This is a genomic window from Nonomuraea cavernae, from assembly GCF_040655715.1.
Taxonomy (GTDB): domain Bacteria; phylum Actinomycetota; class Actinomycetes; order Streptosporangiales; family Streptosporangiaceae; genus Nonomuraea; species Nonomuraea cavernae_A.
The window spans coordinates 337885-395555 of record NZ_JBFAKL010000001.1; the positions used below are offsets into that span (position 1 = coordinate 337885).

Annotated in this window: 51 protein-coding genes (2 of these 51 only partly in view); 41 read left to right on the top strand and 10 right to left on the bottom strand. The window is 70.3% G+C overall.

What is annotated here, in order from left to right:
- Positions 1-388: the 3' end of a bZIP transcription factor gene (locus AB0I38_RS01570; RefSeq protein WP_358460118.1), read on the top strand. Its footprint begins 626 nt before the window's first position; the window shows 388 of its 1014 coding nt (coding positions 627-1014); its start codon lies beyond the left edge, outside the window; it ends in the stop codon at positions 386-388.
- A gap of 214 nt (positions 389-602) precedes the next feature.
- Here AB0I38_RS01570 and crcB (AB0I38_RS01575) read toward each other — a convergent pair whose 3' ends face one another.
- From crcB (AB0I38_RS01575) to AB0I38_RS01590, 4 genes are all read right to left on the bottom strand, one after another.
- Positions 603-971, bottom strand: coding sequence for a fluoride efflux transporter CrcB (gene crcB, locus AB0I38_RS01575; RefSeq protein WP_358460121.1), 369 nt, complete (start codon positions 969-971; stop codon positions 603-605).
- Positions 968-1318, bottom strand: a complete 351-nt coding sequence (locus tag AB0I38_RS01580; protein WP_358460123.1) for a DUF190 domain-containing protein — start codon at positions 1316-1318, stop codon at positions 968-970. Before AB0I38_RS01580 ends, crcB (AB0I38_RS01575) begins: the two co-directional genes overlap by 4 nt.
- Positions 1315-1824, bottom strand: coding sequence for a fluoride efflux transporter CrcB (gene crcB, locus AB0I38_RS01585; RefSeq protein WP_358460126.1), 510 nt, complete (start codon positions 1822-1824; stop codon positions 1315-1317). The genes AB0I38_RS01580 and crcB (AB0I38_RS01585) overlap by 4 nt, the downstream gene beginning before the upstream one ends.
- Positions 1825-1985: 161 nt before the next feature.
- Positions 1986-2351, bottom strand: a complete 366-nt coding sequence (locus tag AB0I38_RS01590; RefSeq protein WP_358460129.1) for an STAS domain-containing protein — start codon at positions 2349-2351, stop codon at positions 1986-1988.
- Between the two features lie 233 nt (positions 2352-2584).
- Here AB0I38_RS01590 and AB0I38_RS01595 point away from each other — a divergent pair, with 233 nt between their 5' ends.
- The 5 genes from AB0I38_RS01595 to AB0I38_RS01615 all read left to right on the top strand — a co-directional run bounded on the left by AB0I38_RS01595 (position 2585) and on the right by AB0I38_RS01615 (position 6202).
- Entirely contained in the window at positions 2585-2911 is a 327-nt protein-coding gene (locus AB0I38_RS01595) for a helix-turn-helix transcriptional regulator (protein ID WP_358460132.1), read from the top strand.
- 70 nt (positions 2912-2981) lie between these two features.
- Positions 2982-3518, top strand: a complete 537-nt coding sequence (locus AB0I38_RS01600) for an NUDIX hydrolase family protein (protein ID WP_358460135.1) — start codon at positions 2982-2984, stop codon at positions 3516-3518.
- A gap of 55 nt (positions 3519-3573) precedes the next feature.
- Positions 3574-4758 carry an FUSC family protein gene (locus AB0I38_RS01605; protein ID WP_358460138.1) on the top strand — a complete coding sequence of 395 codons (1185 nt, stop codon included), beginning with the start codon at positions 3574-3576 and terminating at the stop codon, positions 4756-4758.
- Between the two features lie 61 nt (positions 4759-4819).
- Entirely contained in the window at positions 4820-5998 is a 1179-nt protein-coding gene (locus tag AB0I38_RS01610) for an AI-2E family transporter (RefSeq protein ID WP_358460141.1), read from the top strand.
- A 54-nt stretch (positions 5999-6052) separates the two neighbouring features.
- Positions 6053-6202, top strand: coding sequence for a GPGG-motif small membrane protein (locus AB0I38_RS01615; protein ID WP_189122083.1), 150 nt, complete (start codon positions 6053-6055; stop codon positions 6200-6202).
- A 247-nt stretch (positions 6203-6449) separates the two neighbouring features.
- On the opposite strand, the gene AB0I38_RS01620 is transcribed toward AB0I38_RS01615, so the two are convergent.
- Positions 6450-7601 (bottom strand): acyl-CoA dehydrogenase family protein, encoded by a 1152-nt coding sequence (locus AB0I38_RS01620; protein ID WP_358460144.1) that lies wholly within the window; start codon positions 7599-7601, stop codon positions 6450-6452.
- Between the two features lie 455 nt (positions 7602-8056).
- Here AB0I38_RS01620 and AB0I38_RS01625 point away from each other — a divergent pair, with 455 nt between their 5' ends.
- Positions 8057-8419, top strand: coding sequence for a MerR family transcriptional regulator (locus AB0I38_RS01625; RefSeq protein WP_358460147.1), 363 nt, complete (start codon positions 8057-8059; stop codon positions 8417-8419).
- A 65-nt stretch (positions 8420-8484) separates the two neighbouring features.
- Here AB0I38_RS01625 and AB0I38_RS01630 read toward each other — a convergent pair whose 3' ends face one another.
- Entirely contained in the window at positions 8485-8688 is a 204-nt protein-coding gene (locus AB0I38_RS01630) for a cold-shock protein (protein WP_014179498.1), read from the bottom strand.
- Positions 8689-9023: 335 nt separating this feature from the next.
- Positions 9024-9779, bottom strand: coding sequence for a hypothetical protein (locus AB0I38_RS01635; protein WP_358460150.1), 756 nt, complete (start codon positions 9777-9779; stop codon positions 9024-9026).
- Between the two features lie 483 nt (positions 9780-10262).
- On the opposite strand from AB0I38_RS01635, the gene AB0I38_RS01640 reads away from it, so the two are divergent.
- Together AB0I38_RS01640 and AB0I38_RS01645 are read left to right on the top strand one after the other, a co-directional pair.
- Complete coding sequence (locus AB0I38_RS01640; RefSeq protein ID WP_358460153.1) at positions 10263-11111, top strand: CAP domain-containing protein; 849 nt, start codon at positions 10263-10265, stop codon at positions 11109-11111.
- Between the two features lie 227 nt (positions 11112-11338).
- Positions 11339-14683 carry a type I polyketide synthase gene (locus AB0I38_RS01645; RefSeq protein WP_358460156.1) on the top strand — a complete coding sequence of 1115 codons (3345 nt, stop codon included), beginning with the start codon at positions 11339-11341 and terminating at the stop codon, positions 14681-14683.
- Between the two features lie 800 nt (positions 14684-15483).
- On the opposite strand, the gene AB0I38_RS01650 is transcribed toward AB0I38_RS01645, so the two are convergent.
- Positions 15484-16578 carry a helix-turn-helix domain-containing protein gene (locus tag AB0I38_RS01650; protein WP_358460159.1) on the bottom strand — a complete coding sequence of 365 codons (1095 nt, stop codon included), beginning with the start codon at positions 16576-16578 and terminating at the stop codon, positions 15484-15486.
- Between the two features lie 267 nt (positions 16579-16845).
- Here AB0I38_RS01650 and AB0I38_RS01655 point away from each other — a divergent pair, with 267 nt between their 5' ends.
- The 23 genes from AB0I38_RS01655 (at position 16846) to AB0I38_RS01765 (ending at position 44131) form a co-directional block, all read left to right on the top strand.
- Positions 16846-17493, top strand: coding sequence for a TetR/AcrR family transcriptional regulator (locus AB0I38_RS01655; protein ID WP_358460162.1), 648 nt, complete (start codon positions 16846-16848; stop codon positions 17491-17493).
- Between the two features lie 62 nt (positions 17494-17555).
- Positions 17556-18218 (top strand): sensor histidine kinase, encoded by a 663-nt coding sequence (locus tag AB0I38_RS01660; RefSeq protein ID WP_358460165.1) that lies wholly within the window; start codon positions 17556-17558, stop codon positions 18216-18218.
- Positions 18219-18286: 68 nt separating this feature from the next.
- Entirely contained in the window at positions 18287-18946 is a 660-nt protein-coding gene (locus AB0I38_RS01665; protein ID WP_358460168.1) for a response regulator transcription factor, read from the top strand.
- A 105-nt stretch (positions 18947-19051) separates the two neighbouring features.
- Positions 19052-19702, top strand: a complete 651-nt coding sequence (locus AB0I38_RS01670; RefSeq protein WP_358460171.1) for a transaldolase family protein — start codon at positions 19052-19054, stop codon at positions 19700-19702.
- Between the two features lies 1 nt (position 19703).
- A complete protein-coding gene (locus tag AB0I38_RS01675) occupies positions 19704-20414 on the top strand; it encodes an HAD family hydrolase (protein ID WP_358460174.1) in 711 nt (236 codons plus the stop codon).
- A gap of 31 nt (positions 20415-20445) precedes the next feature.
- Positions 20446-22578 (top strand): class II aldolase/adducin family protein, encoded by a 2133-nt coding sequence (locus AB0I38_RS01680; RefSeq protein WP_358460177.1) that lies wholly within the window; start codon positions 20446-20448, stop codon positions 22576-22578.
- Positions 22575-26120 (top strand): DUF4915 domain-containing protein, encoded by a 3546-nt coding sequence (locus AB0I38_RS01685; protein WP_358460179.1) that lies wholly within the window; start codon positions 22575-22577, stop codon positions 26118-26120. The genes AB0I38_RS01680 and AB0I38_RS01685 overlap by 4 nt, the downstream gene beginning before the upstream one ends.
- On the top strand, positions 26113-27525 hold the full coding sequence (locus AB0I38_RS01690) for a glycosyltransferase (RefSeq protein WP_358460181.1): 1413 nt from the start codon (positions 26113-26115) through the stop codon (positions 27523-27525). Before AB0I38_RS01685 ends, AB0I38_RS01690 begins: the two co-directional genes overlap by 8 nt.
- Positions 27525-28499, top strand: a complete 975-nt coding sequence (locus AB0I38_RS01695) for an aldo/keto reductase (RefSeq protein WP_358460183.1) — start codon at positions 27525-27527, stop codon at positions 28497-28499. The genes AB0I38_RS01690 and AB0I38_RS01695 overlap by 1 nt, the downstream gene beginning before the upstream one ends.
- A 119-nt stretch (positions 28500-28618) precedes the next feature.
- Positions 28619-30211, top strand: a complete 1593-nt coding sequence (locus AB0I38_RS01700; protein WP_358460186.1) for an alpha-amylase family glycosyl hydrolase — start codon at positions 28619-28621, stop codon at positions 30209-30211.
- A complete protein-coding gene (locus tag AB0I38_RS01705; protein ID WP_358460189.1) occupies positions 30208-31521 on the top strand; it encodes an FAD-binding protein in 1314 nt (437 codons plus the stop codon). The genes AB0I38_RS01700 and AB0I38_RS01705 overlap by 4 nt, the downstream gene beginning before the upstream one ends.
- Positions 31522-31530: 9 nt before the next feature.
- Complete coding sequence (locus tag AB0I38_RS01710; protein WP_358460192.1) at positions 31531-32865, top strand: MFS transporter; 1335 nt, start codon at positions 31531-31533, stop codon at positions 32863-32865.
- A 55-nt stretch (positions 32866-32920) separates the two neighbouring features.
- Entirely contained in the window at positions 32921-33829 is a 909-nt protein-coding gene (cysD, locus tag AB0I38_RS01715) for a sulfate adenylyltransferase subunit CysD (protein ID WP_358460195.1), read from the top strand.
- 2 nt (positions 33830-33831) lie between these two features.
- Positions 33832-35163: a sulfate adenylyltransferase subunit 1 gene (locus AB0I38_RS01720; protein WP_358460200.1), complete on the top strand. Its 1332-nt coding sequence runs from the start codon at positions 33832-33834 to the stop codon at positions 35161-35163.
- A gap of 157 nt (positions 35164-35320) precedes the next feature.
- The gene (locus AB0I38_RS01725; protein ID WP_358460203.1) at positions 35321-36067 is read left to right on the top strand and encodes a response regulator transcription factor; all 747 of its coding nucleotides are present in this window, start codon (positions 35321-35323) and stop codon (positions 36065-36067) included.
- Positions 36055-37521 carry a sensor histidine kinase gene (locus AB0I38_RS01730; RefSeq protein ID WP_358460206.1) on the top strand — a complete coding sequence of 489 codons (1467 nt, stop codon included), beginning with the start codon at positions 36055-36057 and terminating at the stop codon, positions 37519-37521. The genes AB0I38_RS01725 and AB0I38_RS01730 overlap by 13 nt, the downstream gene beginning before the upstream one ends.
- Before the next feature lie 96 nt (positions 37522-37617).
- The gene (locus tag AB0I38_RS01735) at positions 37618-38508 is read left to right on the top strand and encodes a polyphosphate polymerase domain-containing protein (RefSeq protein ID WP_358460209.1); all 891 of its coding nucleotides are present in this window, start codon (positions 37618-37620) and stop codon (positions 38506-38508) included.
- A gap of 5 nt (positions 38509-38513) precedes the next feature.
- The gene (locus AB0I38_RS01740; RefSeq protein ID WP_358460212.1) at positions 38514-39191 is read left to right on the top strand and encodes a DUF4956 domain-containing protein; all 678 of its coding nucleotides are present in this window, start codon (positions 38514-38516) and stop codon (positions 39189-39191) included.
- A 7-nt stretch (positions 39192-39198) separates the two neighbouring features.
- On the top strand, positions 39199-40821 hold the full coding sequence (locus tag AB0I38_RS01745) for a CotH kinase family protein (protein WP_358460215.1): 1623 nt from the start codon (positions 39199-39201) through the stop codon (positions 40819-40821).
- Between the two features lie 142 nt (positions 40822-40963).
- Positions 40964-41779 (top strand): hypothetical protein, encoded by an 816-nt coding sequence (locus AB0I38_RS01750; protein ID WP_358460218.1) that lies wholly within the window; start codon positions 40964-40966, stop codon positions 41777-41779.
- Between the two features lie 36 nt (positions 41780-41815).
- Positions 41816-42337: a pyridoxamine 5'-phosphate oxidase family protein gene (locus AB0I38_RS01755; RefSeq protein WP_358460221.1), complete on the top strand. Its 522-nt coding sequence runs from the start codon at positions 41816-41818 to the stop codon at positions 42335-42337.
- 143 nt (positions 42338-42480) lie between these two features.
- Positions 42481-43572 carry a lytic polysaccharide monooxygenase auxiliary activity family 9 protein gene (locus AB0I38_RS01760; RefSeq protein ID WP_358460224.1) on the top strand — a complete coding sequence of 364 codons (1092 nt, stop codon included), beginning with the start codon at positions 42481-42483 and terminating at the stop codon, positions 43570-43572.
- A gap of 10 nt (positions 43573-43582) precedes the next feature.
- Positions 43583-44131: a hypothetical protein gene (locus tag AB0I38_RS01765; protein WP_358460227.1), complete on the top strand. Its 549-nt coding sequence runs from the start codon at positions 43583-43585 to the stop codon at positions 44129-44131.
- A gap of 307 nt (positions 44132-44438) precedes the next feature.
- Here the strand turns inward: AB0I38_RS01765 and AB0I38_RS01770 are convergent, their stop codons facing one another.
- Complete coding sequence (locus AB0I38_RS01770) at positions 44439-45620, bottom strand: TerC family protein (RefSeq protein ID WP_358460230.1); 1182 nt, start codon at positions 45618-45620, stop codon at positions 44439-44441.
- 181 nt (positions 45621-45801) lie between these two features.
- Between AB0I38_RS01770 and AB0I38_RS01775 the strand changes: the two genes are divergently transcribed.
- Both AB0I38_RS01775 and AB0I38_RS01780 read left to right on the top strand, forming a co-directional pair.
- Positions 45802-47460: a catalase gene (locus tag AB0I38_RS01775; RefSeq protein WP_358460233.1), complete on the top strand. Its 1659-nt coding sequence runs from the start codon at positions 45802-45804 to the stop codon at positions 47458-47460.
- Between the two features lie 76 nt (positions 47461-47536).
- Positions 47537-48121 carry a hemerythrin domain-containing protein gene (locus AB0I38_RS01780; RefSeq protein ID WP_358460236.1) on the top strand — a complete coding sequence of 195 codons (585 nt, stop codon included), beginning with the start codon at positions 47537-47539 and terminating at the stop codon, positions 48119-48121.
- A 3-nt stretch (positions 48122-48124) separates the two neighbouring features.
- On the opposite strand, the gene AB0I38_RS01785 is transcribed toward AB0I38_RS01780, so the two are convergent.
- The gene (locus tag AB0I38_RS01785; protein ID WP_358460239.1) at positions 48125-48895 is read right to left on the bottom strand and encodes a SigB/SigF/SigG family RNA polymerase sigma factor; all 771 of its coding nucleotides are present in this window, start codon (positions 48893-48895) and stop codon (positions 48125-48127) included.
- Positions 48896-49347: 452 nt separating this feature from the next.
- Between AB0I38_RS01785 and AB0I38_RS01790 the strand changes: the two genes are divergently transcribed.
- The 7 genes from AB0I38_RS01790 to AB0I38_RS01820 all read left to right on the top strand — a co-directional run.
- Positions 49348-50406, top strand: a complete 1059-nt coding sequence (locus AB0I38_RS01790; RefSeq protein ID WP_358460776.1) for an endonuclease domain-containing protein — start codon at positions 49348-49350, stop codon at positions 50404-50406.
- Positions 50407-50409: 3 nt separating this feature from the next.
- On the top strand, positions 50410-51120 hold the full coding sequence (locus tag AB0I38_RS01795) for a hypothetical protein (protein ID WP_358460242.1): 711 nt from the start codon (positions 50410-50412) through the stop codon (positions 51118-51120).
- Entirely contained in the window at positions 51117-54428 is a 3312-nt protein-coding gene (locus AB0I38_RS01800) for a helicase HerA domain-containing protein (RefSeq protein WP_358460245.1), read from the top strand. Before AB0I38_RS01795 ends, AB0I38_RS01800 begins: the two co-directional genes overlap by 4 nt.
- On the top strand, positions 54425-55381 hold the full coding sequence (locus AB0I38_RS01805) for a LysR family transcriptional regulator (protein ID WP_358460248.1): 957 nt from the start codon (positions 54425-54427) through the stop codon (positions 55379-55381). The genes AB0I38_RS01800 and AB0I38_RS01805 overlap by 4 nt, the downstream gene beginning before the upstream one ends.
- 94 nt (positions 55382-55475) lie before the next feature.
- The gene (locus AB0I38_RS01810; RefSeq protein ID WP_358460251.1) at positions 55476-55607 is read left to right on the top strand and encodes a hypothetical protein; all 132 of its coding nucleotides are present in this window, start codon (positions 55476-55478) and stop codon (positions 55605-55607) included.
- Positions 55608-55615: 8 nt separating this feature from the next.
- Positions 55616-57364 carry a DUF262 domain-containing protein gene (locus AB0I38_RS01815; RefSeq protein ID WP_358460254.1) on the top strand — a complete coding sequence of 583 codons (1749 nt, stop codon included), beginning with the start codon at positions 55616-55618 and terminating at the stop codon, positions 57362-57364.
- Positions 57365-57408: 44 nt separating this feature from the next.
- On the top strand, positions 57409-57671 hold the beginning of the coding sequence (locus AB0I38_RS01820; protein ID WP_358460779.1) for a type II toxin-antitoxin system HipA family toxin. Its footprint extends 913 nt past the window's final position; 263 of the gene's 1176 nt are visible here — the first part of the coding sequence; the start codon lies at positions 57409-57411; its stop codon lies beyond the right edge, outside the window.

Genomic DNA, 57671 nt, shown 5'->3' on the forward strand with positions numbered 1-57671 from the left:
TTCCTCCAGTTGGGCCTCCCCTGGAAAGCGCAAAGCGGCGGACGAAGCAATGCAGCGGCGACGTGCGGCGCAGGAGTCGATCAAGAGGCTAGGGAAAGAGATTGAGGATCTAGAACAACAGAATCACCAGTTCCGACAAGCCATAAGAAGCCTCAAGCGTGAGATTCAAGGCATGAGAGAGGAGAACGCAGAGCTGATACTTAGAATAAGGGATCCCCATATGTCCGTTTGGAGTGCCAAGAGCTACGGAGAGCTCCTAGATAGGCAGACGAAACTATCGCAGAGCCATCAGAGGGAAATCTCGTCACTGGAAAAAGCGATCAATGCCAATCTTGTTAGCATCGGATCGAAGAGAATCGCCCAGACGACGGAGCGGCGGAATCTGTAGAAGAAAGTTGCCCGATTCGGCCAGTCAGCCACACCTCGGGCTGTCGCCCCTCGTCATCGTGCTCCTCGCCCTGCTCGCCGTGCCCCGCGTGGTGGGGTGTTGAGACTAGTCGGCCGGAATTGCACGAAAAGACTCCGCCACAGGTGAAGCAGGGTTGTGAAGGGGCGTGGGTGGATGGGGGCGACGGATGCCGGTGACGCCCCGGCCTCCAGCCTCAGAGCAGCCCGCCGAGCAGGTAGCCGCCGAACGCCGCCAGCACTCCCAGCACCAGGCTGCCGACGGCGTTGAGGACGGCCTCGGTGACCGCCCCCTCCTCCAGCAGTCGCAGGGTCTCGAAGCCGAAGGTGCTGAACGTGGTCAGGGCGCCGCAGATCCCGGTGCCGACCAGCAGGAGGACCTGCTCGGGCAGCCCGGCCCCGGCGCCCATGCCGAGCAGGAACCCGAGCACGAGGGAGCCGAGGACGTTGACCGTGAGGGTGCCCCAGGGGAAGACGCCCTGGCGGCGGCTCTGCACGTAGCGGTCGATGAGGTAACGGGCCGGCGCGCCGATGGCACCGCCGAGGAACACGAGCAGAACCGTCACCTGGGCGCCCTCGGCGGCCCGCCGACGTAGCGGTAGACCTCCACCCGGTCCATGATCACGAGCCCTTCGGTGACCAGCTCGTCGAGCTGCGCCACGAACTCATCGATCCGGTCCTCGTTGTCGACGATGACGATCGCGATCGGCAGATCGTCGCTGAGCGACAGGATGCGGTCGGTGTGGATGAGCGAGGAGGCGCCGAAGCCCTCCATCCCGCGGAACACGCTCGCGCCGGCCATTCCCTGGTCGTGGGCGCGACGCACGATCTCGGTGTAGAGCGGGCGCTGTCTGTACTGGGCGTCCTCGCCGATCAGGATGGTCAGCCGCATCGCGCTGCCGTGCAGTCTCATCGTCCGCTCCCTTCGCCTCGCCGCCGCGGCAGACCGGCCACGGCCCGGCCCAGGACCGTCCCGCACCAGACGGCCGCCACCCCGGCCAGCAGGCTGTCCAGTGCGTAGAGGTCGGTCGGCGTCCAGACCCCGTCGTCGGCCAGGAGGACGATCTCGGCGGTGAAGGCCGAGAAGGTGGTGTAGCCGCCCAGGAAGCCGACGCCGAGGAAGGGGCGTACGTAGTGGGTGGGCGGCCAGACGTGCAGGACGAAGACCATGAGCAGGCCGAGCAGGAAGCAGCCCGTCACGTTGACCAGGAACGTGCCCCACGGGAAGCCGCCGGCGGCGACCGGCACCGCCTCGCTGACCAGGTAGCGGGCGACGCTGCCCAGACCGCCGCCCAGCGCGATGACCGCGATCACCCGGGTGGCCCGCCTGTCACGCGTACGCGCGGGCAGCTGGAACACGTCCTTGGCCGACCGGCCCCGGAAACCGCCGAGCCGGTCGTGGGCCGGTCGCGAGGTCACCTTCATCCCCCTTGGACACGCGTCGCTGACCTGAGTCAGGAACCATCAGCCACGTGGGCGGTGCGGGCGGCGGGCCGCCCCGGCGGGATCCATCACCGGCGGTCCACCAAGTCTACGTACCGTCCGCCGCGCGCGACTGCGGGGGTGTGCGGTCGACGAGCTCAGAGACCCAGGCGCAGCATGTGCAGCAGGCGGCGCATCTGGGACGGCACGTTGTGCACGCGCACCCGGGTCTCCTGGACGAAGGAGGCCAGCTCGCGGACACCCGACACGTCGATGAAGACGACCCGGCCCGCGTCGACGACGAGATGGCGATCCAACCGCAGGGCCTGGGTCAGCGCACGGCGCAGCGCGCCGCTGTTGGTGGCGTCGACCTCGCCGACCAGCCGGACCACCGTGGGGCCGGCCATCATGGCGCAGGTGACGCGCAGGATCTGGTCGACGTAGAGCAGCTCTCCGGCCGGCACGTCGCCGGAGGGGACCTCACTCCGTGAGTGCACGACGTCGTCACTGTCCGTCGTCATCATGCCGCGCACCTAAACAACCAGCTCGTCGGTGCTCGCGGACGTGCCGATCGGGCGCGGCAAGCGCCTGCCATGCGAAATCTCGATGTTCAAGGTCGGCCCCTTCGAACGGGGACGGGGGTCCTCGTCAACGGTAACGTCGGAATAAGATTACCGGAAGAATTTTTCAGTATAAAGTCTTCAGGTATGGGCCTCAGGTCCTGCGACGAAGACCCGAAATTCCACCCGAGGGCAAGATGCCGGAAACGCCATCCTCCTGGACGTTCTTGACCAACCACGCTCGTGTCCTGCTCGTGATCGCGGGTGACCCGCAAGCTCGCGTGCGGGACATCGCCGCCGCCATCGGCATCACCGAACGAGCGGCCCAGGGCATCGTCACCGACCTGGAGGACGCGGGCTACCTGCAACGCATCCGGATCGGACGGCGCAACAACTACAGCATCGACCCTCGCCAGCATTTCCGCCATCCCACGGAGGCCGATGTCCCGGTGCAGGTGCTGATCGACATGTTCACCCATCGGGATCTCCAGGACGACGAGCAGCCGCCGGGCGACCAGCGGTGACCGCGCCGGCCCGCCGCCTCCCGGCTCCCCACCTCATCGCTCCGGCCGGACCTGCACGTACGATCGACGAATGATCGAAGATACCGAGACCCGGCCCGGATGGCTCGCTCCCGAGGAGCTCGAGTCGGTGCGGGGACGGATGCCGATCCTCTATGTGGACGCCGTGCCGGTGCGGGTCGACACCACCGGGGTCGTGACCCATGTCGGCCTGCTGCTGCGGATCTCCTCCGACGGGGCGGTCAGCCGGGCCCTCGTCTCGGGGCGGGTGCTGCACCAGGAGCGCGTGCGCGACGCGCTGCTGCGCCATCTGGAGAAGGATCTCGGCCCCGTGGCGCTGCCGCACGTGCCGGCGTCGCCGCAGCCGTTCACCATCGCCGAATACTTTCCGTCACGCGACGTGACGCCCTACCACGATCCGCGCCAGCATGCCGTGTCGCTGGCGTACATCGTCCCGGTGGCCGGTGACTGCCGGCCCCGCCAGGACGCGCTCGACCTGGTCTGGTTCACACCGGAGGAGGCGTGCTCCCCGATGGTGCAGGAGGAGATGGCCGGCGGTCAGGGCGTCCTGCTGAAGCAGGCGCTGGCCCACGTCGGCCGGCTCACCTGAGAGTCACGCACGGCGGCGGCTTGCATCTAGCCGATCTATCATGAAATGTCGCGATATGAGCGCTCGCTGGCTCGGTCACCTGCGGCAAACCGTACGCCACGAACTCGGCTACATCCGCACCCAGCTGAGGGGACTCGGCCGCCCGGGCTCGCAGCAACGGCTCCAGGTGCGCCAGGTCGCCAAGGCGACCCTGGCCGCGGTACTCGCCTGGTTCCTCGCCGACCGGCTGCTGCCACGCGAGAGCATCTGGTTCGCCCCGGCGACCGCGGTGATCATGGTGCACGCCACCGTCTACCAGACGCTGACCAACGGGCTGCGCCGGGTCAGCGCGGTCGCCGCGGGCGTCATCCTGGCCGGCAGCATCGGGCACCTGCTCGGCCTGAGCGCGCTCAGCCTCATCCTGGTGATCCCGCCCGCGCTGGTCGCCGCGCGCTGGCACCGGATGGGACGGCACGGCACCGACGTGGCCACCACCGCCGTGCTCATGCTCTCCTTCGGCGCCGCCTCCCAGGAGCGCTATCTGCTCGCCTACATCATCGCCACCGCCGTGGGCGCCCTGTGCGGTGCGGTGGTCAACACCGTGCTGTGGCCGCCGCTCTACCGCGAGCGCCCCGACCTGGCCTTCCGCCGCCTGGCCAAACACCAGGCGGACCTGCTGCGCGACATGGCCGAGAGCCTGCGCGAGGGCTGGGACCTGTCCGGCGCCCCCGAGTGGGAACGCCAGGCCGCCCGGCTGGACTCCCGGCTGGCCGAGGCGAGGACCGCCGTCGCCGACAGCGCCGAGAGCCGCCGCTACAACCTGCGCCACTACCAGTTACGCCGCCTGCGCCGCCAGGCCGACCGTGACCACGCCGCGCTGCTGCGCACCATGACCGGCATCGGCGTGCACCTCCACGCCATCGTCCACGCCCTGACCCATCTCGAACGAGCCGGGACCTCGCAGCCGGCCCCGTCCGACCTCAGCGACGCCTACGCCCGCGACTACGCCGACCTGCTCGACCTGATCGCCGACCTGCTGACCAGCCACATCCATCACGGCGACGACCCCGAACGGGTCCGCGAGCTGCTGTCGCAGGCCGACACGCAGGCCACCCGCATCCACGAGCGGATGACCAGCGAGATCCAGGCCGGCGAGGTCGACCACCCCGCCGGCTGGGCGATCAGTGGCAGCCTGCTCACCGACGCCCACCGCATCATGGCCCTGCTCGCCGGCGAACCCGAGGCGGCTCCGGGCCTGTGATGGCACGGCTAGAACCGGCTCTGCGGGGCAGTGGATGGCCGGTCAGCCCAAGGAGCCCCCCGTGTCGGAAACCCCCGCGCCGAACCCCCCTGCGCCGAAGACCTCGCCGCACGTCGCGTCGTCCGGCGGCGACGCGCCCGCCTCCGGAGCCTCCGGAGGCTCGGGAGCCTCCCGAGCCGAAACGCAGCCGCCCTTCGGCCGGCCTGGCCGGCCCTTCGCCGGCGGCAATCCGTTCCTGTTCGGCTTCAACGCCGCCCTCGGTGTGCTGACCGCCTGGCTGCTGGTCCAGGCGCTGGCCTCCACCGTCTCCGTGCTGATCCTGATCGTGGTGTCGTTGTTCCTCGCCGTCGGGCTGAACCCGTTCGTGGAATGGCTGGAGGAACGCGGCCTGTCCCGCGTGCTCGCGATCACCATCGTGTTCGTCACGGTGATCGCCTTCTTCGTCCTCTTCGCCCTGACCGCCGTGCCCGCGCTGTCGCAACAGGCCGGTCAGTTCGTCGAGCAGCTGCCCACGTACGTCACGCAGTTGCAGAACAACCCGCAGGTGCGCGAGCTCGACCAGCGCTACGGGCTGCTGGAGCGGGCGCAGGAGTACCTGCTCAGCGGCAACCTGGGACAGCAGCTCTTCGGCGGGCTGCTCGGCGCGGCCACCCTGCTGGTCAGCGCGGTCTTCTCCGCCATCACGGCGCTGATCCTGACGCTGTACTTCCTCGCCGCGCTGCCCTCCATCACCAGGTACGGCTACCGGCTGATCCCCCGCAGCCGGCGGCCCCGCGTGCAGATGCTGGGCGACGAGATCTTCCAGCGCGTCGGCGGCTACGTGGCCGGCAACCTGTTGATCTCGCTGATCGCCGGCGTGACGTCGTTCGTGTTCCTGTCGATCGCCGGAGTGCCCTACGCCCTGGCACTGGCCATCATCGTGGCGATCACCGACCTGATCCCGCTGATCGGAGCCGGGATCGGGGCGGCCGTGGCCACGCTGGTCGCCCTCTTCGTGTCGTTCCCGGTCGCCATCGCCACGCTGGTGTTCTTCATCGTCTATCAGCAGATCGAGAACTACCTGATCGCGCCGCGGGTGATGAAGTCGTCCGTGGACGTGCCGGCCGCCACCACCATCGTCGCCGCCCTGATCGGCGGCACCCTGCTCGGCGTCGTCGGCGCGCTGCTCGCCATCCCGGCAGCCGCCGCGCTCCAGCTGATCACGGCGGAGGTCGTGCTGCCCCGGCAGGAACGCCACTGACCTGGGCATTGCCCTCCTGAGGTTTACCCCTCAAGCTCAGGGCAGCAGAACGTCATGGCTACATTGCTGTGGATCCTGGCCGTCGTACTGGTCATCGCCGGCGTCTACGTGCTCATCGCACGCCGCGACATTCTGTGGGGCATCGTCCTCATCGTTCTCGGGCTGCTGGTCGGCCCCGGAGGAGTGAGCATCTTCAACGTCTGACCCTCGTGCCCCGGCCGCACTCAGACCGGGGCACGAGTCGCCGGCGCCGCGCCTGGATGAGCCGTTCCAGGCGCGGTCCGGCATGTCCGGCCAGCACGTCCTCGAACGCTCAGGCCCGAACGCTCAAGCTCGAACGCTCAGGCCCGAACGTCCGGGCTCGAACGAGTCGGGCTCGAACGAGTCGGGCTCGAACGAGTCGGGCTCGAACGAGTCGGGCTCGAACGAGTCGGGCTCGAACGAGTCGGGGTCAGACGAAGGCGCCGAGGCCGGTGATCGCGCGGCCCACGATCAGGGTGTTGATCTCGCGCGTGCCCTCGTAGGAGTAGATCGCCTCCGAGTCGGCCACGAACCTGCCCATGCCATAGTCGAGGACGATGCCGTTGCCGCCCATGATCTCCCGGCCCCAGCCCACGGCCTCACGCATCCTGGCCGTGCAGAACGCCTTGGCCATCGCCGAGTGCTCGTCCTTGTAGACGCCCGCGTCCTGGAGCTGCGCCAGCCGTACGACCATGCCGAGCGAGCAGGTGACGTTGCCGAGCATCCGTACGAGCAGGTCCTGCACCAGCTGGAAGCCCGCCACGGGACGGCCGAACTGCTCGCGCTCCTTGGCGTAGGACAGGGCCCGCTCGTAGGCGCCCATCATGCAGCCGACGGCCTGCCAGGCCACCCCTCCCCGCGTCTGGCGCAGGATCGCCGCGGTGTCCCGGAACGTGGAGGCGCCTGGCAGCCGGTTGGCGTCGGGCACGCGGCAGCCGGTCAGGGTGATGTCGGCGTTCTGCACGGTCCGCAGGGCGATCTTGTTCTCGATCCGCGTCGCGGTGAATCCCGGCGTGCCCTTCTCCACCACGAACCCCTTGACCTGCCCGTCCGCCTCGTCCTTGGCCCAGACCACGATGAGGTCGGCGAAGGTGGCGTTACCGATCCAGCGCTTGGCGCCGTTGAGCACCCAGCTGTCGCCATCGCGTCGCGCCGTGGTGCGCAGGCCGGCCGCCACGTCGGATCCGCCCTTGGGCTCGGTCAGGGCGAACGCCCCGATCTTCGTCATCTCGCTCATCGGCGGCAGCCATCTCTCCTGCTGCTCGTCCGAGCCCAGCCGGGCGATGCTGCCCATGGCCAGGCCGTTGTGCACGCCGAAGAACGTGCCCATCGACGGGTCCACGCGGTTCATCTCCAGCACCACGAATCCGGTCAGCAGGCTGCGTGCCCCCCGGTACGGCAGGCCGGCGATGTCGAGTTCGGCGAACCTGGGGATCAGGTGGTGGGGGAACTTCGCGTTGGTCCACGCCTCGTCGGCGATGGGCGCGACCTCCCGCTCCATGAATTCGCGGACGCGCAGGACGGTCTTCTTCTCGTCGTCCTCAAGCAGCTCGAAGTAGTCGTAGAAGTCACCTGTGTGCACGGCGGTCTCTCCTGACGGTAGACAGGCTGATCACGTGCCCTCAGATGCCCCGGCCAATCGACCCCGGCTCTTTCCTGCGAGACGAAGAAAATCTGTAGCACCCGATGTAGACATGCGCAGCCGTCATCGGTAGAGTTCCTAACGAAGCAACGAGAGAAAGTCCTCGGTGAGCGGCCACACGGGCCGCCTAAGTCTTGCCAGTGAAGTGGAAAGAAAGAGAAGGGAGCGGTTGAGCGCCATCAGGATCGCCCGTCGGCGGCCATAGCGCCGCGCCGGGTCACCGCAGGTCCCACAGATTGGAAGGTGGTCTACGGTCTCGCTTACGCGATCCCCGCGTGCCGTCCCTTCGGGGATGACGCGGACACAAGGAGCCGGCCCAGTGGCCGGCGGATGGTGTTGAACCTCTCGGGGCCCGGTGCATGCACCGGGCCCCCGTCCGCGTTACGGAAGGTTAGATGGATCAAGCCCAAGCGGAGTCGCCAGGCAACTTCCCCGACGACAAGTTCGAAGATGAGGACTACCCGGCCTACAGCATGGGCCGGGCAGCGGAGATCCTGGGTGTCACCCAGGCTTTCTTGCGCACCCTGGACAGCGCTGAGCTGATCTCGCCACAGCGGTCCGGGGGCGGCCACCGCCGCTACTCACGCAGACAGCTCCGGCTCGCCGCCCGCGTCCGCGAGCTCATCGACCAGGGCACCGCCCTGGAGGCGGCCTGCCGCATCATCATCCTGGAAGACCAGCTCGCCGACGCCCAGCGCGCCAACAGCGAGCTTCGCGACTTCCACGATCTCCCCGAGCCGCCGGCGACGGGGTCCTGAAAACCGAACGAGCCGGCGCCCAGACCTTTTCAGGTCCGGACCCCGGCTCGAGGTGGTGCGTCGCGTCAGGCGGGAACGATGTTCTCGGCCTGCGGGCCCTTCTGGCCCTGCGTGACGTCGAAGCTCACCTTCTGGCCCTCGTGGAGCTCGCGAAAGCCCTGAGCGGCGATGTTGGAGTAGTGAGCGAAGACGTCGGCGCCGCCGCCGTCCTGCTCGATGAAGCCGAAGCCCTTTTCAGCGTTGAACCACTTAACGGTGCCAGTCGCCATGTCATTCTCCTTCGATAGGCGCAGAGCTGGTATCCGCACTTCACGGATCCCACGTCGCCGCCATGACCCATCCGGAAATGACCGGCAAAACAAAATGCGCCTGGGTTACATTCGCCAGGCGCACACAAAGTTCATGGGTACCAAAACTGCAACTGATCCTGAGTCTAGCACGCGCCCCGCCGTGCACGGAGCAAAGCCTTGATGCCCCCGCTCGCCTCCTCACAGTGGCCCGCCGTACGGGTTGGGGCGGCGTACGGATCGGGACAGCGGGCTGGTCAGGATGGCGGGCGGGGCCGGCCACGGGGAAGGCCGGCCCCGCAGGGGATGGCGCGCGGTCAGAGGACGGCGCAGCCGATGCGGACGGGGACACGGGCGGAGTAGCGGCCCGACATCGTGTCGTAGGCGTAGGCGTACGCGTTGGCCGGCTTGTTCTTGGCGGAGCAGTCGAACTTGCCGGTCTTGTAGCCGAAGCTGCCGCCCGGGTAGCCGCCGTTGGACTTGGCGGTCACGCTGCCGTTCCAGTAGACGGCGTCGTTGTGCTTCCACCGGATGACGAGCTGGACCTTGCCGAAGTTGTAGTGGCTGCCGTTCAGCTTGAGCCGGGCGATGTCGTCCACGGACGTGCTGGTGGCGGTGCCGTCGCCGTTGTCCCTGGGCGGAACCGTGTACTTGGTGATCCACAGCTTGGCCAGGACCTTGCGGCCCGAGCTCGCCCGGTTGTCGGCGGCGGCCAGGTCGCGCTGCTGGCCGGTGACGCACACGTCGTCGCCGTTGTAGGCCCCGCGCCAGACGTAGGGGACGACGCAGGTGTGCGGGCCGTAGGCGCCGTTGGTCCAGCGACCGGCCTTGGCGGCGTTGTCGGCGGCGACCTGCTCGCGGGTCTTCGGCAGGACGCAGGCGAGGTCGGAGGACCGGGCGACCCGCCAGACGTAACCCTGGCGGCAGGTCTCAGGGCCGGGGTCGGCGACGGTGGTCGTGGCGTTGGCCGCGGTGGCGTTCGTGGCGGTGGTGGCGGAGGCGGAGGTGGCGGGGACCGCGGTGGCGAGGCCGGCGATCGCGAAGACGGCCAGGCCGAGCAAGGTGCGCTTCATGGGGGGTCTCCTGTTCGTGCTGTCTTCCCGGTCCGGCGGTGCCCCCGGGTCTCGCTCCAGTTATGCGCCCCGCCGCCTGCGAGTGCCTTGACCGGCACTGACGAAAGCCGCCGATAGCGGGCTGAAAGGCGGCCAACGGGTTGCAACCCGCTGGAACGCGCAGCGACACCCCGAGACCCGGCCCACTTCCGGCCGCTACCCCGGCCGCAGGCCGGTCGAAGACCCGACCCCACCCTGGTCGGAGACCCGACCCCACCCCCGGTCGAAGACCCGGTCGAGGGGCCGGTCGAGGGGCCGGTCGAGGGGCCGAACCTGACGCCTCTGGAGCCCCATTGGTTTACCTAAATCTCAAAAAATGTCCGAGATTTCGTGACAAGACGCGACCTACCCCGACAGAATGCGGAGCCTATCCAGCGTCCGACCCGACTGGAGGAACCCCCATATGCGTAGACCCTTGGGGTACTCGCGAGCGTCGTAAGCCTGATGGCCCTCGGAATGCCCGTCGCCAGCGCCAACGCCGCGACGGAAGCGCAGGCCGCCGCCTGCCGGGTGAAGGTGGCCAAGCCGGCCCTCACCGCCGACGGCAAGATCCGGGCGTCCGCGTCCCGTCGCGGCTGTGACGACACCGCACTGGTCCGCATCCGCGTCAAGCGCGCCCAGGCCGGCGCCGACCCGGTCGTCAAGAGCGGGGCCAAGAGAAGCACAGGCGGAAACGTCACCATCACTCTGCCGTGCACCCCCGGCGTCTACTACGCCGTAGCCACCGACTACCGCGGCAACACCGGCAAGTCCCGGGCCACCCGGCTGACCTGCACCCCGAGCACCCCGGGCACGCCGACCCCGACGGCCTCCCCCACCTCGCCGGCCACCCCCAAGCCCTCCACCACCGCCACGTCCTCCCCCAAGCCGTCCGCCACCGCGACGCCGCCCGCCGGCACCGTCGGCACGGCCGAGGAGAACGAGGTCGTACGGCTGACCAACGTGGAGCGCGCGAAGGGCGGCTGCCAGCCGCTCAAGCACGACGCCCAGCTCCGCCAGGCCGCCTTCGGCCACTCGTCGGACATGGCGACCCAGAACTACTTCAGCCACACGTCCAAGGACGGCCGCACCTTCATGGACCGCATCCGGGGCGCCGGCTTCACCGGTGGCTCCGGCTGGGCGGAGAACATCGCGATGGGTCAGTCCACCCCGGCGGCCGTGGTGACCGGCTGGATGAACAGCTCCGGTCACAAGGCCAACATCATGAACTGCAAGTACACCCTCATCGGTGTCGGGGCGGCCAAGAACTCCAAGGGCCAGATCTACTGGACCCAGAACTTCGCCGCCAAGTAGCAGCCGCGTACGAGAGTCACCAGCCGACGGCGGGTGACTGAGACGCCCCGCGACGGTCGCCCGTCGCGGGGCGTCGCCGTTCCGGGGCCGCGCAGCCCTTCCGGGGCCGCGTCGCCATTGCGGGGCCCCGCAGGTCGCAAGGGAATCTCGCCACGACTTCCGTCCATGACGCATACCGCGCACCGCGCTGGGCACTGCTCTCGGGGCACTGGGGCGAGCTGCACGACATGGACACCGAAACGACGTGGACGGGGTCAGTTATGGACCGGCTCAACCACGAGCCCGGGAAGCCCGCGGAGATCGCGATCATCGGAATCGCGTGCAGATACCCGGGAGCGCACGGGCCCGACCAGTTCTGGCGGCTGCTGATGGACAGGGTGGACGTCGTCGGCGACGCGCCACGCGCACCCGGCGCCGGGGCAGGGCAGGGCGGCCGGCTCGACGCGATCGACCGCTTCGACGCGGGCTTCTTCGACATGGCGCCGAGGGAGGCGCAGCAGGCGGACCCTCAGCTCCGCCTCTTCCTGGAGACCGCCTGGGAGGCGATCGAGGACGCCGGGCTGTGCCCGGACCGGCTCGCGGGCAGCAGAACCGGCGTGTTCGTGGGGCAGGTGACCTCCAACTACTGGGAACTGCTCTGCCGGCAGGCCGATCCCGACATCTACAGCCTGGTCGGCAGCGAGTTCCGGGCGTCGCTGCCCGGACGCGTCTCGTTCCACCTCGACCTGCGCGGGCCGAGTGTGTCCGTCGACACCGCCTGCTCCGCGTCACTCGCCGCCGTCCACCTGGCCTGTCAGAGCATGCGGCTGGGCGAGTCGACGACGGCCCTGGTCGGCGGCGTCAACCTGGTCCTGCTCCCTCAGGAGGGGGCGGCCTTCGCGGACGCCGGCATGCTGGCGCCGGACGGCCGGTGCAAGTTCGGCGACGCCGCCGCCGACGGGTTCGTCCGGTCGGACGGGGTCGGCGTCGTCGTCCTCAAGCCGTTGTCCGACGCCGTCGCCGACGGGGACCGGGTGTACGCGGTCATCCACGGGAGCGCGGTCAACAACGACGGGCGGAGCAACGGGCAACTCATGACGCCGAGCGTGGCCGGGCAGGAGCACCTGCTGCGGGCGGCGCTGGAGGCCGCCGGAGTGGACGCCGCCGACGTCGACTACGTCGAGGCGCACGGGACCGGGACCAGGGTGGGCGACCTGGTGGAGCTGACCGCCCTCGGCAACATCCTCGGCGAGGGGCGACCGGCCGGGAAGCCCTGCCTGGTGGGCTCGGTGAAGTCCAACATCGGGCACGCCGAGGCCGCCGCTGGGATCGCGGGGCTGATCAAGGCGGCGCTCTGCGTCGACCACCGGGCCGTCCCGCCCACGCTGCACGTCCTCGAACCGAACCCCGCGATCGCGGGTGACGACTCAGCTCTGGAACTTCCGACCGAGCCATGGCGGCTGACCGATCCGGGGCCGGTGATCGCCGGGGTGAGCTCGTTCGGCATCTCGGGGACGAACGCGCACGTCGTACTCGGAGAGCACGTCCAGAACAGAGCGGAGCCCAGTGCCCAGGGCCGATCGGAGGCCGGTACGCGGAGCCACGCGGAGGCCGGTACGCGGAGCCAAGCGGAGGCCGGTGCGCGGGTCCGAGCGGAAGTCGGTGCGCGGGGCCGTCCGCCGGTGGGCGGAGCGCACCTGCTCACTCTGTCGGCCCGCTCGCCGGAGGCGTTGAGGGAGGCGGCCGGCAAAGCCGCCGGCTACCTGGCGCCCGGTGGCGCGGGACGCCGGCCGAGCCTGCGCGACATCTGTTACACGGCGGCACGGCGGCGCGGCCACCACGAGAGCCGGCTGGTCGCCGTAGGTGCGACGCACGACGCCCTGGCCTCGGCGTTACGCGAGTACGGACACGCGGGCGCGGCCGACGACGTGATCGCAGGCGACGACGTGCCGGGCGATGCGCCCCGGATCGCGTTCGTCTTCCCAGGGCAGGGTTCGCAGTGGACGGGGATGGCCCGCGACCTGCTGTCGTCCTCCGAGGTGTTCCGTGAGGCGCTACGGCGATGCTCGGAGGCGGTCGAGGCGGAGGCGGGCTGGTCGGTCCTCGCCAGGCTGGAGGCCGGGGCGCCTCTGTCGGACCGCGCCGAGGAGATCCAGCCCACCCTGTGGGCCGTGTCGGTGGCGCTGGCCGCGCTGTGGCGCTCCCTCGGCGTCGAACCCGACCTGGTCATCGGGCACAGCATGGGCGAGGTGGCGGCGGCCTGTGTCGCCGGCGGCCTCGGGCTGCCCGACGCCGCCGCGATCATCTGCCGGCGCAGCGGACTGGCCCAGCGGATCAGCGGGCGCGGCGCGATGGTGTCGGCGGGGATCTCCGGCGAGGCGGCTCGGGCGGCGCTCACCGGCCACGAGGACCGTGTCGCGGTGGCCGCCTTCAACGGCCCCGCGTCCACGATCCTGTCCGGCGATCCGGAGGCGCTCGGCGAGATCACGCGTGACCTCGACCAGCGCGGGGTCTTCCACCGTACGGTCCAGGTGGCCTTCGCCTCGCACAGTCCGCAGGTGGACGGCCTCAGGCAGGACCTGCTGCGGGAACTGCGCGACCTCCGGCCGGCCGCGCCGGACGTCCCGATCTGGTCGACCGTGCTCGACCGCTTCGCCGACGGCGCGGAACTCGACGCCGGCTACTGGGTCGGCAACCTGCGCGGGCCCGTACGGTTCGCCTCCGCCGTGAGCCGGGTGGCCGCGGCGGCGCCGACGGTGTTCGTGGAGGTCAGCCCGCATCCCATCCTGGCCGGATCGATCGGGGACTGCCTGCGCCACCACGGGCTCCCCGGCTCGGCCGTGGCCTCGCTGCGCCGGGACCGGCCCGCGTGGACCGCCCTGCGGGAGTCGCTGGCCGCGATCCACGTCGCGGGCGGGCCGGTGGACTGGAGCCGCCTCTACCCGGAGGGCCGGCCCGTGCGCCTGCCGTCCTATCCGTGGCAACGCGAAAGCCACTGGTTCACCCCCACCTCGCCCCCGCCGTTCTCGTCCTCTCGCGATGGCGCGCCGATCCCAGCCGCCCCTTCGGCCCACCCACATCCGGCTCCGGCTCCGGCTCCCGCCATGGAGCAGGGGCAGGGGCCAGGATCGGAACCGGGTTCGGAACCTGAGCCGAGCCCGGCTCCGGTTCCAGGCCCCCAGCCAGGTCCGGCTTGGGGCCCTGAGCCAGGTCCGGTTCGGGACCCCGAGCCGGGTCCGGTTCGGGACCCCGAGCCGGGTCCGGTTCGGGACCCCCAGCCGGGTCCGGTTTTGGGCCCCGAGCCGGGTCCGGTTCCGGGTGCCCGTTCGGATGGACATCCCCGTACGGGTGACGGGGTTGTGCGGCGGGTGGTGGAGCGGATCGCTCAGGAGCTGTCGATGCCGGCCGCCCGGCTGAACCTGCGCAGGCCGCTGCGCTCGCTGGGCCTCGACTCGCTGATGGCCTCGCGGCTGTCCCGGAGCCTGCGGGCCGATCCGGGGGTCGAGGTGTCGCCGCGAACGCTGCTGGGCGAACAGCCGGTCGGCGAGTTGCTCGAAGAGGTCAGGAGCTCCAGTGGACAGGGCTCATGGTGACGCTTGTTTCGAGTAGCCCCTGACTGCGTCGCTGGTGCCGAACCGAACATCCCACTCACCCTCCGGCAGTGGCACCGGAACTCGATCTCCGCGCTTGGGGCTCACGGCGAAACCCGCACCGGCCCGAAGTCACCACTCGTGGGCTCGTGGCCTCGGCACAGCGCGCGGAGCCGGCCTTGATCCTGGCAGTGGCCCGCCAGCCCTCGATGTCAGAACACGTTCCGAGAAAGGCGACCGAGGAGATTCATGGCGATCGACTGAGAACCGGAAGCCAGTCAGCTACTGCGGCGAACGAAGGAGCCAAAAGTCGAGCCGGAACACGGCAAACGCATTCCGGTCGCCAGAAGGGCATCCACAATATTGCCGGCGGAAACCTCAGTGAGCTTCCCGTCAGAGCACGCTCGGGCCAGGACCCACAAGGTTCCGTGTACTTCCAAGCCGTACGCCCTGCCAACACCTACAGCCTCGCGGTCATCAGTGATAGCGATGCCCTGTGTTAGTTCAGCCGCAGAGAATACGCTGGCCTCTCCAAGATCACGCTCCGCGGATCCGATTCGCTGGATCCACCTTGCAAAGCACTTGATCTCATCCAGAGAGTCGAGCCTTGCCACATCCATCCAATCTGCATCTAGGAAGTGGGTGCTCCTGAACTCCCGCACGTATCTCTTCACGGACGACGTGAGTAGTCAGGCAGGTAGCGCCGGCCAGGAGATCACGCAACACATCCAGACGTTCGGCACGCGCGAAGTGATTGAGACACATCGCGTCGAAAACCAATATGGGGGGCGGGTCGGTGCTGGTCAAAGCTCTAGGTCCGTGTCGTCACGCAGTGGCAGGTCAGTTGCCACGATCTGACCTCGCATGAGCTCAACAGCGCGTGACACCGTCACGAGCGACCTTTTATAGGATTCCATCACCGCGTGCGCATAGCTCGGTGGCACTCGAACCGCTTCCAGATCTGGTTGCGGAGCCCATCCGACCGCTTCCATCAGCTCTGCGCGCGTTGGATTCCTCCGGCGCATCTCCTTTGCAGCGGTCTTGTCGATGACTTCGGCTGCGACGGCTTGCCGTACCGTCAACGACCAAGAGGTCCTGAAGCGCGCTGCGAGGACTACCAACGCCTCTCGCCTTATCTGGCCGTCCGGGCATGCGCTGCACAACGCCTCAGCCGGGAGAAGCAGCTCAGCGGCGAAGGCATCGATGATTGCTTCTCTGCCATCACGAGAAACGTGAATGCCTATATCAGTGGAATACTCGTCGCCGACGATCAGATGGCCCAGTTCATGCGCCGCGGTAGAACGGCGGCGACCGGGATCATGATGTTTGCTGACGACTGCAACCGCAAGATCATCGTCGATCAAAGATGCGCCTTCACCTGGCGCCTCCACCACCGCGACAAGCTGCCCGAGGCGTTCGCACACTCTCATCAGGGAATCGATGGGCTCGAACCCGAGGCCAAGCCGGCTCCTGACCCAAAGGGCTGCACGGCGAGCACCGGCCCCGTCCTGAATTGATTCTGGATACCTATCGATTCCAGGTGGAGCGAACTCTCCCATCTCGATGAGTTGTCTGACATCGGACAGCCAGGTGGACAGGGCGACTTCCAAACGATACGACTGCCGCGCCGCATCGCTGACCGTGTCGTCGGTCAGCTCCGCACGCCGAGACACCACCTGCGGCGACGGATTCAGGAAGTAACTCAAAGGCACGTCCAGAACCGCAGAAAGCTTCGCCAGCTCAAGCGCATCGACGCGGCGCACGCCCCGTTCGATCTTGGCGATCATCGTTCGGTCGAGCTCCAGGGCGGCCCCAAGTTGATCCTGCGACAGATCGGCGGCCAGACGGCACTCGCGCACCCGCTCGCCTATATCAGCCCATTCCTGCGGCTCTTTCATAGTGCGATAATCGCACACCTAATGGGACTGTGGGAGGTTTCCGGAACCGAGACCGAGCAATCGTTACCCAAAGAGATTTTGTACTGTACGCGCTGTATGCCCAGGTCACCTGGTTGCCATACTGCCCATTGAGCTTGCCGAGCGAGGATCACGGCGCCTTAGTAGTCACGACCGTCAATCACGACCTCACGTCCTGAAGACGCGCAGCCGTGGGCACTTCGTGATGGCCTGTCGATGCTAGACTCCAGTCTACTATTTGATTCCGGTATGGCTGGTGAGCTCGCCCTGATGGATGCCAAGCACCCCGCCGGACGGCGGGAGCGAAACCGCGACGCCATGCGGGCCCGGGTCTACGAGGCCGCGGTGTCTCTGTTCGCCGAGAAGGGGTTCACGGCGACCTCCTTCGACGACATCGCCGCGCGGGCCGACGTCGCCCGCGCGACCGTGTTCAACCACTTCCGGCGCAAGGACGAGTTCCTGCTGGCGTGGGGCGACGAGCGCCGTCGCCGCCTGGGCGCGCTGCTCATCCAGGAGAGCACCCGCGAGGTCGGCGTGGTCAACCAGCTGACACGCTGCATGCGCGCGCTCAGCGACGTAACGACGCAGGAGCGGGCCCTCACGCGCGAGTTGCTGCTGGCCTGGGTGCGCACCGGCGCGCCCGTCCTGGAGGAGCCCTACAGCGCCTACGTCTTCGCCCAGATCGTCACCGACGGCAAGGCGCGCGGCGAGGTGCGCCCGGACGTCGATCCGGTGATGGCGGGCCAGCTGATCAGGGACATGTATCTGGGCACCCTCTACCGCTGGGTCGGCGCCGCCGCCGAGCCGCCGTTCTCGCTGACGGACGCGATGACGGGCACGCTACGACTGATCTTCGATGGGATCCTGACCCAGCCGGAGGCGGCTTCCGCGCCTTGACGCGTACTTTAATCTGCTTTTAGACTCAAGTCTACGAATTGTCTGAGACCGGGACCACAGCCATGAGCCTCAGCAAGACGATCAACCAGACGGCGGGCGAGCCTGCCGCCGATATCCGGCAGGACGAGCGCCGCCGGCTGTCCTGCGACCTGCACGACACGGTCGGCCCGGCGCTCGCAGGCATTCGGTTGCGTCTCGACACCGCGGCGACCATGGTCGCCCACGCGCCGGAGGCCCACCGCCTGATCACCCAGGCGGCCGAGGAGACGGCCCGCACGGCACAGGAGCTGCGGCGGATCATCGACGGGCTGAGCCCCACCGATCTGCACTGGGGGCTGCCGGGCGCGCTGCGCCGGCTGGCCGCCCGCCTCGACGAGGGCGCCCGCATGACGATCGTGCTCGACGTGCCCGAGGTCTCGCCGCGGCTGTCCGCCGAGGTGGAGGTCGCCACCTACCGCATCGCCTCCGAGAGCCTGTCCAACGTCGTACGGCACGCGGACGCGGGTCAGGTGACGCTGCGGCTCGCCCTCGACGACGCGCACATCGTGCTGGAGGTGACCGACGACGGCGTCGGCCCGCAGGCCGTTCGCCATGCCCGGGGCATCGGCCTGTCGTCGATGACCAGACGCGCCCAGGAGGTCGGAGGCCGCTGCGACGTGCTGCCCCGGGGCGACGGGCGGTCCGGCACCGTGGTGCGAGCCGTACTCCCGGGGCAGGCCGCCTGACCCCGGCTCCCGCCGAGCCTTTGCGGCGGACACCGTAGCGACCCCCACACGAGAAGGGTGGTGCCCTGGTGACCATCGGGGTCTTTCTAGTGGACGATCACCCGACGTTCCGCGACGGACTGCGCGTGGCGGTGGACTCGGCTGAGACGGCGCGGGTCGTCGGAGAGGCCGACACCGGCGAGGCGGCGGTCCGCATCCTGCCGACACTCCGGCCCGGACCGGACGTCGTGCTCATGGACGTCAGGCTCTCCGGCTGCTCGGGGATCGAGGCCACCCGGCTCATCACCGGCGGTGCGAACGCTCCGCACGTGCTCGTGATATCCGCGGCCGACGACGACGAGGTGGTGCTCGGGGCGCTGCGCGCGGGCGCGAAGGGGTTCCTCGACAAGGCGACCTCCCGCGACGACCTGCTGCACGGCATTCACCTGGTGGCCAAGGGCGGCGCGGTCTTCAGCCCGCACATCGCCTCCCGGTTCACCACGTACTTCTCCGCGATCGGGCAGGTGCCGGGGCGCGTGGCGTTCCCCGATCTCACCGACCGCGAGACGGAGATCCTCGACCTGCTCGCGCGTGGTTACGACAACCATGGCATCTCCCGCCAGCTGGTGCTGGCCGAGAAGACCATTCGCAACCACATCACGCGCATCTTCATGAAGCTGGACGTCACCGACCGCACGACGGCGGCGTTACGCGCCAGGAACGCCGGCCTGGGGCTCGATCTCGCCTAGACCGCGTACACGGGACCGGGCCGGGACCTGGCTCCCATGAATCCGGGACAACGGGACGCCTACGTTGAGAAATGTCCAACGACAGGCGACCCAAGGGCTTCGGATATGACGATTTATCTGGACTCAGCGGATCGAGACGACGTCCACGCAGCCGTACGTCTCGCCTTCGTGCACGGAATCACCACCAATCCCACGCTCATGCGCGCGGTGACCAAGGACCCGCTGGAGCACGCGAAGCAACTGCTCTCCGACACGGAGCTCAGGGAGTTCTACTACCAGCCGTGCGGCGCGTACGGCGGCCTGGTGGAAGAGGCCGAGATGGCCTGGTCGCTGGCCCCGGACCGGGTCATCCTCAAGATCCCGGCGACCACCGCCGGCCTCACGATGGCCAAAAGCCTGATCGACCGGGGCATCCCCGTCGCGCTGACCGCCGCCCAGACGCCCAACGCGATGATCGCCGCCGAGGCGGCCGGCTGCGTCGCGGTCATCCCCTACGTCGACCGCGCCCTGCGCGACCACGGGACCGACAGTCACCTGGTCTCGGCGCTGGCGCGGGTCAGGAAGGGCGGCACCCGGATCGTCGCGGCCTCGGTGAAGAACGCCGGCCAGTTCACCCAGGCGTACCTCGACGGAGCCGACGCGGTGACCGCGCCGCTGGCCGTCCTGGAGCAGGTGCTGGAGCACCCGGCCGCGCTGGAGGCCGAGCGGGCGTTCGCCGAGGAGTACCGCGTGGAGCAGCCGATCGAGAGGGGCTGACATGTACGAGGCAGTGCTGTTCGACATGGACGGGGTCATCGTCGACACCGAGCACTCGGTGACCGAGTTCTGGCAGCGGCTGGCCCGGTCCGAGGGCTTCTCGATCGCCCCCGACGACCTGGAACGGCATGTCTACGGGCATCGCGCGGACCACACGCTCCGCGAGCTGTTCCCCCGCATCTCGCCCGATCAATACGGCGAGGTCTACCGGCGGCTGCGCGAGAACCAGGAGAGCCTGCGCTACACCGCCATCCCCGGCGTGCTGAGGCTGCTGGCCGAGCTGAGCGACGCGCGCGTTCCGGTCGCCCTGGTCACCGGCGCCCAGGACTGGAAGGCGGCGGAGGTGCTCGGCCAGCTGGACCTGGCCGAGACCTTCGACGTGCTGATCTGCGCCGACGACGTGGCGCTGGGCAAGCCGCATCCGGCCTGCTACCTGCTGGCCGCCGAGCGCCTGTCGGCCGCGATCGACGACTGCCTGGTGTTCGAGGACGCGATCAGCGGCGTGACCTCCGCCGTCACCGCCGGCGCCGCCTGCGTGGCACTCGCCGCGCCGCACCGGGCCGCCCAGGTGGTCGAGGCGGGCGCCTCGACCGTCGTACGGGACTTCGAGCGGATCTCCTTCGACCCGTACGAGCACCTGCTGCGGGTCGGCGACCAGACGGGCTTCCCCTTCGCGTCCGCCCACGAGAGCCGCTATCTGCGCGCCAACTGACCGACCGGCTGATCCGGAAGGGGTCAAACTCATGGACGAGCTGTTCGTGCCACCGGTGGACCGCTGGGAGCCGGAGGCCGCCCTGTTAACCGGCAGGGACGCAGTGCTGCACCGCTCTCACCTCGTCGGGGCCGACCCGGCGCTGACCAAGGAGGGCGGCGGCAACTTCTCGGCCAAGGGCATCGTCTCCGACCACCGCCACCGCATCACCCGGGTGCTCTGGATGAGCGCGTGGGGCTGTGACGGCGCCGCGACCACCCCGGCCGACTTTCCCGCGCTGCGCCTGGACGACCTGCTCGAACTCCGCGCCTCGGGCCCGCTGAGCGAGAACGGGATGATCGACTATCTGGTCGACTGCGGCCTGCGCGGGGAGCAGCGACGCCCGGGCATCGAGACCCTGACCCACGCGTTCATCCCGTACCCCCATGTCGACCACTGCCATCCTGACGCGGTCATCGCGCTCACGTCGTTCCCCGGCGGGCGGCAGGCGGCGGACGCGGAGTTCGGCGACGAGGCGATCTGGTTCGACTACCGGCAGTTCGACGTGGGCGTGGCCCGCGAGCTGGCCGACCGGATCGCCGCCAAACCGGGCTGCCGGTTCGTGCTGCTGGCCAACCACGGGCTCTTCACCTGGGCGGACTCCAGCGAGGAGTGCTACCGCAACTCGCTGGAAGCCGTCGAACGGGCCACGCGGGCGGTGCGGAAGGCGGTGCGGCGTCCGCCGGACCTGGGCGGCCAGTCGGTGAACCCGCCGGCTCCCGAGGTCGCGACGGACCTGCTCGGCGAGTTGCTCCCGGCGATGCGCGGCGCGCTGTCGGCCGGGACCCCCGGTGTCGTCCTGCACCTGGACCGGAGCGACGAGGCGGTGCGGTTCGCCTCCTCGGCGCGTGGTCCGCGGTGCACCCAGGACGGGCCGAGCTGCCCCGACCACCTGGTCACGGTCGGCTACCGCCCACTCGTCCTGGACGTCACTCCGGCCGGCACCGTCGCAGACCCGAACCACACGCCGACCGACACCGGCACGGACCCGAACCACACCTCGGCCGACACCGGCACGGACCCGAACCGCACCTCGGCCGACACCGGCGCGGTGCTGGACGGCATCGAGCGGCACCGGCGCTGGTACAACGACTACTACGAGCGGCATGTGCCGCTCACCGCGCGTGGCCTGGGCCGGCGTGGTGACGCGCCGCGGGCGATCGTGCTGCCCGGCCTCGGCGCGGTGACGGCCGGGCCGGACGCGGCGAAGGCGCGACTGTGCGCCGACCATCTCGCCCAGACGATGACCGTCATCCGGGCGGCCGACGCGGCCGGCGGCTACGTGTCGCTGACCGAGGCGCAGGGCGCCGCCGACGAATACTGGCCGCTGATGCGGCTGAAGCCCCAGCTCCGACCGCCGGAAGGGCCGCTGGCCGGGAAGGTCTTCCTGGTCGCCGCCTCCGACGACGCCTGCGCGGCCACCGTCGCCGACCGGCTGGCGGCGTCCGGCGCGCACGTGGCCCTGGCCACCGAGTCGCCCCGGCAACAGGCAGGGATGGCGGCCTCGGCCGCCGAGATCTGCGCGCGGCACGGCGAGCGGCGGGCCGTCGCGCTGCCGTCGCTCGCCTCCGACCCGGAGGCGGCCGCACGGGACGCGGTGCTGGCCTACGGCGGATTCGACGTCTTCATCGACCTGACCCGCTCGGGCGGCCTGGCGCCCGCCGCGCTCGCCGTCTTCGACCGCCAGCGCCGCCGCGGCTCGGTCCTGCTGTCCCGCGACGGGCGGAGCGCCGGCGAGCTGGAGCTGGAGATCGGCCGCCTGGAGGCGGACGCGGAGGGGCGGTTCGGCCTGACGGTCAACGCCGTCGCGACCGCCGATCCGGTGGCCGTGGCCGAGGCCGCCCTCTTCCTCGCCGGACCGGTCTTCGGGCCGGTGAGCGACACCTGGGACGGCACGGTGCTCAGCCCGAGGCAGGCTCCCGGCACCGCACACCACACGGTTCAGACGACCGCCCACGACATCCCTTACGAGTCCGCACACGACACGGTTCATGCGACCACTCACGACACGGTTCACGAGTCCGCTCACGAGACCGCTCAGGAGTCCGCACACGACACGGTTCACGAGTCCGCTCAGGACGTTCACGACGACACGATCCACGACAACGCAAGGGGATCCAGATGACGATCGAGAAGCTGACCACGCTGGACGGCCTGGTGCCGCCGGATCAGCACCTGCTGGCGTCGTGCTTCGACGCGCACCACACGATCGGCGGCGGACTGTTCGCGATCAACGGCTCGGTCGAGGAGATCGACCGGGTGTCGAGCACCGGTCTGTTCGCGACGGACGGCCTGCTGTTCCGTTGCCTGTGGAGTGCCGAGGGCAGCCCGGCCGAGCTGGTCGCGTACGACGAGACCGGCGTGCGCCGATACCACCGGCTGGACGACGTCTCCACGCCGCACGACATCCTGGTCGTGGACGGCCAGGTGCTGGTGGTGGCGACCACCCAGAACGAGGTGCAGTGCGTCGGGCCCGACGGGGAGATCGCGTGGCGCTGGCGGGCGCCCGGCGAGGTCGACAGCTGGCATCTGAACAGCCTGGCCCTGGCCGGTGACCGGGTCGTGGTGTGCGGGTTCGGCCCGTTCCTGCGCCGTCGCGGCTGGGACGAGAGCGGTAAGCCCACCACCGGCCAGGTCGTGCACCTCGACACCGGCGAGCCGGTGCTCAAGGGGCTGCGCGCCCCGCACAACCCCTGGTACGGCGACGGCGTGTGGCTGGTCTGCGACTCGGCCGAGGGCGACCTCGTGGAGATCTCCGACGCCACCCGCAAGGAGACCAGGCGGCTGAGCCTGCCGGGCTGGCCGCGTGGCCTGGTGGTGACGGACGACCACCTGTTCGTCGGGGTCAGCCCGCACCGGTACATCACCGACTCGGTGGAGACGGCGGCGGTGGCCGTGGTGGACCGCGCCGACTGGAGCGTGATCGGGCTGGTGGACCTGCCCGCGCGCGAGGTGTACGCGCTCGCGCTCGCCGCGTCGCCGCTCGCCGAGGGAGCCCGGCAGGGCTTCGACGCCAACCACACCCGGGTGCACGAGCAGGGCCAGCGGCAGCTCTTCGACCGGCTGGGCAGGCAGCCGAAACGACTCTGGGCGGTCGGCGACCCGCTGGCCGTCGAGGACTGCCGGGCGAGCATCACCGTGGCTGAACCGATGGACGAGCAGGTCGAGGCCGACAGCCTGATCACGGTCGACTGCCGGATCCGCAACACGGGAGCCGGTGTGCTGACTCCTGCCCCGCCGTTCCCGGTCCGGGTGCTGCACCGCTGGTACGACGCGGACGGCCAGGTGGTCTCGACGCAGCCGATCACGGTGCCGCTGCCCCGGTCGCTGCCGCCGGAGGCGATCGCCCGGGTGCCCATCCGGGCGCGCACGCCTGCCGAACTGGGCGACTACCGGCTGCGGATCACCCTCGTGCAGGACGGCGGCGTGCCGTTCGACGAAATGGACGAGCAGTGCGCCGCCGACATCGGCATCAGCGTGGTGGCCGAGAACGCCGCCTACGGGGCGCTCGGCGACTTCGGGCTCTACCCGGCAGAGGTACGGGCCGCGCGCACGGCCGGCGGCACGGTCCACGACATGGTCCGGGCCCTGTTGACCCGTGCGACCGGCGGCGTCAACGGCCTGGCCGTCGGGCTGATCGAGGACGCCGGGCGGCCCGCGTTCGTCAGGGCGCTGGCCTCGGCGCTGAAGGCGTCGGCCGCCTCGCTCGAACACGTCGTCGACGACGCCATCCCCGACGCCCGCGACGTGCTGCTGACCGGTGCGGAGGCGGTCAGCCTCACGCTGCGCCGTTCCGGTGTGAACGTGGCGTTCGCCTACGCCGGCACCTCCGAGCTTGTCATGTGCGACGCGATGGCCCGGCTGGGCCTGCTCGTCAACGGGCGCGGCGACCGGGAGTCCCTCTTCCAGGCCGGAGGCGCGAGCCGGTTGCGGCCGGGCAACGGCGCGGCCGTCCTGCACGGCGCCCGTGGCCTGACCAACGCGCTCGGCGCGCTGGCCGACCTGCGCCGCAACGAGATCGGCACGGTCGCCGTGGTCGGGCTGCCGTCCACCGGCTCCCAGCCGTTCCTGCCGCCGCACGGTGAGCCGGACCTCGTCCCGGTCTCGGGCGCCTTCGCCAAGTCCTGGCGTGAGCTGCGCGCCGTTCCCAAGGAGCCAGGCGAGCGCCGGTCGGCGGTGGACGCGCTGGTCGAGGCGGTCGGTGCGGCGATCGACGACGCGAAGCGCGCACCGTACGGACCGGCGCTCGTGGCCGTCCCGCAGGACGTGGCGGAGGCCGCCTGGGTGCCGCTCGACGCGCTGCCCAGGAGCGGCGGCTCGGGCAGCGGCTTGAAGGGCGCTTTGAACGACGGCTTGAACGACGGCTTGAACGGCGACGCCGCCCGCGACGACGAGGCGCTCCGCGTGGCCACGGCGTTACTCGCCGAGGCCCGCAGGCCGGTGGTCTTCGCCGACGACTACGCGCTCCTTCATGACGGCGCGGTGCCCGCGCTCGCGGCGTTCTGCGAGCGGACCGGCGCACCGGTGCTCCAGGTGAAGTACCGTCGCGGCCCGATGCTGTTCGAGCGGATCAGCGAAAGCCAGGTCCCGGGCTTCCTCGGCTGGTACGACCCGGCCGACCCCGCGCACCGCGAGGTGCTGGAGAACGCCGACCTGCTGATCACCGTCGAGGACCGCAACATGTATCCCCGCGTCGTCGGGGAGCTGCCCGGGTGCCGCAAGATCGCGCTCACGTCCAAGCCCACGGCGGTCGAGAAGAACGGCTACCTGGGGCCGGACGACGCGCTCGTGCACGCGGACGTGGTGGCGTCGCTGCGCGATCTCACCGCCGCCGCGCCCGGTCGCGACGGTTCGGACCCCTGGTACGCCGGCATCGCGACCGGCGAGCCGGTGCCGACCGCCCCGGACCTGAAGCCTCCGGAGGAGGCCGCGGCCCTGCGGACCGGGATCGCCCGGACCATCGGCCAGGTGGCCGCCCGGCTGCCGCGGCAGGTGGTGCTCGTGGACGACAGCCAGATGTTCGGCGGGCTGCTCGCCGAGGAGTACGACGAGTTCCCGCCCGACCTGCGCGTGGCCGGTGGTCACGGTGGCTTCGTCGGCAGCGGCATCACGCTGGCCACCGGTCTGGCCCTGGGCGAGCCCACGGCCAAGGTGATCTGCTGCCTGGGCGACCAGGGGTTCACCAACAGCATGCAGGGCCTGGTCAGCGCCGTGCAGGAGGCGGCACCGGTCACGTTCCTGGTGTGCAACAACGGCGGCGCCGTGTCGCTGCGCAAGCAGTCGACTCCCTCGGGCTGGCTGGACAGCGGTCACGACCGCTACCTGGACAACGCCGAGGGGATGCGTTACGTCGAGATCGCCACCGCGCTCGGCGTCCGCAGCCTGCGCGTGGACCTGCGCGGCTGGCTGGACCAGGAGCATGCCGCGATGCGGCTGGAAACGTTCGCCCGGGCGCTGGACGCCATGGTCGACCATCCCGGTCCCACCATGATCGAGCTGGTCCTGCCGTCCGACCCGGAGTTCTGGACCGGGGTCTGGATCAACCAGGGTTTCGAGCAGGCAGGCAAGAAGCAGGAGCCGGTCAGGCAGCAGCCCGTCGACCAGGAGCCCGTCTCCCCAGAGTCCGTCGACCAGGGGCCCGTCAAGGTAGGAGGCCGAGATGCGTGAGGTTCCGTTCCGCCAGATCTCCCTGGCGCCGTACCGGCAGGTGCTCGGTGACGAGCGGGTCGCGCGGCTGCGCGACGACGCCGGACGCGTCGGGCGGCTGCTGGACGGCCGCACGATCTGGAACATCAACTCGACCGCCGCGGGCGGCGGGGTGGCCGAGCTGCTGCACGTGCTCGGTCCGCTGGCCCGCGCGACCGGCCTGGACGTGCGGTGGCTGGTGGTCGACGGCGACCCCGAGTTCTACGCCATCGCCAAGCGGCTGGTGTCACGGCTCTACGGGATCGGGGGCGACGGCGGGCCGCTGGGCCCGGCCGAACTGCGGCACTACCAGCGGGCGACCGACGCCAACGCGGCCCGGCTCGCCGAGCTGGTCGGTCCGGGCGACGTGGTGATCGTGCACGACGCCCAGCCCGCCGGCCTCATCGAGAAGGCCCGCGCGCGCGGCGCGACCGTGGTGTGGCGCTGCCACATCGGCAGTGACCAGCAGAACGAGCACACCCGCGACGGCGGGGCGTTCGTGAGCCGGTTCGTCCAGGCGGCGGACGCGACCGTGTTCTCCACCCCCGGCCACGTCCCCGAGTGGGCGCCGAGGCCGCAGATCATCGCGCCGTCGATCGACCCGTGCGGGCCGAAGAACATGGCGCTCAGCGCCGAGGACGCCGTCTCGATCCTCGGCGCGGTCGGCATCCTGGACGGCGGGCGGGAGCTCCCGGTCACCGTGCCGGTGCCGATCGGGCCGGACGTCGAGGTGCGGCGGCCCGCGCTGGTGCTCCGCGACGGGCCGCCGCCGCCTCCGGACCTGCCGATGGTGGTCCAGGTGTCGCGCTGGGACCGGCTCAAGGACATGGGCGGGGTGCTCGACGCCTTCGTCGCCTCGGGCGTCGACGGCTACCTGAGCCTGGCCGGCGCCGACCTCGGCGGGGTCGTCGACGACCCCGAGGCCAAGGAGCTGTACGAGGAGTGCGTCCGGGCCTGGAAGGCGCTGCCGCCCGAGCACCGCCGCCGCTCCCAGTTGCTCTGCCTGCCGATGGACGACCTGCGCGAGAACGCCGTGGTCGTCAACGCCCTGCAGCAGCACGCCACGGTCGTGGTGCAGAAGAGCCTGGCCGAGGGGTTCGGGCTGACCGCCACCGAGGCCATGTGGAAATCACGCCCGCTGCTGGCCAGCGCCGTCGGCGGGCTGCGGGACCAGGTGGTGCACGGCGAGACCGGCCTGCTGCTGGCCGACCCGTGGGACATCGGCACGGCCGCCTCCGACATCCGGCGGCTGTTCACCGATCGCGCGCTCGCCCGGCGGCTGGGCGACCGCGCCCGCGCGTGGGTGCACGAGCGGTACCTGCCGGACCGGCAACTGCTGGACTGGGCCCAGGTGATCGAGAACGTCGCCACGGCGAGGGCCGCCTGATGCGCCGGCTCGGCCGCGACGGGCCACTGGTCTCCGACCTCGGCCTCGGCTGCATGGGGATGTCGCAGTTCTACGGCGCCTGGGACGACGCGGAGTCCGTCCGGACCATCCATCACGCCCTCGACCTCGGGGTGAACCTGCTGGACACCGCCGACATGTACGGCCCGTACACCAACGAGGAGCTGATCGGGCGGGCCGTCAGGGACCGCCGCGACGAGGTGGTGATCGCCACCAAGTTCGGCAACGTGAAAGGGCCGGACGGGCGGGTCGTCGGCGTCGACGGCAGCCCCGCGTACGTGCGGCGGTCCTGCGAGGGGTCGCTGCGGCGGCTCGGCGTGGACGTCATCGACGTCTACTGCCAGCACCGGGTGGACACCTCGCTGCCGATCGAGGAGACCTGGACGGCGCTCGCCGACCTCGTACGGGAGGGCAAGGTCCGCCACCTGGCCATCTCGGAGGCCGCCCCCGAGACCGTGCGGCGGGCCCACGCCGTACACCCCGTCGCCGCGGTGCAGACCGAGTACTCGCTGGTCAGCCGGGAGCCCGAGCAGGAGCTGCTGGGGGTGCTGCGCTCGCTCGGCATCGGGTTCATCGCGTACGCCCCGCTGGGCCGGGGGCTGCTGACCGGGCGGATCTCCGGCACCGGCGACCTGGCGGACGACGACTTCCGCCGCACGCTGCCCCGGTTCCAGCGCGGGAACCTGCCGCACAACACCGCCCTGGTCGAGCGGGTCGCCAGGCTCGCCGACAGGCACGGGGTGAGCGTCACGCAGCTCGCGCTGGCCTGGGTGCTGGCGCAGGGGACCGACATCGTGCCCATCCCCGGCACCAAGACTCGGGCGCGGCTGGCCGAGAACGTGGCCGCCGCCGCGCTGGAGCTGACCCCGGCGGACCTGGCGGCGCTCGACGAGCTCGTGCCGTCGGGGTCCGCCGCCGGCGACCGCTACCCGGACATGTCCGGGGTGAACGCCTAGCGAAAGGGCCCGACATGCCCCAGCCCGACCCGACCCGCTCTGACCCGACCCGCTCTGACCCGACCCGCTCTGATTCGACCCGGCACGACATGGCCCAGCCCAACACGACTCAGCCCGATATGACCCAGCCCGACGCGACTCACGAGGGCTGGTGGCGCGAAGCCGTCGTCTATCAGATCTATCCGCGCAGCTTCGCCGACTCCGGTGGCGACGGGATCGGCGACCTGCCCGGCGTCATCAGCAGGCTCGACCATCTCGAATCGCTCGGCGTGGACGCCATCTGGCTGTCCCCGTTCTATCCCTCGCCGCTGGCCGACTTCGGGTACGACGTCAGCGACTTCGAGAACGTGGACCCCGTCTACGGGACGCTCGCGGACTTCGACCAGCTGCTCCGCCGGGCACACGAGCGCGGGATCCGGGTGCTGGTCGATCTGATCATGAACCACACCTCGGCGGAGCACCCGTGGTTCGCCGAGTCCCGGTCCAGCCGGACCGACCCGAAGCGCGACTGGTACATCTGGGCCGATCCCGGACCGGGCGGCGGGCCGCCGAACAACTGGCTCAGCGCGTTCGAGAAGTGCGGGCCGGCCTGGACGTTGGACGAGGCCACGGGCCAGTTCTACCTGCACAGCTTCACGCCGGGACAGCCCGACCTCAACTGGCGCAACCCGGAGGTGCGCGCCGCGATGCACAAGGTGTGGCGGTTCTGGCTGGACCGCGGGGTCGACGGCTTCCGGGTGGACGTTGCGCACCGCCTGCTGAAGGACGCCGCGTTACGCGACAACCCGGCCGAGGTGGCCCACGCCCGGCGGCATGTGACGCATCCGGGGGCGCGGCAGCGCAACCTCGACCTTCCCGAGACGCAGGACGTGCTGCGGGAGCTGCGGAGCACGCTCGACTCCTACGGCGGCCGGATCGCGCTGGGCGAGGTGCCCATCAGTGACGACCGGCGGCTGGCGGCGTACTTCGGCGGCGACGGCCTGCACACGGCCTTCCACATCGCGTTCTGGGAGCAGCCGTGGCAGGGCTCCGCGTTCCGCGAGGTGGTGGACAGACTGGCCGGGCTGGCGCGGCCAGGAGCGCTCCCCACCTACGCGCTGGCCACCCACGACATCTCCCGTACGGTCACCCGCTTCGGCGGGGGCGGCCGGCTCCGGGTGGCCGCGATGATGCTGCTGACCCTGCGCGGCGTCCCCTGCGTCTACTACGGCGAGGAGATCGGCATGGCCGACGCCCAGCCGCCGCTCGACCTGGTGCTGGACGTCGACGGCAGGGACGGCGCCCGCGTGCCCATGCAGTGGGACGCCACCGGGTGCGGCTTCACCGGCGCCGAGCTGCCCTGGCTGCCGTTCGCCGACGGCCAGGCCGAGGTCAACGTGGCCAGGCAGCAGGACGACCCGGACTCGCTGCTGAACCTCTACCGGCGGCTGATCGCGTTCCGCCGCGCGTCGGCGGCGCTCCGGTCGGGCGACTACCGCTCGCTGGAGACTCCCGGGCACGTCTTCGCCTATCTGCGCTCCGCGCCCGGCGAACGACTGCTCGTCGCGCTGAACTTCGCGCCGCACAGCACCTCGGTCGCCGTGCCTGATCTGCCGCTGGAAGGGCAGGTGGAGCTGTCGACCGGCGCCCGCTCCGGCCAGACGGTGAACCTGCGGCCGTTGCTTCTCGCTCCGGACGAGGGCGTGATCGTACGGATCGAGGAGGGGTCATGACGGCCGAACCCGTTCGCACGAGAACCCCGATCCGGAACGACACCGACCGGGCCGACCTAGCCGGTACGAACTGGGCGGGGAACGTGGCCTACACGTGCGCGCGGCTGCATCGGCCGAGGTCCGTGGCGGGGTTGCAGGCGCTGACCGCGCGCGGTGACCGGATCCGCGCCCTGGGCACCAGGCACTCGTTCAACGAGCTGGCCGACGGCCCCGGCGACCTGGTGTCCCTGGCGGGCCTGCCGCCGACCATGGACGTGGACTCGGCCGCCGGCACGGTACGGGTGGCCGCGGGCGTGCGCTACGCGGAGCTGGCCCGCCACCTCGACGAGAAGGGGTTCGCGCTGCCGAACCTCGGCTCGTTACCGCACATCTCGGTCGCCGGCGCCTGCGCGACCGCGACGCACGGGTCCGGCGTGGGCAACGGCTGCCTGTCCACCGCGGTGTCCCGCCTGGAACTGGTCACGGCCGACGGCGACCTGGTGACGGTGGGCCGCGACGCGGGCCACTTCCCCGGCATGGTCGTGGGCCTCGGCGCCCTCGGCATCGTGGTGAGCCTGACCCTGGACCTGGTGCCGTCGTTCGACATGCGGCAGCGGGTCTACGAAGGGCTGCCACTCGACGTGCTCGACGACCATTTCGAGGAGCTCGTCACCGCGGCCTACAGCGTGTGCCTCTTCACCGACTGGCGCTCACCGGCGTTGACGCAGGTCTGGATCATCGAACGCGCCGACGAGCCCGAGTCGCCCGTGGTGAAGGAGCCGTGGTTCACCGCCACGCCCGCGACGCGGCGGCTGCACCCGGTGCGGGGGTTCTCGGCGGCGAGCTGCACCGAGCAGCTCGGCGTCACCGGCCGCTGGCACGAGCGGCTGCCGCACTTCCGGCCCGACTTCGAGCCGAGCAGCGCCGGCGACGAGCTGCACTCCGAGTACATGGTCGCCCGGCGCGACGCGGTGCCCGCGCTGCGCGCCCTCGACGCGATCCGGACGTCGATCAGCCCGGTGTCGCAGATCTGCGAGGTCCGCACGGTCGCCGCCGACGACCTGTGGATGAGCCCCTTCTACCAGGAGGACTCGGTGAGCATCCACTTCACCTGGATCGCCGACACCGAGGCCGTCCTTCCGGTGGTCGCGCTGGTCGAGGAGCGGCTCGCGCCGTTCCGGGCCAGGCCGCACTGGGCCAAGATCTTCACCACTCCCCCGTCGCTCCTCCGCTCGCGCTACGAGCGGGCGTCCGACTTCCACGACCTGGTACGCGTCTGGGACCCGGCCGGCAAGTTCGGCAACTCCTTCCTGGACCGCTACCTGAGTTAGGAGACTCCCGTGTCCTTGATCAAGGGTTTCCAGACGGGGTCCGACAACCCGGACCGGGAACTGTCCCCCGCCGCGCTCGTCCGGTTACGGGTCGCGGTCACCCTGTTCTTCGCCCTGGCCGGCTTCCTGTTCGCCGGGTGGGCGGTCCGCATTCCCGCGATCAAGGAGCAGATCGGCGCCTCCCCCGGGCCGCTCGGCCTGGCGATGCTCTGCATGACCGGCTCGGCGGTGCTCACCATGCTGGCGACCGGCGGGCTCTGCCGGCGCTTCGGCAGCCGCCGGGTCACGATCGTGACCGCCGCGCTGCTCTCCGTCAGCGTGGTGCCCCCGACCCTCACCGACTCCGCCGTCGGGCTCGGGCTCCTACTGATCATCTTCGGTGTCGCGTACGGGGGCATCGACGTGGCGGTCAACAGCGTGGCGGTCGACCTGATCGCCGCGCTGGGCCGGCCCGTCATGCCCGGTTTCCACGCGGCCAACAGCTTCGGCAGCCTCGGGGGCGCCGCGCTCGGCGGGCTGCTCGCGCCGTACCTGTCGCCGACCCAGCACATGCTGCTGATGGTGCCGGCGGGGCTGCTCGCCACCGTGATCCTGGGGCGAATGCTGATGGCGTACCCGCTGCCGAGCGCCGACGCGATCGGCGGGGAAGCCGACCCGGCGAGCACCCCGGACGCCGCCGCGACCGGCGCTCCCGACGGCGTGAGCGCCGGTCACGAGGGCGGCCCGGAGGCGGAGCGGGCCGGGGACGCGACCGCGCCAGGCGGCGCGGGCGGGCGGACGGGGAGCCGGATCGGGGTGGCCGTGGTGGTGTTCGGGCTGATCGGCCTGTGCGCCGCCTTCAGCCAGGGCGCCCTGGACGGCTGGATGCCGCTGCACATCCGGGAGGACCTGGCCGGCAGCCCCGGAGCCGCGGCGGCCGGCTACGCCGCGCTCCAGCTCACCATGGGGTTCATGCGGCTGTCCGGTGTCAGGCTGCTGGAGCGGCTCGGGCCCACCCTCGTCGTGGTGGCCGGTGGGTTGATCGCGTGCGCAGGGATCCTGCTGGCCGCGATGACCGACTCGTTGCCGCTGGTGTTCGTCGGCATCATCGCGACCGGGATCGGCCTGGCCAACATCTTCCCCGTCGCCATGGCCCAGGCCGGCGCGGCGGGCGGGTCCAGCGGGATCGCGCTCGCGGCCACGCTCGGCTACTGCGGCATCCTGGCCGCGCCACCCGCCATCGGCCTGCTGTCCGACGCCTTCGGGCTGCCCGTCGGGCTGACCCTGATCGCGCTGGCCGCCGCCGTCGCCTCCGTCATCGCGTTCATGATCCGGCCGCGGCACGCGCCCCGGCGGACCGCGTGACCCGACTGGACGAACACGTGAACCGACCGACCGTCCCCGACCGATGGGAGCACCCATGCGCACCACCCATCTGCTTTCGCGACTGGAGGTCCTGGAGGCCGAATCGATCCAGATCATCCGGGAGATCGTGGCCGAGTTCGAGCGGCCGGTCCTGCTGTTCTCGGGCGGCAAGGACAGCGTCGTGCTGCTGCGACTGGTGGAGAAGGCCTTCCGGCCCGCTCCGATCCCGTGCCCGGTCATGCACGTCGACACCGGGCACAACTTCCCCGAGGTGCTCGCGTTCCGCGACCGGCGGGTGGCCGAGCTGGGGGTCCGGCTGGTCGTCGCGTCGGTCCAGGAGAGCATCGACCAGGGCCGGGTGACCGAGGAGACCGGCAGACGGGCCTCCCGCAACCGGCTGCAGACGACCACGCTGCTGGACGCGATCGAACGGCACCGGTTCGACGCGGCGTTCGGCGGCGCACGGCGCGACGAGGAGAAGGCCCGCGCCAAGGAGCGGGTGGTGTCGTTCCGGGACGAGTTCGGCCAGTGGGATCCCAAGAACCAGCGGCCCGAGCTGTGGAACCTGTTCAACACCCGGATCCAACCGGCCGAGCACGTACGGGTGTTCCCGCTGTCGGACTGGACCGAGCTGGACATCTGGGAGTACATCCGCCGCGACGGGCTGGAGATCCCGTCGATCTACTTCGCCCACCCCCGAACCGTGTTCGAGCGGGACGGGATGTTGCTGGACGACACCCCGTACGCGCACCGGGACGACGACGAGCCCGCGTTCGAGGCGACGGTCCGCTACCGCACGGTCGGCGACGCGTCGTGCACCGGCGCGGTCATGTCGACCGCCGCCACCCTGGCCGAGGTGATCGAGGAGATCCAGCTGACCCGGGTCAGCGAGCGCGGGCAGACCCGCGCCGACGACCGCGGCGAGGCCGCGATGGAGGACCGCAAGAAGGAGGGCTACTTCTAGCCATGGCCACCACCCCGAACACCACCAGCACGAACACCGCCACCACGACCGTCCCCAGGACCGCGGGCATCCTGCGGCTGGCGACGGCGGGCTCCGTCGACGACGGCAAGTCCACTCTGATCGGCCGGCTGTTGTACGACTCGAAGTCGATCTTCGAGGACCAGCTGGCGGCCGTCGAGCGGACCAGCGCCGAACGCGGTGAGGAGTACGCCGACCTGGCGTTGCTCACCGACGGGCTGCGCGCCGAACGCGAGCAGGGCATCACCATCGACGTGGCCTACCGCTACTTCGCCACGCCGCGCCGCTCGTTCGTCATCGCCGACACCCCGGGCCACATCCAGTACACCCGCAACATGGTCACCGGCGCCTCCAGCGCCGACCTGGCGATCATCCTGGTCGACGCGCGCAAGGGCGTCCTGGAGCAGTCGCGCCGCCACGCGTTCCTGGCCACGCTGCTCCGGGTCCCGCACCTGGTCGTCGCCGTCAACAAGATGGACCTGGCCGGCTACGACGAGGCCGTCTACGAGCGGATCAGGGACGAGTTCACCGCGTTCGCCACCCGGCTGGACATCGGCGACCTGACCTTCGTGCCGATCTCCGCGCTGCACGGCGACAACGTGGTCGAGCGCAGCGTGAACACGCCGTGGTACGACGGGCCGTCGTTGCTGCACCACCTGGAGCACGTGCACATCGTGTCCGACCGCAACCTGATCGACGTGCGCTTCCCCGTCCAGTACGTGATCCGCCCGCACAGGTCGGACGACCCCGCGCTGCACGACTACCGCGGCTACGCCGGCCAGGTGGCCGGCGGCGTGCTGCGGCCGGGCGACGAGGTGGTGCACCTGGGCTCGGGGCTGACCAGCACGGTCACGCACATCGACGGCCCCGACGGCCCGGTGCCGGAGGCGTTCCCGCCGATGTCGGTGACGCTGCGGCTGGCCGACGACATCGACATCTCGCGCGGCGACATGATCGCGCGACCGAACAACCGGCCGGACACCGCCCAGGACCTGGAGGCCATGGTGTGCTGGCTGACGGCCGACCGGCCGCTCTCCCCCCGGATGAAGCTGCTCGTCAAGCACACCACCAACACCGCCAAGGCCGTGGTCGGGGAGCTGCGCTACCGCCTCGACGTCAACACCCTGCACCGCGACGAGCAGGCCGGCGGCCTCGACCTCAACGAGGTGGGCCGGATCAGCCTGCGGGTCACCCGGCCGCTGTTCGTGGACGACTACGGCCGCAACCGGCTGACCGGCGCCTTCATTCTCATCGACGAGGCGACCAACGGCACCGTCGGAGCCGGCATGATCATCGGCCCCCGCTCCGGCCGCTGATCCCGGAACCGGGACGGTACGGCCACTGATCCGGAGGCGGGCTCGTTCTCGGCCGTGAACGGCGTCACGGCGGTCGACGAGACGCCTCCCTGTCGTGTTCAGGCAACTGCGAAAAAGCTCTCATATTATTCAAAGCGACATCAGGTAGAACGGCTTCATGAACGACTCCACCCCGTGGCCGAGGCCCGCCGAGAGTCCGCTGGTGCTCGTGGTCGACGACGAACCCAGCATCCGCGAGCTGCTGCGCGACGCCCTGGAGCTGAACGGGTTCGGGGTGCGCACCGCGGCGACCGGGCGGCGAGCGCTGGAGAGCGTGGCCGAGGAACGGCCCGACATCATTCTGCTGGACGTGATGCTGCCCGATCTCGACGGGTTCGCGGTGGCGCAGCGGCTGCGGCCGGACGGCGGCGGGCCGCCGGTGTTGTTCCTCACCGCCCGTGACACGGTGGCCGACCGGATCGCCGGGCTCACCGCGGGGGGCGACGACTACGTCACCAAGCCGTTCAGCCTGGAAGAGGTCGTGCTGCGCATCCGGGCCATCCTGCGCCGCACCGGCGCCCAGGAGGAGTTCCGCGACGACGGCCTGCTGCGCTACGCCGACCTGGAGCTCGACGAGGAGGCCCACGCGGTGCGGCGGGCGGGGCGGCGCATCCATCTGTCGCCGACGGAGTTCGCCCTGCTGCGCTACCTGATGATCAACGCTGACCGGGTCGTGAGCAAGGCGCAGATCCTCGACCGGGTCTGGGACCACGACGTCGACACCGACAGCAGGATCGTCGAGTCCTACATCAGCTACCTGCGCCGCAAGATCGACATCGAGGGGCCGCCGCTGATCCACACACTGCGCGGCGTGGGCTACTGCCTGCAGGGGCCCGGTCAGGGGGAAGCCCGGTGGCGGCGGTAGGCAGGCCATGGCCGTTGCGGCACCGGTTGCTGGCGGTCCTGCTGGGACTGTCGGCCGCCGCGCTGACGGTGTTCGCCGGCGCCGGAGTGCTGCTGCTGGAGCGGTCGCTGATCGCGCGCGTGGACACCCAGCTGTACGAGATCTCCACCACCTTCCGCACGGGCCGGCCTCCGCCACCCGCGCCGCGGCCCCGCGAAGGCAACGTGGAGCTGCCCACCCAGTTCAGGGTCGCCTTCTACGATCCGGCCGGAACCCTGCTGAGCGATGTGCCGACCGGCTCCGCCGATGGTCCCGCCATTCCGGCCGAGGCGATCGCCACGGTGCCGGCGCGGCCCATCACCGTCCCCGCCACGACGGGGTCGGCTGACTGGCGCACGCTGGTGGTGCGCTCGCCGACCGGCGACGGGGTGGCGGTGTCCATGTCGCTGGAGGCCAGTCAGAGCACCGTCCGGCAACTGCTGCTGATCGAGGTGGCGACGGGGGCGCTGATCCTGGTCCTGCTCGGGGTCGTGGCGCTCGCCCTGGTACGGCTGGGCCTGCGCCCGCTGACCCGGATGGAGCAGACCGCCACCGCGATCGCCGCCGGAGAGCTCGATCGCCGGGTGCCCGACAGCGACCCGCGGACCGAGACCGGCCGGCTGGGTCACGCGCTCAACGTCATGCTCGAACGCCTGGGTGAGGCGCTGCGCCGGCGGGAGGACTCCGAGCTACGGTTGCGCCGCTTCCTGGCCGACGCCTCACACGAGCTGCGCACCCCGCTCACCTCCATCCGCGGGTTCGCCGAGCTGTACCGGCACGGCCGGGGCGAGCGGGACCCGGCGGTGGCGCGCATCCTGGGACGCGTCGAGGGCGCGGCCGAGCGGATGGGCGTGCTGGTCGATGACCTGATGCTGCTCGCCCGGCTCGACCAGGAGCGCGCCCTCGACCTGAGCGACGTGGACCTGCGCGTCATCGCCGGAGACGTGGCGCACGACGCGCGGATCCGCGAGCCGGATCGGGAGATCGAGCTGGTGCCGGCCGACCACCCGGTGCGGGTGGTCGGGGACGAGCATCGCCTCCACCAGGTCGTCGCCAACCTGGTGGCCAATGCCATGGCCCACACGCCACCGGACACGGCCATACGGGTGACGGTCGGGCACCTCACCGCGCCCGGACCTCCGGAGCCCGGCGTCACCTGCGCCGGCACGCTGATCGCCTCGGCCGGACGGGCCGCGTTCGTCGAGGTGCGGGACGACGGGCCGGGCATCGAGCCCGAGCACCTGCCCCACGTCTTCGACCGGTTCTACCGGGCCGAGGCCGGCCGGTCCCGCGAGAGCGGTGGCACCGGCCTGGGGCTGGCCATCGCGGCCGCTCTGGTGGAGGCGCACGAAGGCCGCGTCGAGGCGCGCAGCGAGCGGGGCCGCGGCACCGCCTTCCGCGTCATCCTGCCCGTCGCCGGGCCAACAGGCGGCTGAGCCCGTTCACCGTCGAGTGAGCACCGATTTGCGAGTCGTTCACACATTGTTCCCAGGTTTTTGCTGTCAAATGCCTTCTGTCAAGGAAGGAGAGTCATGCTGCGAAGACTCCGCAATCGTGCCGCTCCCGCAGATGAGCCCACCGGACAGCGCGTACCGTCCCCGGCCACCGGCGAACTCGGGCACGCACTGCGCGCACCGAGCAAGCTGCACGCGTTCAACCGTTACGAGATCAAGTACCTGGTCGACGCGGCCCTCGTGGGCGAGCTCCGGGAGGAGTTGGAGCAGGTTCTCGACCGCGACAAGCACAGCGGCGACCAGGGGTACGGCATCTGGAGCGTCTACTACGACACCCGGCAGCTGCGGTTCTACTGGGAGAAGATCGAGGGTCTCAAGTTCCGCAGGAAGCTGCGGATCCGGCACTACGGCGACCGGTTCGCGGTGGGCCCGGACACCCCCGTCTTCGTCGAGATCAAGCAGCGGGTCAACCGGGTCACCCAGAAACGGCGGGTACGCCTGCCGTACCGGGACGCGCTGCGGCTGTGCGACGGGCGCGAGCTGATCGAGCACGACCCCTCCACGCGCGGCTTCGTGGAGGAGGTCCTCGACCTGGTCTGCCGGCTCGACCTGCACACCACCGCGATGACCGGCTACCAGCGCCACGCCTACGTGGGGCGGGAGGCCGACGTGGGGTTGCGGGTCACCTTCGACCAGCGCATCCGCGGCCGGGACAGGGACTTCCACCTGGGCGCCGACGCCGAGAACCGGTTCATCGTCCCGCCCAGAAAAGCGATCATGGAGGTCAAGGCGAACGAGCGGGTCCCCTACTGGCTCACCGACCTGACCGCCAAGCGGAACCTGCAGGTGGTGCGGGTGTCCAAGTACTGCCAGAGCGTGGAGGCCCACGGACGGGCGCCACGGTCGATCTTCCACATTCCGGACCACGACCTCGATCTCGACCGGTCGTTCGCTTCGACGGAGGCCTGACCCCCATGGACTTCACCTTCCAGGACCTTTCCGGCACGTTCAGCGTGGCGGACATCGCCATCGCGATGGTGCTGTCGTTCGTGCTCAGCGCCATGATCGGCTGGGTCTACCGGGCGACGCACCGCAATGTGTCCTACAGCCAGTCGTACGTGCAGACGCTGGTCGTCCTGGGCATGCTCATCTCGCTCATCATGCTGGTCGTCGGCTCCAACATCGCCCGCGCCTTCGCGCTGGTCGGCGCGCTGTCGGTGGTCCGCTTCCGCAACGCCATCAAGGAGACCAGGGACGTCGGGTTCATCTTCCTGGTGATGGCGATCGGCATGGCCGTGGGCACGCGCTTCTACCTACTGGCCGTGGTCGCCGCCGTGGCGATCTCGCTGATCATCCTGGTCATGAACCGATTCAACTGGTTCGCGCTCAACGTGCAGCGCCAGGTGGTCAAGGTGCAGGTGCCGTCGGACGACGACTACACGCCCGTGATCCAGGACGTGCTCGTCCGGCACACCGACGAGTTCGAGCTGGTCAGCATGGAGTCGATCAGGGCCGGGGCGCTGACCGAGCTGATGTACACGGTCAAGATCAAGAAGGGCAGCGAGCCCGCCGACCTGATCTCCGCCCTGCGCGAGCGCAACAGCGGTCAGTCGGTCACCGTGCTGACCGGATACGACCAGACGGACCTGTAGGCCCGCCGTGGACCAGCCCACCAACCGGCGCCGGCTGCGGCACCGCGTCCCGATCAGGCTCCGGCAGCACTGGAAGCTCGTGGCGGCCTGCCTGACCTTCCTCGCCGTCTGCGCGGGAGTCTTCGGCAGCGGGACGATCCGCCCGTACGTCACCCGCGTCCAGACGGCCTCGGCCGACACCGTCACCCAGAACATCACCGGGGCCAAGGAGCTCTTCGACACCTCCGTGCCCCACGAGGTGAAGCTGACCTTCCGCGACGAGAGCTACCAGGACATGCTGCAGGAGTACTTCAAGGACGGCGACAAGAAGTACGTCGAAGCGGACCTGACCATCGACGGGACCACCATCCCGAGCGTCGGGATCCGCCTCAAGGGCAACTCGACGCTGAGCGGGCTGAGCTGGAACGGCCAGACCCGCCGGCGCGGCCTGCCCGGCATCCCCGACGGCGGCCAACCACCGGAGGGCTTCCAACCACCGGAGGGTTTTCAGCCACCGGAGGGTTTTCAGCCACCCGGGAACGGCCGGCCACAGGGCCAGGGCCGGCCGCAGGGCGAAGGGCAGCCGCCCGGAGGGGGCGGGTTTCCCGGCGGGCCCGGCGGGCCCGGCGGGTCGTTGAAGGCGGAGGAGCCCGAGAAGCTGCCGTGGCTGATCAGCTTCGACGAGTTCGTGGAGGGCCGCCGCTACCAGGGCCACTCACAGATCGCGGTCCGGCCCGGCGCGATGCAGTCGACGACGCTGCTCAACGAGTCGCTCGCCATCTCGCTCGTGGACGCCGCCGGCGAGCCGACGCAGCGGTTCGCCTACAGCGCCTTCGAGGTGAACGGCCGTACCACCGCTCCCCGGCTGCTGGTGGAGTATCTGGACGAGGACTACGCCTCCCGGCTGGGCACGGGCGTGCTCTACAAGTCTCTGGCGTCCAGCGGCTTCTCGTACAAGGGCGAGGACCAGACCGAGTACGCCCAGGACTTCAAGCAGGTCAACCGGAAGGGCGAGCAGGATCTCCAGCCGGTGATCGGCCTGGTCAAGTGGGTGGAGCAGGCGTCGGACGAGGAGTTCGCCGCCGGGCTCGCCGACCGGCTGGACGTCGAGTCGTTCGCCCGCTACCTCGTCCTGCAGAACCTGATGCTGAACTTCGACGACATGTCCGGCCCAGGGCGTAACTACTACCTCTGGTACGACCTCGACTCCCGGAAGTTCCAGGTGATCAGCTGGGACCTCAACCTGGTCTTCAGCGGTGACGCCGAGGCCGGGCCGCACGACACGATCGGCATGGGGTTCGGCGGGCGCCGGCCGGACGGGCAACGGCCCACGACGCAGACACCTGGCCAGGGGCAGCGGCGGCCCGGCGGTGAGGGGCCGGGTGGCATGCGGACGGGTCACGCGCTGAAGGACAGGTTCCTGGCGACTCCGGCCTTCAAGCAGCTGTACGAGCAGCAGTACCGGGACCTGTACGCCAAGCTGCTGGGCAACGGGACCGCGCTGAAGCTGCTGGACGGCGTGCTCGACTCCTACGGGCTGAACGAGCGGGCCGACACGGCGAGCGCCACGAAGGAGGCCGCCACCCTGCGCACCACCCTCCAGACCCGCGCCAAGGCCCTGGGAGCCGACAAGACGATCAGCGGTCCCTAGCGCTGTGGGCACGAAAGCCGAGGACACGAATGCCGGGAGCAGGAAAGGGGACTTTGGACCCTAGCCGTCCCCGGAACCAGCCGGAACCCTGATGGTGCTCTGTGGTGAAAACCATTCGGATATGGGTCGTGAGGAGGCTGTCGTGCCTGGTGACGAGCGTGACCGGAGATGGACGACGGCTCCCCGGCCGCACCGGGTCGTGGAGCGGCGGACCGACGGGCCGGGACGGGTGACCATGTCCCTGGCACCGGCGTCCCCGCCCAAGGCCGGCCCGGACGCGCCCGCCACCCAGCCGCTGCCAGGGCAGTACTGGGTGCTCGACCTGGCGGGCGGGGTGCAGGTGCCCGCCGTCGACGTGACGGACCTGGCCGAGGAGTGCGGCGACGCGGTGGTCCAGGTGACCACGCTGCGCGTGCCGTGCGGGCAGACCATGGGCGCGGTCGGCGACCTGATCGAGGTCAGGGGGCCGATGGGCGCCGGCTGGGACCTGCGCTCCGTGGCCGGTCGCGATCTGGTGCTCATCGGCTGGGACACCGGGGTCGCCCTGCTGAGCCCGCTCGTCGAGCAGGCCGAGGCGCGGGGCGTCCGGAGCGTCCGCATGTGGGCCGGAGGGTGCGAACGCTGGCTGTCGCGGCCCGAGTGGCGCGGCCTGGCCGGCCGTGACGGAGTGCGCCTGTCGCACGGACCGGACATGAGCGCCGCCGCCGACGAGCTGGACCTCGACCCCGGCAACACGATCGCCCTGGTGGCGAGCCCCTGGCCGATGGCCTGCGACACCGCGCGGGCGCTGATCGACCGGGGGCTGACCGCCGCCTCGGTTCAGCTGGCCGCCCACTCGTTCCTGCGGTGCGGCAACAGACGTTGCGGCCGGTGCCGGCTCGCCCCCTCCGGGGGCGTGCTGCGGGCCTGCCTGGACGGCCCGGTCCTCGCCTACGACCGGATCCTGCAAGGTGCCTGAGATGAGCACGATCCCCGCCGGCCGCCTGGAGCCGAGATGAGCACGGCCGCTGGCGGCCGCCTGGAGCAGCAGCACGAGACGGGAGACACCATGCCTTCCCCAGCGCCTTCCCCCACAGAGTCCGTCACGGGCCCTCCCTCGCCCCGGCGCACGCTGAAGCTGACCGAACGCGAGTCCCTCGACCTCCTCCGCAGCGTCACGCTGGGCCGGGTCGTCTTCACCCAGCACGCGCTGCCCGCGATCCGCCCGGTGAACCACATCGTCGACGAGGAAGCGGTGATCATCCGCAGTCATCTGGGGGCCGCCATCGTCTCCCACTCGGCGGTACGGGGCGGCGCGGTCGTCGCGTACGAGGCCGAGGACCTGGATCCGGTCGAGCACGTGGGCTGGAGCGTCATCGTCACCGGCACCGCCCGGCTCGTCACCGAACCGGCCGCCATCACCCGCTACCGGAAGCTGCTCCGGCCCTGGGTCGAGCCCGAGATGGACCAGGTCATCTCCATCCAGGTGGAGATGATCAGCGGGATCCGGCTGGTCGACGGGCGGCGGCAGGACTGATCGACCGGCCGGCGGGGCCCGGCTGAAAGTTTCATCGCGCGTTGCCGGTCCGGCTCGCGCGTGTTTCAATGCGTTCGCGCGACTGCTGCCGGGCGGGTAGGTCGTGGGCGGGTTCCTCTGTCGTTTCGAACAAGGGAATCCCCATGAGACTCTTCCGGTCGGCGGCCTTCGTGGCCGCGCTGGCCGTGGCCCTGGTCACCACCGCCCTGATGATCCCGCGTCAGGTCCAGGCCCACGGCGTCACGATGTTCCCCGGCGCCCGTACCTTCCTGTGCTGGCAGGACGGGCTCCGGGACAACGGGCAGATCATCTCCTACAACCCCGCGTGCGCGGCGGCCGTCGCGCAGAGCGGCACCACTCCGCTGTACAACTGGTTCGCCGTGCTGCGCTCCGACGGCGGCGGCCGGACCTCGGGGTTCATCCCCGACGGGCAGCTCTGCAGCGGCGGCACCGGCGGGCCGTACGACTTCAGCGCCTACAACGCGGTCCGCTCCGACTGGCCGCTGACCCACCTGACCTCGGGCGCCAACATCCAGGTCCGGCACAGCAACTGGGCCTCGCACCCGGGCTCGTTCGTCTACTACGTCACCAAGAACGGCTGGAACCCCAACGGGCCGCTGAAGTGGTCCGATCTGGAGTCGTTCGGCAGCGTGACCGACCCGCCGCAGTCCGGCGGGCCGGGCGGGCTCAACTACTACCACTGGAACGTCCAGCTGCCGTCCGGGAAGACCGGCCGGCACATGATCTACATCCACTGGATCCGCGCCGACAGCCAGGAGAACTTCTACAGCTGCTCCGACGTCGTCTTCGACGGCGGCAACGGCGAGGTCACCGGTGTGGGTCCGGGCGGCACGTCCTCGCCGACCCCGACCGTCACGCCCACGGTCACCCCCACCGCGACCCCGACCGTCACCCCGACCGGCGGCGGGTGTGCCGCCACCTGGCGCACCATCGCCACCCCCAACTGGCCGGGCCACTTCCAGGCGGAGGTGACCGTGCGCAACCAGGGCGCGAGCACGTTGAACGGCTGGACGGTCCGCTGGACGTACGGCGGCGGCCAGGGATTCGACGGCTCACCCTGGAACGGCGTGCTGACCGGGCAACCGCCGTCCGTGGCGGTCAAGAACGCGGCGTACAACGGGCAGCTCGCGGCGAACGCGACCACCACGTTCGGGTTCAACGCCACGGGCACCGCTCCGGATCCCGCGCCGACGCTGACCTGCTCCAGCCCGTAGGCGCCGGCGCATGGTGACGGAAGTTCACCGGCCGGCGACGCGCCGGACGAGGACGGTGGTGGTCACCGCCGTGGCCCTGGCCGTCCTCGCCGGGGCGGCGCTGGCCGTCCAGCTGAACCTGGCCGGGCGGCAGGAGCTGCGGGCGGGGCTCACCGCCCGGGTGACGGCGTTGCTGGAGCGGGCCTCACCGGCCGAGCATCACGAGCACGGGCACGAGTTCGGGCCGGACGCCGGGCGCGTGGTGTGCGCGGTGGACGTGTTCGGCACCGACCCGGCCGACGCCGGCACGGTGGCAGAGGTGACGTGGGTCTACGCGCACCACATGTGCGCGATCACCGGCCCGGGCGCCGGGTGGTCGGTCTCGGTGCGCGCGTCGGGCCCGATCGCCGTCCGGCTGGGCACCCCCGACCGGGTACGGGTGCCGCAGTCGGGCGCCGGTTACCCGGAACGGGTCAGGGAGATCATCCCCGAGCGCTATCACGACGAGGCGTTCGGCGAATTCGGCGACGAGGAGGCGATCGAGGTGGCCCGCGAGAGGTTCGTCCAGGCGACCCGCTGACAACGGCCGCGCCTGCGGCGGGAAGTGGGCCCCGGCACCAGGGACGCGGCCGGCGGGGAGAGGAGGGGCCCTCCCCACCGGCCGCGTCTGCCACCCGGGCGGGATGGTGTCGTGGAACGGTCGCACGACGGTTGGCGGCGTCACCTCCTCACGAGAGCACGTGTGGGAGCGCTCCCAACAGGGTCTTGGCACGCGGTGGCGGATGTCAACGCACACCGTCCCCAGGGGCCTTCCAGCACCCCTCACCAGGGTCCCGAGATGAAACTTTCAGCTGCCCGGTCGAAGCCGGGCGACCAGGTTCCGGCGCTCAGCGGTCCGCCGGAGAGTCGTGGTCGGCGTGGGCCCTGCGGAGCAGGTCCATCAGCTTGTCCTCGTCGCGGATCCTGGCGCGATACTTCTCCGGCAGCTTGCGGATCGTGGCCTCCTCCGCGAGCAGGTCGCGGAAGATCTCCTCGCGCCGGGCCGGGTCGCGTTCGACGTACAGGTACTCGGTGGCGTGGCGGCGCGCGCAGGACACCGCGTTCTGCGCGCGCCCCTTGGCACTGACCAGGGAGGCGATCACGGTGACGACGAGGACTCCGATGATGACCGCGAGGGACAGCCCGGTGCTGATCTCGACCACCTTCACCGGCTCGCCGTCGTTGATGAACGGCACGTTGTTCTCGTGCAGCGCGTGCAGGATGAGCTTCACGCCGATGAAGGCCAGGATGGCGGCCAGCCCGATGCCCAGGTAGATGAGCCGGTCCAGCAGCCCGTCGATGAGGAAGTACAGCTGGCGCAGCCCGACCAGGGCGAACGCGGTGGCGGTGAAGACCAGGTAGACGTTCTGGGTCAGGCCGAAGATGGCCGGGATGGAGTCGAGCGCGAAGAGCAGGTCGGTGCCGCCGATCGCGGTCATGACCAGCAGCATCGGGGTCATGACCCGCTTGCCGCCGGCGACCGTGAAGAGCTTGTCGCCGTCGTAGGTGTCGGAGGTGGGCAGGATCTTACGGGCGACGCGGACCACCAGGTTGTCCGGGGAGTGGCCCTCCTCGCTCTCCGACTTGAGCAGCTGGCCGGCGGTGATCAGCAGGATGAGGCCGAAGAGGTAGAACACCCAGGCGAACGTGTTGATCAGCGCGGCGCCGAGGAAGATGAATCCGGTCCGGGCGATCAGCGCGAAGACGATGCCGAAGAGCAGCACCTTCTGCTGGGAGGCCCGGGGCACCTTGAAGCTCGACATGATGACGAGGAAGACGAACAGGTTGTCGACCGAGAGCGCCTTCTCCGTCACGTAACCGGCGAAGTACTGGACACCCATCTCGGAGCCGCCGAAGATCCACACGCCGGCGCCGAAGAGCAGGGCGACGCCCACGTAGCCGGCCGACCACCACGCGGCCTCGGAGAGCGTCGGGGCGTGCGCCTTGCGCACATGGAAGACGAAGTCGAACACGAGCAGGCCCGCGATTCCGACGATCGTCAGCCACCAGACGACAGCGGGTACGTCCATTCACGCTCCATGGTTCGACTGTGATCTCCTTGATCGAGTCACTCCGCGTCTGTTACCCGGCGAATATCCCCTCATGCCGCCCGCACTCTTCGGCGGATAAGGGATGACTCTTTGCTCTCGGGGCACCGGGCCTTGATGACCGGATGGGAAGAGGCCCATCGAGGGAGAGGAAACCGGGGACATGACTGACAATTCGGGCACAGGATCCCAGTCGGGCGGCAAGCGCGAGGTGCTGACCAACCGGCAGGGACATCCGGTCTACGACAACCAGAACCAGCGGACCGTGGGCGCGCGCGGGCCGGCGACGCTCGAGAACTACCAGTTCCTCGAGAAGATCAGCCACTTCGACCGTGAGCGGATCCCCGAGCGCGTGGTCCACGCCCGCGGGGTGACCAGCCACGGCTTCTTCGAGGCGTACGGCAGGCTCGGCGACGAGCCGATCAGCCGCTACACCCGAGCGAAGATCTTCCAGGAGGAGGGCAAGCGCACCGATGTCGCGGTCAGGTTCTCCACGGTCATCGGCGGGCGCGACTCGGCGGAGACCGCCCGCGACCCGCGCGGCTTCGCGATCAAGTTCTACACCGAGGACGGCAACTGGGACCTGGTCGGCAACAACCTCGCCGTCTTCTTCATCAGGGACGCGATCAAGTTCCCCGACGTCATCCACTCGCTCAAGCCGGATCCGGTGACCTTCAGGCAGGAGCCCGCGCGGATCTTCGACTTCATGTCGCAAACGCCGGAGAGCATGCACATGCTGGTCAACCTGTTCAGCCCGCGCGGCATCCCGGCTGACTACCGGCACATGCAGGGCTTCGGCGTCAACACCTACAAGTGGGCCAACCAGCAGGGCGACACGGTCCTGGTCAAGTATCACTGGATGCCCAAGCAGGGCGTGCGCAGCATGACCGAGGCCGACGCGGCGGCCGTACAGGCCAGCGACCTCGGGCACGCGACCAAGGACCTGCACGAGGCGATCGAGCGCGGCGACTACCCCGAGTGGGAGCTGCTGGTGCAGATCATGAGCGACGACGACCACCCCGAGCTGGACTTCGACCCGCTCGACGACACCAAGGTGTGGCCCGAGAACGAGTTCCCGGCCAGGCCGGTCGGCCGCATGGTGCTCAACCGCAACGTGGACAACAACTTCGCCGAGAACGAGCAGATCTCCTTCGGCACCGGCGTGCTCATCGACGGCCTGGACTTCTCCGACGACAAGATGCTGGTCGGCCGTACGTTCTCCTACAGCGACACCCAGCGCTACCGGGTCGGCCCCAACTACCTGCAGCTGCCGGTCAACCAGGCGCGCAACTCTCCCGTCCGCACCAACCAGCGCGACGGCCAGATGACCTACTTCGTCGACACCGCCGGGGAGAGCCCGCACATCAACTACGAGCCGTCGCTGGTCGACGGGCTGCGCGAGGCCGACTATCCGACCGTGGACGAGCAGGGCCCGGTCATCTCCGGACGGCTCACCCGCCAGCGCATCCCCCGGACCAACGACTACACCCAGGCGGGTCAGCGTTACCTGCTGATGGAGGAGTGGGAACGCGCCGACCTGGTGGACAACTTCATCGCCGCGCTCAAGCAGTGCGACCCGCGCGTCCAGGAGCGGATGGTCTGGCACTTCCTGCTCGTGGAGGACGACCTGGGCCTGCGCGTCGGCGAAGGGCTCGGCATCCGTCCCGAGGACGTCGCCGATCTCCCGCCGCTCGACAAGCAGACCCTGACCGACGAGGAGCGGGCGCGCCTGTCGAACCTGGGCTCCAACGGGCCGCGCGACGTCAGCGGCCTGAAGATGACGCACTGCGTGCCCAACGAGCGGGCCGCTCACGCCGGATGACTCCCAGGCGGGCCCGCACCACCGTGACCGGCGGCGCGGGCACCGCCACGTTCGACGACCCCGCGAAAGGAACACCATGCCCGAGTCCCCCGTCATGCCGGAGACCATGGACGAGACCGACGTCGTCGATCTGCTGCTGGCTCAGCACGTGATGATCCAGGACCTGTTCGACGAGGTCGAGCGAGCGTCCGCCGGCCGCCGGGCCGAGCCGTTCACCCGGCTGGTGCGGCTGCTGGCCGTACACGAGACCATCGAGGAGCAGATCGTCCACCCCTACGCCCGGCTGGTGCTCTATGACGGCGACGCGATCGTCGACGAGCGCCTGACCGAGGAGAGGGAGGCCAAGGAACTGCTGAGGGACCTGGACCGGACGGGACCGGACGCCCGCGGATTTTCGACGCGCCTCGCCGCGCTGCGCGCCGCCGTGACCGAGCACGCCCGAGCCGAGGAGAGGGACGAGTTCCCGCGCCTGCGCGCCAACACCTCGGTGGCCCAGCGCCGGGCGCTGGCGGCCTGGGTCAAGGCCGCCGCCGCGCTCGCGCCGACCCATCCCCACCCCGGGATCGAGTCGGCCGTGAGCAACGTGCTGATCGGCGCTCCGATCGCGATGATGGACCGGGCCGGCGACCTGATCCGCCAGGCCATGGGCGAGCAGGACTGACCGCTAGTCCGACAGTCCGGCGCGCAGCTGGGAGAGGACGTTGCGCAGGATGCGGGAGACGTGCATCTGCGAGATGCCGAACTCCGCGGCGATCTCCGACTGCGTCATGTTGCCGTAGAAGCGCAGCAGGAGGATCTTCTTCTCCCGCGGAGGCAGGGAGTCGATGAGCGGCTTCACGGCGTGCTTGTCGATCAGGACGCTGAGCGAGTGGTCTTCCTCGGGGAGGACGTCACCGAGCGTGGCGTCGTCGTCGGGGCCGCCCAGCGGGGCGTCGAGCGACAGGGTGCTGTAGGCGGCCGACGCGTCGAGCGTCAGCAGCACGTCCTCCTGCGAGATGTTCATCTTGGCCGCCAGCTCGGCGACGGTCGGCGCGCGGCCGAGGTCCTGGGAGAGGTCGGAGCTGAGCTTGTTGAGCTCGGAACGGCGCTCCTGGTAGACGCGGGGCACCCTGATGGCCCAGGTGCGGTCCCGGAAGTGGCGCTTGACCTCGCCCGTCATGGTGACGACGGCGTATCCCCTGAACTCGTGGCCGAGGGAGGCGTCGAAGCCGTTGATGGCCTTCATCAGGCCGACGTACGCGGCCTGGAGCAGGTCCTCGATGGGCTCGCCCCGGTAGCGGTAACGCCGGGCGATCTCGTGCGCGAGCCGGTCGTGCATCTCCACCAACCGCTCACGCAGCCGCTCGCGGGCGCTGTCGGGCGTATCGGGGTTGACCATCTCGGTCAGGAGTTGTTCGGCGGTCATTTCCGTGAGCACGAGTTCCTGGACAGCCATGCCTACTCCTTGTTTCAGCGGGGCGGCCACATCCAGGAAAAGTCCAGGCAGAAGCACGCCTCACCCATTCTCGAGGCGAAGCCCTCTGCTGGACTTCGACAGGTATATACCCCTTTCGCGCGGAATATTCCGCCGACTTTGGCGGCGGAGCGAAGAGGGCGCGTCAGGCCGGCCCAGCGGCCGGCCCGACCTTGACGCGGGCGGCGGGGTCTGCCCCTGGCGCAGCCGACGGATCTGTCCCTGGCGGACGACGGGGTCTGGCCCTGGCGCAGCCGACGAATCCGTCCCTGGCGGACGACGGGGTCTGGCCCTGGCGCGGACGACTCGCCTGAGCGGAGCGGGGTGACCGGGCGAGAAGCGAGATGTCAGGTTCGCCGTCCCGCTTCTTTTTCCCGAGCGGGCCGTATACCGTCGCCAAGACTTGGTGTTCGGGAGTCGAAGGCGGCGAGTTGGTGCGGTCGTGGGCGCGGTTACCGGTCGGCCGGCCGGTATGGCTCGACGGCGCCGACACCGAGACCGTCGCCCTGGCGACCGACCCCCTGCCTGACGACGCCCCCGCGATCGTCACCTACCTGCCCGCCGGCGCGCGCTCCACCACCGGCTTCGTCGCCGCCGCGCTGTGCGAGCTCCAGCGCACCGCCGTCGCGCTGTTTCCCGCGTGGCTGCCAGGCGCCGAAGGGCTCGACGGGCCCGGGGGCGCGGGCATCGCCGCCGTACGCACGCTGGCTCTGCGCCGGGCGTCGGCCAGCGACCACTTCGGGCCGTTCCTGGCCGAGCTGGCCGAGCTGGCGCTGTCCGGCCGGCCTGACGCACCCAGCGGGTTCTCCCCCGAGACCCGGGCCGCCGGGCTGGCCCGGGTGATCGCCACCAGCTTCGGCAGGTCACGCCTGGCGCTCCTGGTCGACGTGCCCGCCGGGCTCTCACCGGCCGGCCAGGAGGTGCTCGTCGCGGGCTGCGAGTGGCTCGCCCAGCGCGGCGAGCTGGGCGTCTGGCTCACCGGCGCCCCACTGAACACCGACCGCCTCCAGCGGGTAACGCCCCCACTGAACACCGACCGCGCCCAGCCGGTGACGCCCCCGCTGGAGACCGACCGCCTCCGGCGGGTGACGTCCGTGGTCGGTGAGGAGGTGCGGCCGCGCGTGAGTCATCCGGCGGTGGCCGGGCGGCCGCATCCGGGGAGCCGGAGCGAGCAGGCATTGGAAGCCGCGCTGGCGCCGTACGCGTGGGCCGCCGGGCGGGCCTGGAACCAGACCTACCGGCCGCACCCGCTGGCCGCACCGGTGCGGGTCGATCTCCTGTGGCAGGACGAACGGTGCGTCGTCGAGATCGACGGCCCCGAGCACCGCGGCCCCCGCACGTTCGACGAGGACCGGCGGCGCGACGTACGCCTCCAGCTCGCCGGTTACGCCGTGCTCCGCTTCACCGATTCCCATGTGATGACCGACCCGCAAGCCGTGGTCCGCCAGATCGAGCTGTATCTCAGCCGTCGCCGTGGAACACCGGAAGGATGACCGATGTCAGAGCGCGCACTGTCGCTCCCCGAATTCTCCGCCCTGGTCGTGCTGGCCGTTGAGGCCCGTGAGATCTCCAACAGCGAGCTCAAGGAGCGCCGCGGGCTGACGATCGACGGGAAGAAACGGCGCAGGCTCAACGAGCTCAAGCTGGTCGACAGCTGGAAGCAGGGCCGCGGGTTCGTCCACGTGCTGACCGATTCCGGCTGGGCCCGCCTGGGTGAGGACCTCCGCACCGGGCGGCTCCCCGCGTTCACCGGCTCGTCGGGGGTGCTGGCCCGGGCGCTGCTCGGCTGGCTGCCCACTTTCCTGGAGCGCACCCACCAGCGACTCGCCGACGTCTTCCAGCCCACCGAAGTCGAGACGGCAGAGGCTCCGGCCAGGGAGGATCCGGCCGGGGAGACTCCGGCCGAGAAGGCCCCGGCCGGGGAGACTCCGGCCGGGGAGCCGGGCGGTCTGGAGGCGCGCGTCCGCGCCGCCTACACGGAGTTGGCCGCCGAGCCCGGCACCTGGGTCAGCCTGACGAGGCTCCGCCCGCTCCTGGGCGACGCGCCGAGACAGCAGGTAGACGAGACCCTCGTACGGATGGAGCGGCTGGCCGACGTCAACCTCGTCCCCGAGTCCAACCAGAAGGCTCTTACGGCGCAGGATCGGGAGGCGGCCGTCATCATCGGAGACCAGGACAAGCACCTGCTCTGGATCGGCAAGCCGTGACGGCCCCCGGCACCGACGCCCTGGAGGCACTCAGCTTCAACTACACCGAGGGCGCCGACGACGTGTGGCGCCACTCGGACTTCCACGTGGAGGGCCTGCACGGCGCGTCCACAAAGGTGCTGCTCGACGGCCTGGCCGAGGCCGGGAGCCGGCCCGACGCCAGCCCCATCGGCGTGATCGTGCAGGGTCAGCGCGGCGCGGGCAAGACACACCTGCTCGGCTGGATGCGCGAGCGGACGCAGCGGGAGGGCGGCTACTTCGTCCTCGCCGGGCTGCTGGACGCCAAGGGCTTCTGGGAGAGCATGGTGGTGTCCCTCCTCGACAGCCTCGCCCGTGAGGGCGCGAACGGGGAGAGCCAGCTCAAGGTGTTCCTGTCCCGCCTGGCGGCGGCGGCCGACGTGCCGAGGATGGTACGGCGGGCGGTGACCGGGAAGAAGTCCGTCACCCGGGAGGAGCTCGACACATTCGTCGGCGCGCTTCGCCGCTTCGACCGGAAGGCCGGCAGCCTGGCCCAGGACGCCGCGCGGGCGCTCGTGCTCTACGCCTCCGACGACCTCGGGATGCAGGACCTCGGCGAGGCGTACCTGTCGTCGGTGCCCGAGGGCGAGCCGGGCGAGCGCGCCCGGTGGGGCATCCGGCAGGTCGACCGGACCCCGCAGGAGATCGTCAGGGACATCTCGCACCTGCTCGCGCTCACCGGCCCCACAGTCGTCGCCGTCGACCAGATCGACGCGCTGGTGGCCCAGTCGCTGACGTCGACGGACCCCACGACGGTCCACGACGCCGGCGAACGGCTCATGATCGAGCGGATCGCCGGCGGCCTGATGGCGCTGCGCGAATACACCCGCCGCACCCTCACGGTCGTCTCCTGCATCCCGGCGACGTGGACCCTCATCGAGAAGGTGGCTACCGACACGGTCCGCGACCGCTTCCGGCAGGCCGCGCCGCTGATGACCATCCCCGACGCCGAGACCGGGCGCCGGCTGGTGGCCAGGCGGTTCGAGGTGCAGTACCAGGCGGCCGGGATCGAGCCGCCGTACCCGACGTGGCCGGTGCTGCCCTCGGCCTTCGAGCAGGCGCCCGGTTTCACCCCGCGTCAGCTCCTCATCAGGATCGACGGGCACATCCAGGCCTGCCTGAAAGACGGGGAGGTCAGAGAGCTGGACGGCTTCCAGCGCACCACCCCGGCCCCGGCCCCGGCCCCGGCGGCGCCTGCCGCCGACGTCGCGGAGCTCACCGACATCGACGCCCTGTACGCCAAGCTGCGCGACACCGTGGCCCGGCCCGTGCCGGACTCGGCCACCGAGGACGCGATCATGCCCGCCCTGCTGTCGGCCGGGCTGTCGGCCTGGATCGCCGAGCAGGGCGACGCGGGGCGCGAGTTCAGCCAGGACCCTCCGCCCAGCGCCAAGCCGCCCATGCACGCGCGGCTGCGCCGCACCCTCGACGAGGCCACCGAGGACGAGGTGCACTGGGGGTTCCGCGCGGTCGGCGCGGAGAACGCCATCGCAGCGCTGAACCGGGTGCGCAAGGCGGCCGTCGCCGCCGGGCTGGACGCTGAGGTGCCCAAGCGGCGGCTGTTCGTGCTGCGGAACACGCCGTGGTCGAAGGGGCCGCGCACCAGGGAGGTCATCGAGGCGTTCGAGCGAGCGGGCGGCCGGACACTGGCCCTGGGCGACGATGACCTGCGGGAGCTGGCCGCGCTCAAGGAGTTGCTCGCGGCCGGGCCGCCGCACCTGGCCGCCTGGCTGGCCGCCCGCCGGCCCACCCGGCAGATCGCCTTCCTCACCGAGGCGCTTTCCGACCCCTGGACCGTTCCGGCTCCCCACACCTCACCGACCCCCGCCGGCCGTACCCCCTCCGAACCCACGCGCCCCGAACCCACGCAGCCCGAGCCCGCACAATCCAGGACCGCACAGCCCGAGCCCGCACAATCCAGGCCCACGCAGCCCGAGGCCGCACAATCCAGGCCCACGCAGCCCGAGGCCGCACAATTCAGGCCCGCGCAGCGCGAGCCCGCGCAGTCCAGGGCCGCTCGGGCCGGATCCGTGGGCCTCGGGCGGACGGAGGACGCGGCGCGGATCGTGATCGGGCGGGCGGTCGACGGCGCGCCGGCGACTGTCGAGCTGGAGGCGCTCAGGAAGCACATCGCGATCTTCGCCGGCTCCGGGTCGGGCAAGACGGTGCTCATCCGGCGGCTGATCGAGGAGTGCGCCCTGCGCGGGGTGTCGGCCATCGTGCTCGACCCGAACAACGACCTGGCCCGGCTGGGCGACAGGTGGCCGGAGCCGCCGACGCACTGGGAGGACGGCGACGCGCGCCGGGCCGACGAGTACCTGGCGAACACCGACGTGGTCGTCTGGACCCCGAGACGAGCGGCGGGAAGGCCGCTGAGCTTCCACCCGCTGCCCGACTTCGCCGGCGTGGCCGACGACCCCGACGAGTTCGCCGAGGCCGTGGAGGCGGCCGTGGCCTCGATCGTGCCCCGGGTCAAGCTCAACGCCTCGACCGGCAAGGCCCAGCTCGGTCAGGCGGTGCTCCGGAAGGCGCTCGAACACTACGGCCGCTCCGGCGGGACGAGCCTCAGGGGCCTGGTCGCGCTGCTGTCCGAGTTGCCCGACGGCGTGAGCGAGCTGGCCGGCGCCCCGCGCATCGCGGCCGGCCTGGCCCAGTCGCTGACGGCGGCGATGGACAACGACCCGCTGTTCGGCGGCTGGGGCGAGCCGGTGGACCCCGGGCTGCTGCTCACCCCGCCATCGGGCAAGCGGGCCCGCGTCTCGGTGATCAGCCTGGCCGGGCTTCCGGTCGACGAGCAGCGGCAGAGCTTCGTCGGCCAGCTCCAGATGGCGCTGTTCGCCTGGATCAAGAAGCATCCGGCCGGCGACAGGCCGCTCGGCGGCCTGTTCGTCATGGACGAGGCGCAGACGTTCGCCCCTGCCGTCGGAGGCGCCACCGCCTGTCTGCGCAGCACGCTGGCGCTCGCCTCCCAGGCCCGCAAGTACGGCCTCGGCCTCGTCTTCGCCACCCAGGCGCCCAAGGGGCTGCACAACCAGATCCCTGGCAACGCCGCGACCCAGTTCTTCGGCCTGCTGAACGCGCCGATCCAGATCAACACGGCCAAGGAAATGGCCCAGGCCAAAGGCGGCAGCGTGCCCGAGATATCCCGTTTGATCTCCGGCGAGTTCTACCTCGCGCCGGAGGGCCGTGCCTTCGTCAAGACGCGGGTCCCCATGTGCCTGACCCACCACCCCAAGGCTCCGCTCACCACCGAGGAGGTCATCGCTAGAGCGGCGGCGGCCGCGTCATGACACCCACCCAACTGCGCGCGTTCGCGACCGTAGTGCGACTGGGCTCGGTCAAGCTGGCGGCCGCGGAGCTCGACGTCTCCGAGGCGGCCGTCTCCCTGCACATCGGGCAACTGCGCAAGGAATTCGGCGACCGGCTGTTCGCCAGGACCGCCTCCGGGCTCGCGTTCACGCCCGGCGGGCTGCGGCTGGCCAGCCGGGCGGCCGAACTGCTCAGCCTGCAGGAACGCACGATCATCGAGGTCGGCCAGGCGGCCCAGGGCCGCCGGCTGCTGCGGGTCGCCGCGTCGAGCCTGTTCGCCGAGCACGCCGCGCCCGGACTGATCGGGCTGTTCGCGGGGCGGGCCGCCGACCTGGACGTGGAGCTGAGCGTGCACGACCCTCGGCAGTTCGGCGCGCTGCTGCACTCGCGGACCGTCGACGTGGCGATCGGCCCCAACCCCGGCAACGTGGACGGCTCCCTGACCTGCAAGCCGTTCCTCAACTACCAGATCGTGGTCGTCTGCGGGCCCGACCACCCGTTCGCCGGCCGCGACGTCGGCTCTCACCAGTTGCGCGAGCAGATCTGGCTGCTCGGTCCGTCGGCCGCGACCGACCTCGGCGCCGTGCCCACCATGCTGCGCAGGCTGAACGTGCCAGAGGAGCACCAGCGGATCTACCAGAGCCACGCGGCGGCGCTGGAGGAGGCCAAGCGCGGCAGCGGAGTCGCGGCGGCGATCTCGTTCGCGGTGGGACAGGACCTGGCCAACGGCCGGCTGACCCGCGTCACCGGCCAGTCTCTCCGCTTCGACGGCACCTGGGTGACGCTCACCCTGGCCGAACGCGGCGCTCCCCCGGCGGCGGCCGAACTGGTCAGGTTCGTCACCAGCCCGCGCGCCACCCAGGCCATGCTGCGCGGTCCGGGCGTGCACGTCGGCCGCTTCCGCCCGTCCATCCACATCACGCTCTGGAGCTAGAGAGTCGGCCATCCAGTGGCGTTGATGTGTGCTTCCTGATCGCGTCCCTAGGTCAGGTCCGGTCTATACGATCAACTGGAGAGCCTGACGATGGATGACCATCGAGAACAACCGGTGGCTGAACGTGATCGTCACTCACATCAGTCGTCGATTCGGCCCGTACCACGCCGTCAGCGAGAATCAGGTGAGAGGGCCGGTGTTCGTCTCCATCCAGGCCCGAGAATAGGAGCATCCATGATGACCGGATTGGACACCCGCCCCAGCGCGGCTACGTACGAGTTGGAAAAACTCGTCGGCATGGCGTGGCGGGGCCAGATCCGGGTGCCGCACTTTCAGCGTGATTTCCGCTGGAATCGAGCGGACGTGGTCCGCCTGTTCGACAGCATCGTCAAGGGCTATCCGGTTGGCAGCCTGCTGCTTTGGGTACGGTCCGCTCCTCCGAAACGCATCAGACTGGGCGCCCTCCAGATCGAAGCACCACGCATGGACCAGGCATTGTGGGTCGTGGACGGGCAGCAGCGCATCACGAGCCTGGCGAACGCTTTGCACGAGGACGCGGCACACGAGCCACGTTTCGCCCTGGCCTACGACCTGCGCGAGAACGAACGGATGCCCGGGCGTGACATCGGCTTCGTCTCCCGTCCGTCCACAGTCGACCCCTTCGTGGTCCCCCTACCGGTGCTGTTCGATCTGCGCCGGGTGCTGAAGTGGTTCTCGACCTATCCCGAGGCTGCGGACTACCAGGACAAGGCGTTCAACCTGACCACGATTCTGCGCCAGTACCCGATGCCCGCCTATCAGGTCGAGCAGGAGAACGCCGAAGTCCTGCAGGACATCTTCGACCGCATGAACAACTATGGTAAGCGACTGAGCCGGGCCGAGATCTTCTCCGCTCTCTACGCGGGTGATGAGGAGCAGCCGGCGCTGACGATCGACGAGATCTCGGCGCACATTGATGAGCAACTCGACTTCGGCCGGATCGACAATGACACTGTTCTCTACGCGATTCTGGCTCGGCGCGGTCACGACGTCCAGCACGAGATCCGCCTGGAGTTCGACGACGACGACCGACGCGGAGTGAGCGATTTTCCGGGGGAAGATCGCGACACTGCTTTCCAGGCAGGCGAAGAGGCCATCCGACGGGCCGTGCGATTCCTACAGAGTGACGCGGGGGTTCCACATTTCACGCTCCTCCCCTTCCGCTATCTCCTCGTGGTTCTCGCTCGCCTCTTCGCACACTTCCCCGAGCCCGATCCCGCGAACAGACGGCTGTTGCGGCGCTGGTTCTGGCGTGCGGCCCTGATCGGGCCTGAAATCTTCCGCGGAAGCACCACGGGCGCGGTCCGCACACTCTGCGCGAAGATCCATCCGCACGATCTCACCGGATCGGTTCAAGGGCTTCTGAGCACGGTAGACCGGCCCGCTCCGCCCCTGCCCGAACTGCGGCGGTTCAAGACCAACGAGGCCGCTGCCAAGATCACGCTATGCGCCTGGTGGGCGCTGGAGCCGCGCGATCCCAGCTCGGGCGAGCGGCCCGAGATCGGCGACCTCGCCGAATGCCTCGTTGATCGCCCCACGCCTGCCGACGCCGTCCGGTACGTCGTCCCTTCCAGGCTGGTCGACGCCAAATACCGCCTCTGGGCCGCCAACCGAGTCCTCGTTCCCACGATGGCCAGGGAAGCGGGCAAGGACATCGGTGGCCTGCTCGTCACCCCACCACTGTTCCTGGAAGACACCGCGTGGAGTGATGTGCTCGCGTCACACCTCATCTCTCCCGAGGCGATTTCCTTGCTGCGGGCGAGCGAGTTCACCTCTTTCCTCCAGGCTAGGCAGGAGGAGTTGGTGCGTAACTTGGCGGGTTTCCTTCAGCGGATGTGCGAGTGGGGCTTCGAGAACACCCCGCCCCTGTCCGAGTTGGTGATCGAAGACCTGCCGGAGGACGAGCAGGCCCTACCGGACGAGGCCGCATATGGCTCTGGTTGAAAACCGTTTCGCCGTACTCCTCGGCGAGGGTCCGCGTCTGAACGCTGCTACAGCGTGGCGACCACACGCGATTCATCTTCAGCGAGGGGTACCTCAGCGATCCGCACAGAGCCATACTCGGGCTCGCCTTCGAGCAGAATCTCAGGGGTCGGCAGGCTGCCGCCCTCAGACTTCCGCCCTGGTTCTCCAACCTCCTACCCGAGGGAGTCATGCGTGACTGGATCGCGACCGATCGGGGGGTGTCGGCGGATCGGGAGATGGAACTACTGGCCCAGGTAGGCCATGATCTTCCGGGTGCGGTCAGGGT

What these genes read in the sequence shown, in the direction of transcription:
- AB0I38_RS01580 (WP_358460123.1), bottom strand. Translation starts at nt 1,318, where the DNA reads ATGAGACTGCACGGCAGCGCGATGCGGCTGACCATCCTGATCGGCGAG.
- AB0I38_RS01590 (WP_358460129.1), bottom strand. Translation starts at nt 2,351, where the DNA reads ATGATGACGACGGACAGTGACGACGTCGTGCACTCACGGAGTGAGGTC.
- AB0I38_RS01595 (WP_358460132.1), top strand. Translation starts at nt 2,585, where the DNA reads ATGCCGGAAACGCCATCCTCCTGGACGTTCTTGACCAACCACGCTCGT.
- AB0I38_RS01600 (WP_358460135.1), top strand. Translation starts at nt 2,982, where the DNA reads ATGATCGAAGATACCGAGACCCGGCCCGGATGGCTCGCTCCCGAGGAG.
- AB0I38_RS01605 (WP_358460138.1), top strand. Translation starts at nt 3,574, where the DNA reads ATGAGCGCTCGCTGGCTCGGTCACCTGCGGCAAACCGTACGCCACGAA.
- AB0I38_RS01615 (WP_189122083.1), top strand. Translation starts at nt 6,053, where the DNA reads ATGGCTACATTGCTGTGGATCCTGGCCGTCGTACTGGTCATCGCCGGC.
- AB0I38_RS01625 (WP_358460147.1), top strand. Translation starts at nt 8,057, where the DNA reads ATGGATCAAGCCCAAGCGGAGTCGCCAGGCAACTTCCCCGACGACAAG.
- AB0I38_RS01630 (WP_014179498.1), bottom strand. Translation starts at nt 8,688, where the DNA reads ATGGCGACTGGCACCGTTAAGTGGTTCAACGCTGAAAAGGGCTTCGGC.
- AB0I38_RS01635 (WP_358460150.1), bottom strand. Translation starts at nt 9,779, where the DNA reads ATGAAGCGCACCTTGCTCGGCCTGGCCGTCTTCGCGATCGCCGGCCTC.
- AB0I38_RS01640 (WP_358460153.1), top strand. Translation starts at nt 10,263, where the DNA reads ATGGCCCTCGGAATGCCCGTCGCCAGCGCCAACGCCGCGACGGAAGCG.
- AB0I38_RS01645 (WP_358460156.1), top strand. Translation starts at nt 11,339, where the DNA reads ATGGACACCGAAACGACGTGGACGGGGTCAGTTATGGACCGGCTCAAC.
- AB0I38_RS01650 (WP_358460159.1), bottom strand. Translation starts at nt 16,578, where the DNA reads ATGAAAGAGCCGCAGGAATGGGCTGATATAGGCGAGCGGGTGCGCGAG.
- AB0I38_RS01655 (WP_358460162.1), top strand. Translation starts at nt 16,846, where the DNA reads ATGGCTGGTGAGCTCGCCCTGATGGATGCCAAGCACCCCGCCGGACGG.
- AB0I38_RS01660 (WP_358460165.1), top strand. Translation starts at nt 17,556, where the DNA reads ATGAGCCTCAGCAAGACGATCAACCAGACGGCGGGCGAGCCTGCCGCC.
- AB0I38_RS01670 (WP_358460171.1), top strand. Translation starts at nt 19,052, where the DNA reads ATGACGATTTATCTGGACTCAGCGGATCGAGACGACGTCCACGCAGCC.
- AB0I38_RS01675 (WP_358460174.1), top strand. Translation starts at nt 19,704, where the DNA reads ATGTACGAGGCAGTGCTGTTCGACATGGACGGGGTCATCGTCGACACC.
- AB0I38_RS01680 (WP_358460177.1), top strand. Translation starts at nt 20,446, where the DNA reads ATGGACGAGCTGTTCGTGCCACCGGTGGACCGCTGGGAGCCGGAGGCC.
- AB0I38_RS01685 (WP_358460179.1), top strand. Translation starts at nt 22,575, where the DNA reads ATGACGATCGAGAAGCTGACCACGCTGGACGGCCTGGTGCCGCCGGAT.
- AB0I38_RS01690 (WP_358460181.1), top strand. Translation starts at nt 26,113, where the DNA reads ATGCGTGAGGTTCCGTTCCGCCAGATCTCCCTGGCGCCGTACCGGCAG.
- AB0I38_RS01695 (WP_358460183.1), top strand. Translation starts at nt 27,525, where the DNA reads ATGCGCCGGCTCGGCCGCGACGGGCCACTGGTCTCCGACCTCGGCCTC.
- AB0I38_RS01700 (WP_358460186.1), top strand. Translation starts at nt 28,619, where the DNA reads ATGACCCAGCCCGACGCGACTCACGAGGGCTGGTGGCGCGAAGCCGTC.
- AB0I38_RS01705 (WP_358460189.1), top strand. Translation starts at nt 30,208, where the DNA reads ATGACGGCCGAACCCGTTCGCACGAGAACCCCGATCCGGAACGACACC.
- cysD (WP_358460195.1), top strand. Translation starts at nt 32,921, where the DNA reads ATGCGCACCACCCATCTGCTTTCGCGACTGGAGGTCCTGGAGGCCGAA.
- AB0I38_RS01720 (WP_358460200.1), top strand. Translation starts at nt 33,832, where the DNA reads ATGGCCACCACCCCGAACACCACCAGCACGAACACCGCCACCACGACC.
- AB0I38_RS01725 (WP_358460203.1), top strand. Translation starts at nt 35,321, where the DNA reads ATGAACGACTCCACCCCGTGGCCGAGGCCCGCCGAGAGTCCGCTGGTG.
- AB0I38_RS01735 (WP_358460209.1), top strand. Translation starts at nt 37,618, where the DNA reads ATGCTGCGAAGACTCCGCAATCGTGCCGCTCCCGCAGATGAGCCCACC.
- AB0I38_RS01740 (WP_358460212.1), top strand. Translation starts at nt 38,514, where the DNA reads ATGGACTTCACCTTCCAGGACCTTTCCGGCACGTTCAGCGTGGCGGAC.
- AB0I38_RS01755 (WP_358460221.1), top strand. Translation starts at nt 41,816, where the DNA reads ATGAGCACGGCCGCTGGCGGCCGCCTGGAGCAGCAGCACGAGACGGGA.
- AB0I38_RS01760 (WP_358460224.1), top strand. Translation starts at nt 42,481, where the DNA reads ATGAGACTCTTCCGGTCGGCGGCCTTCGTGGCCGCGCTGGCCGTGGCC.
- AB0I38_RS01765 (WP_358460227.1), top strand. Translation starts at nt 43,583, where the DNA reads ATGGTGACGGAAGTTCACCGGCCGGCGACGCGCCGGACGAGGACGGTG.
- AB0I38_RS01770 (WP_358460230.1), bottom strand. Translation starts at nt 45,620, where the DNA reads ATGGACGTACCCGCTGTCGTCTGGTGGCTGACGATCGTCGGAATCGCG.
- AB0I38_RS01775 (WP_358460233.1), top strand. Translation starts at nt 45,802, where the DNA reads ATGACTGACAATTCGGGCACAGGATCCCAGTCGGGCGGCAAGCGCGAG.
- AB0I38_RS01780 (WP_358460236.1), top strand. Translation starts at nt 47,537, where the DNA reads ATGCCCGAGTCCCCCGTCATGCCGGAGACCATGGACGAGACCGACGTC.
- AB0I38_RS01785 (WP_358460239.1), bottom strand. Translation starts at nt 48,895, where the DNA reads ATGGCTGTCCAGGAACTCGTGCTCACGGAAATGACCGCCGAACAACTC.
- AB0I38_RS01795 (WP_358460242.1), top strand. Translation starts at nt 50,410, where the DNA reads ATGTCAGAGCGCGCACTGTCGCTCCCCGAATTCTCCGCCCTGGTCGTG.
- AB0I38_RS01805 (WP_358460248.1), top strand. Translation starts at nt 54,425, where the DNA reads ATGACACCCACCCAACTGCGCGCGTTCGCGACCGTAGTGCGACTGGGC.
- AB0I38_RS01810 (WP_358460251.1), top strand. Translation starts at nt 55,476, where the DNA reads ATGACCATCGAGAACAACCGGTGGCTGAACGTGATCGTCACTCACATC.
- AB0I38_RS01815 (WP_358460254.1), top strand. Translation starts at nt 55,616, where the DNA reads ATGATGACCGGATTGGACACCCGCCCCAGCGCGGCTACGTACGAGTTG.